This window comes from Enterobacter sp. EC_50 (genome assembly GCF_019584525.1).
Lineage (GTDB): Bacteria > Pseudomonadota > Gammaproteobacteria > Enterobacterales > Enterobacteriaceae > Enterobacter > Enterobacter roggenkampii.
In genome coordinates, this window is the sequence record NZ_VDAF01000028.1 from 1 (window position 1) to 56,021 (window position 56,021).

At 55.5% G+C, this 56,021-nt stretch carries 51 protein-coding genes; 20 read left to right on the plus strand and 31 right to left on the minus strand.

The genetic code is table 11. The features are described 5' to 3' along the window. Positions 1 to 138 precede the first annotated feature (138 nt). The 4 genes from proY to phoB form a co-directional block, all read right to left on the minus strand. Entirely contained in the window at positions 139 to 1,512 is a 1,374-nt protein-coding gene (gene proY, locus FHC48_RS19660) for a proline-specific permease ProY (RefSeq protein ID WP_008503261.1), read from the minus strand. 81 nt (positions 1,513 to 1,593) lie between these two features. Next, complete coding sequence (gene brnQ / locus FHC48_RS19665) at positions 1,594 to 2,913, minus strand: branched-chain amino acid transporter carrier protein BrnQ (protein ID WP_008503262.1); 1,320 nt, start codon at positions 2,911 to 2,913, stop codon at positions 1,594 to 1,596. Positions 2,914 to 3,322: 409 nt separating this feature from the next. Beyond that, the gene (gene phoR, locus FHC48_RS19670) at positions 3,323 to 4,618 is read right to left on the minus strand and encodes a phosphate regulon sensor histidine kinase PhoR (protein WP_045371764.1); all 1,296 of its coding nucleotides are present in this window, start codon (positions 4,616 to 4,618) and stop codon (positions 3,323 to 3,325) included. A 21-nt stretch (positions 4,619 to 4,639) separates the two neighbouring features. Then, a complete protein-coding gene (gene phoB / locus FHC48_RS19675; protein ID WP_008503265.1) occupies positions 4,640 to 5,329 on the minus strand; it encodes a phosphate response regulator transcription factor PhoB in 690 nt (229 codons plus the stop codon). A 187-nt stretch (positions 5,330 to 5,516) separates the two neighbouring features. Here phoB and sbcD point away from each other — a divergent pair, with 187 nt between their 5' ends. Further along, positions 5,517 to 6,722 carry an exonuclease subunit SbcD gene (sbcD, locus tag FHC48_RS19680; protein ID WP_220418891.1) on the plus strand — a complete coding sequence of 402 codons (1,206 nt, stop codon included), beginning with the start codon at positions 5,517 to 5,519 and terminating at the stop codon, positions 6,720 to 6,722. Beyond that, complete coding sequence (sbcC, locus tag FHC48_RS19685; protein WP_059363689.1) at positions 6,719 to 9,850, plus strand: exonuclease subunit SbcC; 3,132 nt, start codon at positions 6,719 to 6,721, stop codon at positions 9,848 to 9,850. The genes sbcD and sbcC overlap by 4 nt, the downstream gene beginning before the upstream one ends. A gap of 110 nt (positions 9,851 to 9,960) precedes the next feature. Here the strand turns inward: sbcC and mak are convergent, their stop codons facing one another. Next, positions 9,961 to 10,866, minus strand: a complete 906-nt coding sequence (gene mak, locus FHC48_RS19690; protein ID WP_059363687.1) for a fructokinase — start codon at positions 10,864 to 10,866, stop codon at positions 9,961 to 9,963. A 123-nt stretch (positions 10,867 to 10,989) separates the two neighbouring features. Here mak and rdgC point away from each other — a divergent pair, with 123 nt between their 5' ends. Next, positions 10,990 to 11,904, plus strand: coding sequence for a recombination-associated protein RdgC (gene rdgC, locus FHC48_RS19695; protein ID WP_008503269.1), 915 nt, complete (start codon positions 10,990 to 10,992; stop codon positions 11,902 to 11,904). Positions 11,905 to 11,952: 48 nt separating this feature from the next. Here rdgC and ppnP read toward each other — a convergent pair whose 3' ends face one another. From ppnP to FHC48_RS19720, 5 genes are all read right to left on the minus strand, one after another. Continuing rightward, positions 11,953 to 12,240 carry a pyrimidine/purine nucleoside phosphorylase gene (ppnP, locus tag FHC48_RS19700; protein ID WP_008503270.1) on the minus strand — a complete coding sequence of 96 codons (288 nt, stop codon included), beginning with the start codon at positions 12,238 to 12,240 and terminating at the stop codon, positions 11,953 to 11,955. Positions 12,241 to 12,311: 71 nt separating this feature from the next. Then, positions 12,312 to 12,989 (minus strand): AroM family protein, encoded by a 678-nt coding sequence (locus FHC48_RS19705; RefSeq protein WP_220418892.1) that lies wholly within the window; start codon positions 12,987 to 12,989, stop codon positions 12,312 to 12,314. A gap of 237 nt (positions 12,990 to 13,226) precedes the next feature. Next, positions 13,227 to 13,418, minus strand: coding sequence for a protein YaiA (gene yaiA / locus FHC48_RS19710; protein ID WP_008503272.1), 192 nt, complete (start codon positions 13,416 to 13,418; stop codon positions 13,227 to 13,229). A gap of 44 nt (positions 13,419 to 13,462) precedes the next feature. Next, positions 13,463 to 13,987: a shikimate kinase AroL gene (aroL, locus tag FHC48_RS19715; RefSeq protein WP_008503273.1), complete on the minus strand. Its 525-nt coding sequence runs from the start codon at positions 13,985 to 13,987 to the stop codon at positions 13,463 to 13,465. A 141-nt stretch (positions 13,988 to 14,128) separates the two neighbouring features. Beyond that, positions 14,129 to 14,590: a YaiI/YqxD family protein gene (locus tag FHC48_RS19720; RefSeq protein WP_021241674.1), complete on the minus strand. Its 462-nt coding sequence runs from the start codon at positions 14,588 to 14,590 to the stop codon at positions 14,129 to 14,131. A 97-nt stretch (positions 14,591 to 14,687) separates the two neighbouring features. Here FHC48_RS19720 and proC point away from each other — a divergent pair, with 97 nt between their 5' ends. Continuing rightward, positions 14,688 to 15,497: a pyrroline-5-carboxylate reductase gene (gene proC, locus FHC48_RS19725; protein ID WP_021241675.1), complete on the plus strand. Its 810-nt coding sequence runs from the start codon at positions 14,688 to 14,690 to the stop codon at positions 15,495 to 15,497. A 16-nt stretch (positions 15,498 to 15,513) separates the two neighbouring features. Here the strand turns inward: proC and adrA are convergent, their stop codons facing one another. The 6 genes from adrA to FHC48_RS19755 form a co-directional block, all read right to left on the minus strand. Next, positions 15,514 to 16,617: a diguanylate cyclase AdrA gene (gene adrA / locus FHC48_RS19730; RefSeq protein WP_059363684.1), complete on the minus strand. Its 1,104-nt coding sequence runs from the start codon at positions 16,615 to 16,617 to the stop codon at positions 15,514 to 15,516. A gap of 102 nt (positions 16,618 to 16,719) precedes the next feature. Further along, positions 16,720 to 17,040 carry a phosphate starvation-inducible protein PsiF gene (gene psiF / locus FHC48_RS19735; RefSeq protein ID WP_008503278.1) on the minus strand — a complete coding sequence of 107 codons (321 nt, stop codon included), beginning with the start codon at positions 17,038 to 17,040 and terminating at the stop codon, positions 16,720 to 16,722. Between the two features lie 89 nt (positions 17,041 to 17,129). Next, positions 17,130 to 18,545 (minus strand): alkaline phosphatase, encoded by a 1,416-nt coding sequence (gene phoA / locus FHC48_RS19740; protein ID WP_021241677.1) that lies wholly within the window; start codon positions 18,543 to 18,545, stop codon positions 17,130 to 17,132. A gap of 99 nt (positions 18,546 to 18,644) precedes the next feature. Then, positions 18,645 to 18,905, minus strand: a complete 261-nt coding sequence (gene iraP / locus FHC48_RS19745; protein ID WP_023293178.1) for an anti-adapter protein IraP — start codon at positions 18,903 to 18,905, stop codon at positions 18,645 to 18,647. Positions 18,906 to 19,114: 209 nt separating this feature from the next. Continuing rightward, on the minus strand, positions 19,115 to 20,329 hold the full coding sequence (locus tag FHC48_RS19750; protein WP_059363683.1) for a multidrug efflux MFS transporter: 1,215 nt from the start codon (positions 20,327 to 20,329) through the stop codon (positions 19,115 to 19,117). A 167-nt stretch (positions 20,330 to 20,496) separates the two neighbouring features. Further along, positions 20,497 to 21,180 carry an extensin family protein gene (locus FHC48_RS19755; protein WP_059363682.1) on the minus strand — a complete coding sequence of 228 codons (684 nt, stop codon included), beginning with the start codon at positions 21,178 to 21,180 and terminating at the stop codon, positions 20,497 to 20,499. A gap of 103 nt (positions 21,181 to 21,283) precedes the next feature. Here FHC48_RS19755 and ddlA point away from each other — a divergent pair, with 103 nt between their 5' ends. Further along, positions 21,284 to 22,384, plus strand: coding sequence for a D-alanine--D-alanine ligase (gene ddlA, locus FHC48_RS19760; protein WP_039265813.1), 1,101 nt, complete (start codon positions 21,284 to 21,286; stop codon positions 22,382 to 22,384). Here the strand turns inward: ddlA and FHC48_RS19765 are convergent. Beyond that, positions 22,381 to 22,617 carry a DUF2754 domain-containing protein gene (locus FHC48_RS19765; RefSeq protein ID WP_008503286.1) on the minus strand — a complete coding sequence of 79 codons (237 nt, stop codon included), beginning with the start codon at positions 22,615 to 22,617 and terminating at the stop codon, positions 22,381 to 22,383. The two genes, ddlA and FHC48_RS19765, sit on opposite strands and share 4 nt — an antisense overlap. A gap of 247 nt (positions 22,618 to 22,864) precedes the next feature. Between FHC48_RS19765 and FHC48_RS19770 the strand changes: the two genes are divergently transcribed. Beyond that, on the plus strand, positions 22,865 to 23,164 hold the full coding sequence (locus tag FHC48_RS19770) for a DUF2755 family protein (protein ID WP_008503287.1): 300 nt from the start codon (positions 22,865 to 22,867) through the stop codon (positions 23,162 to 23,164). Here the strand turns inward: FHC48_RS19770 and FHC48_RS19775 are convergent. From FHC48_RS19775 to FHC48_RS19785, 3 genes are all read right to left on the minus strand, one after another. Beyond that, positions 23,161 to 24,258 carry a DUF1615 domain-containing protein gene (locus FHC48_RS19775; protein ID WP_059363681.1) on the minus strand — a complete coding sequence of 366 codons (1,098 nt, stop codon included), beginning with the start codon at positions 24,256 to 24,258 and terminating at the stop codon, positions 23,161 to 23,163. The two genes, FHC48_RS19770 and FHC48_RS19775, sit on opposite strands and share 4 nt — an antisense overlap. Positions 24,259 to 24,272: 14 nt before the next feature. Then, positions 24,273 to 25,493, minus strand: coding sequence for a peptide antibiotic transporter SbmA (gene sbmA, locus FHC48_RS19780; protein WP_059363680.1), 1,221 nt, complete (start codon positions 25,491 to 25,493; stop codon positions 24,273 to 24,275). A 114-nt stretch (positions 25,494 to 25,607) separates the two neighbouring features. Further along, the gene (locus tag FHC48_RS19785) at positions 25,608 to 26,141 is read right to left on the minus strand and encodes an isochorismatase family protein (protein ID WP_059363678.1); all 534 of its coding nucleotides are present in this window, start codon (positions 26,139 to 26,141) and stop codon (positions 25,608 to 25,610) included. 204 nt (positions 26,142 to 26,345) lie between these two features. Here FHC48_RS19785 and ampH point away from each other — a divergent pair, with 204 nt between their 5' ends. Next, the gene (gene ampH / locus FHC48_RS19790; RefSeq protein WP_008503291.1) at positions 26,346 to 27,506 is read left to right on the plus strand and encodes a D-alanyl-D-alanine-carboxypeptidase/endopeptidase AmpH; all 1,161 of its coding nucleotides are present in this window, start codon (positions 26,346 to 26,348) and stop codon (positions 27,504 to 27,506) included. A gap of 2 nt (positions 27,507 to 27,508) precedes the next feature. Here the strand turns inward: ampH and FHC48_RS19795 are convergent, their stop codons facing one another. Then, on the minus strand, positions 27,509 to 28,132 hold the full coding sequence (locus FHC48_RS19795) for a helix-turn-helix domain-containing protein (RefSeq protein WP_008503292.1): 624 nt from the start codon (positions 28,130 to 28,132) through the stop codon (positions 27,509 to 27,511). Between the two features lie 93 nt (positions 28,133 to 28,225). Further along, the gene (locus FHC48_RS19800) at positions 28,226 to 31,000 is read right to left on the minus strand and encodes an autotransporter outer membrane beta-barrel domain-containing protein (protein WP_220418893.1); all 2,775 of its coding nucleotides are present in this window, start codon (positions 30,998 to 31,000) and stop codon (positions 28,226 to 28,228) included. Positions 31,001 to 31,453: 453 nt separating this feature from the next. Here FHC48_RS19800 and hemB point away from each other — a divergent pair, with 453 nt between their 5' ends. Continuing rightward, a complete protein-coding gene (hemB, locus tag FHC48_RS19805) occupies positions 31,454 to 32,428 on the plus strand; it encodes a porphobilinogen synthase (protein ID WP_021241687.1) in 975 nt (324 codons plus the stop codon). Positions 32,429 to 32,555: 127 nt separating this feature from the next. Further along, positions 32,556 to 34,256 carry a lysophospholipid acyltransferase family protein gene (locus FHC48_RS19810; RefSeq protein WP_059363676.1) on the plus strand — a complete coding sequence of 567 codons (1,701 nt, stop codon included), beginning with the start codon at positions 32,556 to 32,558 and terminating at the stop codon, positions 34,254 to 34,256. 106 nt (positions 34,257 to 34,362) lie between these two features. Here the strand turns inward: FHC48_RS19810 and tauD are convergent, their stop codons facing one another. The 6 genes from tauD to mmuP all read right to left on the minus strand — a co-directional run bounded on the left by tauD (position 34,363) and on the right by mmuP (position 40,317). Next, positions 34,363 to 35,211 carry a taurine dioxygenase gene (gene tauD, locus FHC48_RS19815; RefSeq protein ID WP_032674235.1) on the minus strand — a complete coding sequence of 283 codons (849 nt, stop codon included), beginning with the start codon at positions 35,209 to 35,211 and terminating at the stop codon, positions 34,363 to 34,365. Then, positions 35,208 to 36,035, minus strand: a complete 828-nt coding sequence (tauC, locus tag FHC48_RS19820) for a taurine ABC transporter permease TauC (RefSeq protein WP_032656513.1) — start codon at positions 36,033 to 36,035, stop codon at positions 35,208 to 35,210. Before tauC ends, tauD begins: the two co-directional genes overlap by 4 nt. Further along, complete coding sequence (gene tauB, locus FHC48_RS19825) at positions 36,032 to 36,799, minus strand: taurine ABC transporter ATP-binding subunit (RefSeq protein ID WP_059363675.1); 768 nt, start codon at positions 36,797 to 36,799, stop codon at positions 36,032 to 36,034. The genes tauC and tauB overlap by 4 nt, the downstream gene beginning before the upstream one ends. A 10-nt stretch (positions 36,800 to 36,809) precedes the next feature. After that, positions 36,810 to 37,772 (minus strand): taurine ABC transporter substrate-binding protein, encoded by a 963-nt coding sequence (gene tauA / locus FHC48_RS19830; RefSeq protein ID WP_023293188.1) that lies wholly within the window; start codon positions 37,770 to 37,772, stop codon positions 36,810 to 36,812. A gap of 225 nt (positions 37,773 to 37,997) precedes the next feature. Next, positions 37,998 to 38,930 carry a homocysteine S-methyltransferase gene (gene mmuM / locus FHC48_RS19835; protein ID WP_059363674.1) on the minus strand — a complete coding sequence of 311 codons (933 nt, stop codon included), beginning with the start codon at positions 38,928 to 38,930 and terminating at the stop codon, positions 37,998 to 38,000. After that, a complete protein-coding gene (mmuP, locus tag FHC48_RS19840) occupies positions 38,917 to 40,317 on the minus strand; it encodes an S-methylmethionine permease (RefSeq protein ID WP_008503244.1) in 1,401 nt (466 codons plus the stop codon). The genes mmuM and mmuP overlap by 14 nt, the downstream gene beginning before the upstream one ends. Positions 40,318 to 40,680: 363 nt before the next feature. On the opposite strand from mmuP, the gene FHC48_RS19845 reads away from it, so the two are divergent. Both FHC48_RS19845 and FHC48_RS19850 read left to right on the plus strand, forming a co-directional pair. Continuing rightward, positions 40,681 to 41,790, plus strand: coding sequence for an AI-2E family transporter (locus FHC48_RS19845; RefSeq protein WP_008503245.1), 1,110 nt, complete (start codon positions 40,681 to 40,683; stop codon positions 41,788 to 41,790). Between the two features lie 118 nt (positions 41,791 to 41,908). Next, positions 41,909 to 43,693: a diguanylate cyclase gene (locus FHC48_RS19850; RefSeq protein ID WP_039023710.1), complete on the plus strand. Its 1,785-nt coding sequence runs from the start codon at positions 41,909 to 41,911 to the stop codon at positions 43,691 to 43,693. Between the two features lie 32 nt (positions 43,694 to 43,725). On the opposite strand, the gene FHC48_RS19855 is transcribed toward FHC48_RS19850, so the two are convergent. The 3 genes from FHC48_RS19855 to FHC48_RS19865 all read right to left on the minus strand — a co-directional run bounded on the left by FHC48_RS19855 (position 43,726) and on the right by FHC48_RS19865 (position 45,609). After that, positions 43,726 to 44,235 carry a hypothetical protein gene (locus FHC48_RS19855; RefSeq protein ID WP_008503248.1) on the minus strand — a complete coding sequence of 170 codons (510 nt, stop codon included), beginning with the start codon at positions 44,233 to 44,235 and terminating at the stop codon, positions 43,726 to 43,728. A gap of 200 nt (positions 44,236 to 44,435) precedes the next feature. Then, positions 44,436 to 44,840, minus strand: coding sequence for an AraC family transcriptional regulator (locus FHC48_RS19860; RefSeq protein ID WP_059363672.1), 405 nt, complete (start codon positions 44,838 to 44,840; stop codon positions 44,436 to 44,438). Between the two features lie 124 nt (positions 44,841 to 44,964). Then, positions 44,965 to 45,609: a TetR/AcrR family transcriptional regulator gene (locus tag FHC48_RS19865; protein ID WP_023343460.1), complete on the minus strand. Its 645-nt coding sequence runs from the start codon at positions 45,607 to 45,609 to the stop codon at positions 44,965 to 44,967. 189 nt (positions 45,610 to 45,798) lie between these two features. On the opposite strand from FHC48_RS19865, the gene FHC48_RS19870 reads away from it, so the two are divergent. The 9 genes from FHC48_RS19870 to FHC48_RS23545 form a co-directional block, all read left to right on the plus strand. Further along, positions 45,799 to 47,286, plus strand: a complete 1,488-nt coding sequence (locus FHC48_RS19870) for an efflux transporter outer membrane subunit (protein ID WP_157930008.1) — start codon at positions 45,799 to 45,801, stop codon at positions 47,284 to 47,286. A 49-nt stretch (positions 47,287 to 47,335) separates the two neighbouring features. Continuing rightward, positions 47,336 to 48,478: an HlyD family efflux transporter periplasmic adaptor subunit gene (locus FHC48_RS19875; RefSeq protein WP_023343458.1), complete on the plus strand. Its 1,143-nt coding sequence runs from the start codon at positions 47,336 to 47,338 to the stop codon at positions 48,476 to 48,478. 13 nt (positions 48,479 to 48,491) lie between these two features. Then, positions 48,492 to 50,036: a DHA2 family efflux MFS transporter permease subunit gene (locus FHC48_RS19880; protein ID WP_065101719.1), complete on the plus strand. Its 1,545-nt coding sequence runs from the start codon at positions 48,492 to 48,494 to the stop codon at positions 50,034 to 50,036. A 489-nt stretch (positions 50,037 to 50,525) separates the two neighbouring features. Next, positions 50,526 to 51,599 carry a catalase family peroxidase gene (locus FHC48_RS19885; RefSeq protein WP_119312000.1) on the plus strand — a complete coding sequence of 358 codons (1,074 nt, stop codon included), beginning with the start codon at positions 50,526 to 50,528 and terminating at the stop codon, positions 51,597 to 51,599. Continuing rightward, a complete protein-coding gene (locus tag FHC48_RS19890; RefSeq protein WP_119311999.1) occupies positions 51,596 to 52,177 on the plus strand; it encodes a cytochrome b in 582 nt (193 codons plus the stop codon). The genes FHC48_RS19885 and FHC48_RS19890 overlap by 4 nt, the downstream gene beginning before the upstream one ends. A 401-nt stretch (positions 52,178 to 52,578) precedes the next feature. Continuing rightward, entirely contained in the window at positions 52,579 to 53,073 is a 495-nt protein-coding gene (locus FHC48_RS19895) for a molybdopterin-dependent oxidoreductase (protein ID WP_008503255.1), read from the plus strand. A 17-nt stretch (positions 53,074 to 53,090) separates the two neighbouring features. Beyond that, on the plus strand, positions 53,091 to 55,022 hold the full coding sequence (locus FHC48_RS19900; protein WP_023343455.1) for a bifunctional diguanylate cyclase/phosphodiesterase: 1,932 nt from the start codon (positions 53,091 to 53,093) through the stop codon (positions 55,020 to 55,022). 63 nt (positions 55,023 to 55,085) lie between these two features. Continuing rightward, positions 55,086 to 55,763: a type A chloramphenicol O-acetyltransferase gene (catA, locus tag FHC48_RS19905; protein ID WP_059362621.1), complete on the plus strand. Its 678-nt coding sequence runs from the start codon at positions 55,086 to 55,088 to the stop codon at positions 55,761 to 55,763. Positions 55,764 to 55,938: 175 nt separating this feature from the next. Then, positions 55,939 to 56,021: hypothetical protein (locus FHC48_RS23545; protein ID WP_225517502.1), on the plus strand; the 83-nt coding region annotated here is incomplete at its 3' end.

Sequence of the window (56,021 nt, forward strand, 5' to 3'; positions counted from 1 at the left end):
CAACGGAATAACGCTTGCGTACTACGACCGAAAAACCCAGAGTGTGGTGCGGATAGAGTAAAAGTGTTACCTATGTTCCCGGTCTGATCTGTCACCTATGTATCCGGTCATACAGCAGCGCCACCCGGCATTTTTACCTTACTGCGCTTCCGCCAGCTGACGGTCGCGGCGGCATTTGAACACCCAGCCCACCAGCAGCAGCACGATCCACGCGCAGCCCACGTAGAGCGAAATGCGGGTGTCCGGATGGTAGCCAATCAGGCCAATGATAAACACCAGGAAGATCAGCCCGACGACGGTCGTCGCAACGCCGCCCGGTACTTTGAACTTCAGCGCTTTCGCCTCATCCGGCGACAGGCGACGGCGGAAGGCAATCTGCGACAGCAGGATCATGATCCACACCCACACCGTCGCGAAGGTCGCCAGGGATGCAATCACCAGGAAGACGTTCTCCGGCATGATGTAGTTCAGATAAACCGAGAACAGCAGCGCCACGGTCATCACCACAACGGTCACCCACGGCGTGCCGCGGCGCGAGGTTTTGGCGAACACCTTCGGCGCGCTGCCCTGCTCCGCCATGCCGTGCAGCATACGCCCCACGCCAAAGACGTCACTGTTGATCGCCGAAAGCGACGCGGTCAGCACCACAAAGTTCAGAATGCTAGCCGCAAAGGCAATGCCCATATGCTGGAAGGTCAGGACAAACGGGCTACCGTTGGTACCCACCTGATTCCACGGGTAGATGGACATGATCACAAACAGCGTACCCACATAAAACACCAGAATACGCATCGGCACCGAGTTGATGGCGCGCGGAATGGATTTCTCCGGGTCTTTCGCTTCACCAGCGGTAATACCGATAATCTCGATACCGCCGTAGGCGAACATCACCATCTGCAGGGACATCACCATGCCGAGCCAGCCGTTGCTGAAGAAGCCACCGTTGCTCCAGAGGTTATGGATCCCGGTCGGCTGCCCGCCGTTGCCAATCCCCCAGATAATGATCCCGAAACCGGCCACAATCATGATGATAATGGTGGCGACCTTGAAGAAGGAGAACCAGAACTCCAGCTCGCCGAACACCTTCACGCTCATCAGGTTGACGGCGCAAATGATCAGCACCACGCTCAGCACCCAAATCCAGTGCGGCACCGCCGGGAACCAGACGCCCATATAGATGCCAAACGCCGTCACGTCGGCTATTGCCACGATCAGGATTTCGAAGCAGTAGGTCCAGCCGGTGATAAACCCGGCCAGCGGGCCGAGGTTTTCCTGCGCGTAGCGCGAGAAGGAGCTGGCGGAGGGGTTATGAACCGACATTTCGCCGAGGGCGCGCATGATGATATACGCCGCCACGCCGCCGATGATGTACGCCAGCAGCACGCTTGGACCGGCCATTTTGATGGCATCTGCCGAGCCATAAAAAAGACCGGTGCCAATAGCAGAGCCCAGCGCCATAAAGCGGATGTGGCGCGTGCTCAATCCACGTTTAAGTTTGTTAGTGCTTTCCATTTAAATCTTGCCATTCAACACGAAAAAAACAAAAAACCACGGGGCCTTAAGCCCCGTGGTTAAACAGTTTGTTGCCGTTGATTAATGGGCGTTCGATGCGACCTGACGCCCTGCAGCACGGTCCCAGATAACCGCCAGAACCAGTGCAACAACGGTAGGCATCAGCCAGGCCAGGCCCTGCTCGGACAGCGGCAGACGCTGTGTCCAGGCTGGCAGAATTTCAGCGAACGCTGATGCTTTAATCCCGTCAAGGATACCAAAAATCAGGCTGATAAACATGGCTGGCGCAATAATTCGTGAGGAGTTGTTCCACCACGGGCGGGTGAAGCTCAGCACCACCAGCACGATGCACGGCGGATAGATCGCCGTCAGTACCGGAATAGAGACCTGAATCAGGTGGCTCAGACCGAGGTTGGATACCGCCATGGAGAAGATACCAAGGATAAACACCAGGGTGCGGTAAGAGAGCGGCAGGTACTGCGCAAAGAACTCAGCACAGGCGCAGGTCAGGCCAACCGCGGTAACCAGGCAGGCCAGGAAGATGAGCGCCGCCAGCAGCATACTGCCTGCACCACCGAAGGTGTGCTGGACGTAGGCGTGCAGGATAGCCGCACCATTCGCGTTTTGATCGACCAGCATCGCGCTATCGGAGCCCAGGCGGAACAGCGCCAGATACAGCAGCGTCAGGCCTACACCGGCCATCAGGCCAGCCCAGATGGTGTAGCGGGTCAGCAGACGCGCTTCGGTCACACCGCGGGAACGCGCGGCGTTAACGATAACAATACCAAACACCATCGCGCCCAGCGTATCCATCGTCAGGTAGCCGTTCACAAAGCCGTTAGAGAACGCGGCGTTTTTATAGGCGTCCATCGCGTCGCTAATCGGGCCTGCAGGCCAGACGATAGCCGCCACCGCCAGAACAATCAGCGCCACAATTTTCAGCGGAGCCAGGAAGTTACCCACGGTATCCAGCAGCTTGCCCGGATAGAGGGAAACCAGAATCACGATAGCGAAGTAGATCAGGCTGTAGATGAACAGCGGCATCGCGCCGTCACCGGTCAGCGGAGCAATACCCACTTCAAAGGAAACGGTCGCGGTACGCGGGGTGGCAAACAGCGGACCCACGGCCAGATAGCATACGGTTGCCAGCAGAACGCCCGCCACTTTGCCAATCGGGGTGCTGAGGCTATCCACACCGCCGCCGACTTTCGCCAGCGCGATGACGGTCAGCACCGGCAGACCCACGGCAGTAATCAGGAAACCAAACGCGGCGGTCCAGACGTGTTCACCCGCCTGTAAGCCAACCATTGGAGGGAAAATGATGTTGCCTGCGCCAACGAACAGCGCAAATGTCATAAAGCCCAGCGCGATAATGTCACGCGATTTTAAGTGATGGGTCATAAAACCTTACTGCCTGTGGATGTGGTGTTGAAAACATTGAGATTTTCGCTGCCCCTGACGGGACGATACAGCCGAAAATTTGCTCAATTTTAGCGGGATATGCTCCCGTCCTGGCGTGGAGAAGAATAGTTTTTCGATTTACCACGCAAATACAGTCGGTCTGACAGTATCTGGGGGGCAATTTAAACGCTTATAACGTTTAAAGGCAAGGTGGGATCGCAAAACCAGAACAATATGCCAGCATGAAAATATACTCCAGCACAATACGCTAATTATAAGAAAAACCCATGGCTAATCATGCGAACAAAAAACAGCCAGCCGTATAAAATTCACACGCGTTTCGCTTGACTGCAAAGCAAACGGGCCAGCGATGGCTGACCCGTGGAAAGGTAAAATGACACACCTGCCGTCAGGCGATCTTTTTGGCAATTAATCGTTCCGGGATCACGAAGCTGAAGCGGGTTCCTTTACCCAGAGTACTCTGAATATCGAGACGGCTTTCATGGTGATTCACCGCGTGTTTCACAATCGCCAGCCCCAGGCCGCTTCCGCCCGTCTGCCGCGATCGCGCTTTATCCACGCGATAGAAGCGCTCGGTCAGACGCGGAATATGCTCCGGCGCGATCCCCGGCCCGTTGTCCTCCACGCTAAACTCGGCCCCCGTTGGGATATGCTGCCAGCGCACCACGATCTCCGTTCCTTCCGGCGTATGGTTTACCGCGTTATACACCAGGTTTGAGATAGCGCTACGCAGTTCATCTTCGCTGCCCAGCACCTTTAGCGTGTTGTCGACCTCAAAGGTCAGGTGATGCTTTTTGTGGCTTAACGTCTGCGCTTCACGCTCCACGACTCGCAGCATCATCGGCACATCGATGGTGTCATTCAGCGCGAGCGTGGGTGCCGCTTCAATCTTCGAGAGCGTCAGCAGCTGCTTCACCAGGCCTTCCATCCGGTGCGTTTGCTCGCGCATGGTGTGCAGCGCTTTTTCACGCGGCGCACCTTCCAGCGTTTGCTCCTGCATCATCTCCAGGTAGCCCTGAAGCACGGTCAGCGGGGTACGCAATTCGTGACTGACGTTGGCGAAGAAGTTGCGGCGCGCCCCTTCCAGCTGGTGCATCTGGGTGACATCGCGCGCCACCATCAGCCACTGCTTATCGCTGTAGGGCATCACGCGGATCTCCAGATGGCGACCGTTATTGAGCTTGAGATTGTGCGGACGGGTAAAATCACGCTTTTTCAGGTACAGCGTAAACTCGGGATAACGCAGAAGGTTGAGGATATTCTGGCCATTATCGTCCGGCCAGCGCAGGCCCAGCAGCTGCTGCGCCAGGCCGTTACACCAGAAGATCGTCCCTTCTTCGGTGGTCAGAATGACCGCATCCGGTAGCGACTCCGCACCGCTGCGAAAACGCTTAATCAGGCTTCCCAGCTCGCGGCGGCGCTTTTTATTTCGCATCTGCATCTGGTGCAGACCGTACAGCAGCGGCTCCCAGCTGCCGCTTCCGGGCGGCGGCGTCATGCTTCGGTCAACCCACAGCCACCAGGAGAGGCGCAGCAGGTTCCAGAAATGCCAGATCAGCAGCCCGGTGACCGACGCCAGCAGAAACCACGGCAGATGTCCAAGAAAGGCCCCCAGAATGAAGGCCGGAATACAGCATAAGATCAGTTCAAAGACGAGCCTTTTCCATGACAGACGTTCCAGCACGCGTCACACTCCTGTCATTGTTCAGAAACGGGTAGAAAAACGATAACCCGTGCCGCGGACCGTCTGCACCATGCGATCGTGGCCGCTCAGTTCCAGCGCTTTTCGCAGGCGGCGGATATGTACGTCAACCGTCCGGTCTTCGACATACACGTTAGTTCCCCAGACGTTATTCAGCAACTGCTCGCGGCTGTACACGCGTTCCGGGTGGGTCATAAAGAAGTGCAGAAGTTTAAATTCGGTAGGCCCCATGTCGAGGGGATTTTCACCGGTCATCACGCGGTGAGAAGTCGGATCAAGGCTCAGCCCCTGCATCTCAATCACCTCTTCCACCGCCATCGGCGAAATACGGCGCATCACGGCTTTAATGCGGGCCACCAGCTCTTTGGGGGAGAACGGTTTGGTTATGTAATCGTCCGCGCCGGTCTCCAGACCGCGCACGCGATCCTCTTCTTCTCCACGCGCCGTAAGCATCACAACCGGGATGTCGCGGGTCAGCGCTTCACGCTTCAGGTGTTTGATAAACTGCAGTCCGGAGCCGCCGGGCAGCATCCAGTCCAGCAGAATCAGATCGGGCCAGGGTTCATTCAGCTGGTTCACTGCGCTGTCATAATCTTCCGCTTCAACCGGCTGGAAGCCGTTTTGCTCGAGCACGAAGCACACCATTTCACGAATTGGAGCTTCATCTTCTACGACCAGAATACGTCTCGCCATACTTTGCCCTGTCTTATCTTATTTACGTTACAAGTTTGTAATTCGGCGCCATTATGCGTCAGATTTATGACAGATTTATGAAAAACAGTACCACTATAAATGGCAAACTGTTGTTTTATTACAGCGGTTATTTTCCCTTCTCTGAACGTTTATAATCCTGCTTTCTCTTTTTTGCCACGGATCAGCTATGCGCATACTTCACACCTCGGACTGGCATCTGGGTCAAAATTTTTACAGCAAAAGCCGTGCGGCTGAACATGAAGCGTTCCTGAACTGGCTGCTGGAAACGGCCCGGACGCATGAGGTGGACGCGATTATCGTGGCGGGAGATATTTTTGATACCGGCTCGCCGCCGAGCTATGCGCGTGAGCTGTACAACCGCTTCGTGGTGAATCTGCAGCAAACCGGCTGTCATCTGGTGATTGTCGCCGGCAACCATGATTCCGTCGCGACGCTTAACGAATCCCGCGACATCCTGGCGTTTCTCAATACCACCGTCGTCGCCAGCGCCGGGCACGCCCCGCAGATCCTGAAAAAGCGCGACGGGTCGCCCGGGGCGGTACTGTGTCCGATTCCCTTTTTGCGTCCGCGCGACATCGTGCAAAGCCAGGCGGGGCTGTCGGGCGCGGAAAAGCAGCAGCATTTGTTACAGGCGATCGCCGATTATTACCGCCAGCAGCACGCCGAAGCCTGTGCCCTGCGCGGTGATCAGCCGATTCCGGTGATTGCGACCGGGCACCTCACCACCGTCGGGGCCAGTAAAAGTGACGCCGTGCGTGACATCTATATCGGCACGCTGGATGCCTTTCCGGCGCAGCACTTCCCGCCAGCCGACTACATTGCGCTCGGACACATCCACCGGGTGCAGATCGTCGGCGGCTGCGAGCACATCCGCTACTGCGGCTCGCCCCTTTCGCTCAGCTTTGACGAAACGGGCAAAGCCAAATCCGTACATCTGGTGACCTTCTCCGACGGAAAACTCAGCGCCGTCGACACGCTGGAGGTGCCCGTAACTCAACCGCTGGCGGTGCTGAAAGGCGATCTCGATGCCATCACCGCCCAGCTGGAGCAGTGGCGCGGCGTCGAGCAAGATCCCCCCATCTGGCTGGACATCGAAATCACCACCGACGACTACCTGCACGATATGCAGCGGAAAATCCAGGCGCTGACCGAAGACCTGCCGGTAGAGGTCTTGCTGGTGCGCCGCAGCCGCGAGCAGCGCGAGAAAATTCTGCTAAGCGCTCAACGCGAAACGCTCAGTGAACTGGGGGTCGAAGAGGTATTTGAACGCAGGCTCTCACAGGAGGAGATTGACGATGCGAAGCGCGCAAGGCTCAGCGAACTGTTCAGCCATACCCTGCATGCGCTCAATGATGAGGAAGAAAACGCGTGAAAATTTTGAGCCTGCGCCTGAAAAATCTCAACTCCCTCAAGGGCGAGTGGAAAATTGACTTTACCGCTGAGCCGTTTGCCAGCAACGGGCTGTTTGCCATCACCGGCGCGACCGGGGCAGGTAAAACCACCCTGCTCGACGCCATCTGTCTGGCGCTTTATCACGAAACGCCGCGCCTGAATAAAGTCTCCCAGGCGCAAAATGACCTGATGACCCGCGACACCGCCGAATGTCTGGCGGAAGTGGAGTTCGAGGTAAAAGGCACCGCCTATCGCGCCTTCTGGAGCCAGAACCGGGCGCGCAACCAGCCGGACGGTAACCTGCAGGCGCCGCGCGTGGAGCTGGCGCGCTGCGAAGATGGCAAAATTCTGGCCGACAAAGTGACGGATAAGCTGGAGCAAACCGCCGCGCTCACCGGGCTGGACTACGGGCGCTTTACCCGCTCGATGCTGCTCTCTCAGGGGCAGTTTGCCGCCTTCCTTAATGCCAAACCGAGCGATCGCGCCGAGCTGCTGGAAGAGCTGACCGGCACCGAAATCTACGGTCAGATTTCCGCCATGGTGTTTGAGAAACACAAAGCGGCCCGCAGCGTGCTTGAAAAGTGCGAGGCGCAGGCGGCGGGCGTCGTGCTGTTGAGCGAAGAACAACAGCAGCAGTTACAGCAAAGTTTGCAGGCACTTACTGACGCAGAGAAAACCCTGCTGGAACAGCAGCAAAACCAACAGAAACATTTTCAGTGGCTTACGCGCCATGATGAGCTCGTGCGCGAGCAACAGCGCGTCGCCGCAATGCAGCAGCAGGCGCAACAGGCGCTGACGGACGCTGCGCCTGAGCTGGCAAAACTCCAGCTTGCTCTGCCCGCCGCCCAGCTTCGCCCGCTCTGGGAGCATCAGCAGGAACAAACCGCGCGTCTGGCGCAAACGCAGCAGCGAATTATCGAAGTAAATACTCGCTTACAAGCCAGAACCGCGCTGCGTTCACGTATTCGCAATACCGCCCTGCGTAACCACGAGCTGCTTCAGACCGAACTGACGGCGCTGGCGCAGTGGCTGGCGGAGCACGAGCGCTATCGTCTGTTAGGCCAGGAGATTGCAGGCTGGCGCGCCCAGTTCTCTCAGCTTAACCGCGATAAAACGCAGTTAGCCTCGCTTGCTGCGCGGATAGGTGAATTACGCAAAAGGCTGGCTGCGATGCCGGAAAACGCGCTGACGCTGACGGCGGATGAGGTCAGCGCGGCCATGGAGCAGCAGTCCAGGTCCCGCACGCTGCGCCAGCAGCTGACGTCGCTGCATGCCCGCTATCAGCCGCTGCAAAAGCGCCTGCGCCAGAGCGGTGAAAGCGTGCAGAAGGCGCAGGCCGAACAAAATAAACTCAATGAAACGCTGACGCTGCGCCGCCAGCAGTACAAAGAGAAAAACCAGCACTATCTCGACCTGAAAGCTCTGTGCGAAACCGAAGCAACAATTAAGAAGCTGGAGCATTACCGCTCCCGGCTTGAGGCGGGCAAACCCTGCCCGCTGTGCGGTTCCTGTGAACATCCCGCCGTTGAGCAATATCAGTCACTTGAGCTGACGGATAACCAGCGCCGCCGTGATGCCCTGGAAAAAGAGGTCGCCGCCCTTAAAGAGGAAGGCCTGCTGGTGCTGGGACAGGTCAATGCCCTGACTCAGCAGATCCAGCGCGAGACAGACGACGCGCAGACGCTTTCTCAGGAAGAGCAAGCGCTCACTAAAGAGTGGGTGGCGGCCTGCACGTCCCTGAACATTACCTTGAATATTCAGGACGATATCGCGCCATGGCTGAACGAACAGGAACATTACGAGCGCCAGCTTTATCAGCTCAGTCAGCGTCTCACCCTGCAGAACCAGCTGAGCGAACAGGACGCGCAGGAGCGGCAGTATCAGCAGCAGCTGGCGGCCACGCGGCAGGCGCTGGAACATGCCCTGCTCGCGCTCTCGCTTAACGCACCTGAAGAGGGTCAGGAAGCCGCCTGGCTTCAGGCCCGCGAAGCGGAATTCACGCAGTGGCAGGAGAAGCAAACGCAGCACGGCGTGCTTCAGGAACGCATAAACGCCCTGAAGCCGCTGCTCGACGCGCTTCCGGCAGCGAACAGCGAAGACGCCGAACCGGTTATTCCTGATAACTGGCGCGCCATCCACGACGAGTGCGTGTCGCTGCAAAGCCAGCTGACCGCGCAACAGCAGCAGGAAGGGCTGGAGCGAGAGCGCCTGCAGCAGTCGCAGACGCAGTTCACCGCGGCGCGCTCGGCGAGCTGCTTTGCCGACCAGGACGCGTTTCTTGCCGCCCTGCTGGATGACGATGCTATTCGCCACCTTGAACAGCTGAAACAGTCGCTGGAAAACCAGATCCAGCAGGCCGCGGCGCTGTGCGGGCAAGCTAACCAGCAGCTGCAGTCTCATCTGGCGCTGCGCCCGGAAGGGCTCGACGCCGATGCCGCCACGCTGCAAAGCCAGCTGCAGCAGCTGGCGCAACAGCTGCGCGAGAACACCACGCATCAGGGCGAGATCCGTCAGCAGCTTAAGCAGGACAGCGATAACCGGCAGCACCAGCTGGCGTTGATGCAGCAAATTGAAGAGGCCGCGCGCCAGGCGGATGACTGGGGTTATCTGAACGCGCTGATCGGCTCCAGCACCGGCGACAAGTTCCGTAAGTTCGCCCAGGGGCTGACGCTGGACAATCTCGTCTGGCTGGCTAACCAGCAGCTTAACCGCCTGCACGGGCGTTATTTATTGCAGCGTAAGGCCAGCGACGCGCTGGAGCTGGAAGTGGTGGATACGTGGCAGGCGGATGCGGTCCGCGATACCCGCACCCTCTCCGGCGGCGAGAGCTTCCTGGTCAGCCTGGCGCTGGCGCTGGCGCTTTCCGATCTGGTGAGTCATAAAACGCGAATCGATTCCCTGTTCCTGGATGAAGGGTTCGGCACGCTCGACAGTGAGACGCTGGATACGGCGCTGGATGCGCTCGACGCGCTGAACGCCACCGGGAAAACCATCGGCGTGATCAGCCACGTCGAGGCGATGAAAGAGCGTATTCCGGTGCAGATCAAAGTGAAGAAGATTAACGGGCTGGGGTACAGCAAGCTGGATAAAGAATTTGCCGTGCAGTAAAGGTCCACTCCACATGTAGGCCGGGTAAGGCGTAGCCGCCACCCGGCTTTTTTATTGTGGCTGCCTGAATTCGCCCGGTGGCGCTTCGCTTACCGGGCTTACAGAGCCGTTTATTCTGGCCACAGCCACGCCGCGCCGCGCACGCCGCTGGAGTCCCCGTGGACGGCTTTGCGGATCGGCGTTTCACACTCGCCGCCGAAGACCCACTGCTTCACCAGGTTCGGCACCGTGGCGTACAGCCGGTCGACGTTGCTCATGCCGCCGCCCAGCACAATTACGTCCGGATCGAGAATATTCACCACGTGCGCCAGGGATTTCGCCAGCCGCATTTCATAGCGGCTCAGGGCCAGCTCCGCCACCGGATCCTGCGCTTCGACCAGACGCATGATCTCGTTGCCCTTGAGCGGCTGGCCGCTCAGGCGGTGGTAATCGGTCGCAAAACCGGTACCGGAGATAAAGGTCTCAATACAGCCCTGCTTTCCGCAGTAGCACGGCACTTCGGTGCGGTATTTGAGTTCGTCTTCATCCATCCACGGCAGCGGGTTGTGCCCCCACTCGCCCGCGGTGCCGTTACCGCCGGTATGGGCGCGCCCGCCGAACGCTACGCCCGCACCGCAGCCGGTGCCGATGATCACGGCAAACACGGTCTGGGCACCGGCCGCCGCGCCGTCGATGGCCTCAGAGACCGCCAGGCAGTTGGCGTCGTTGGCCAGACGCACTTCCCGCTTCAGGCGCGCGCTTAAATCTTTATCAAACGGCTGACCGTTGAGCCAGGTGGAGTTGGCATTTTTAACCACGCCGGTATACGGCGAGATCGACCCCGGTATCCCCATCCCGACGCTGCCGGTTTGCCCTGTCGCCTGCTCGGCCATCTCGACCAGCCTGGCAATCGTCTCGATAGTCTGGTGATAATCATCGCGCGGCGTTGGCAGACGATGGCGAAACAGCTGCTCCCCCTGCTCGCTCAGTGCGATGACTTCTGTTTTGGTGCCGCCCAAATCGATCCCAATACGCACAAGACTCTCCTCATTATTTTGATTATCAACAGAGTAGAAGCACGCTTCCCGATTAGCAATGCAAGCGATGCGACAATTCGTTATCATGCCCGCTGATTTAACGACAAGGCCGTGGAAATTATCATGCTGTGGTTCAAAAATTTGATGGTTTACCGTCTCAGCCGCGACGTTTCGCTGCGTGCAGAAGAGATGGAAAAACAGTTAGCCGCTTATACCTTTTCCCCTTGCGGTAGCCAGGATATGGCGAAAACCGGTTGGGTTCCGCCAATGGGTTCACAAAGCGATGCACTGACCCACGCCAGCAGCACGGGTCAAATCATCGTCTGCGCCCGTAAAGAAGAGAAAATACTGCCGACGCCGGTGGTTAAGCAGGCACTCGAAGCGAAAATTCTCAAGCTGGAAGCCGAACAGGGCCGCAAGCTGAAAAAGACCGAAAAAGATTCGCTGAAAGATGAAGTACTGCACTCCCTGCTGCCGCGCGCCTTCAGCCGCTTCAGCCAGACCATGATGTGGATCGACACCGTTAACGGGCTGATCATGGTGGACTGCGCCAGCGCCAAGAAAGCAGAAGATACGCTGGCCCTGCTGCGTAAGAGCATCGGCTCGTTACCGGTCGTTCCGCTGGCGCTGGAAACGCCAATTGAGTTAACGCTGACCGAATGGGTACGCAGCGGTGCTGCGGCTCAGGGTTTCCAGATCCTTGATGAAGCCGAGCTGAAAGCCCTGCTGGAAGATGGCGGCGTGATCCGCGCGAAGAAGCAGGATCTGGTGAGCGATGAAATCGCCGTCCACATCGAAGCGGGTAAAGTGGTCACTAAACTGGCGCTCGACTGGCAGCAGCGTATTCAGTTCGTGATGTGCGACGACGGCTCCGTGAAGCGTCTGAAGTTCTGCGACGAGCTGCGCGATCAGAACGAAGATATCGACAGGGAAGATTACGCCCAGCGTTTTGACGCGGACTTCATCCTGATGACCGGCGAGCTGGCGGCGTTGATTCAGAATCTGGTGGAAGGTCTCGGCGGCGAAGCGCAGAGATAACGGGCAAACCGTAGGCCGGGTAAGCGTTAGCGCCACCCGGCTAATTTTTTATTTCAGGTAGCGGCACAGATAAGAGGTAGGTTCAGCCACCTGCAGATGGAACTCACTGTGGCCAGGGACGTTGAAAACCTGTCCGGCTGCGTAAACTTTCCATTCCGTTTCACCCGGCAGTAAGACGTTCAGCGCCCCGCTGACGACCGTCATCTCTTCCGCTTCCGCCGTGCCGAAGGTGTATTCCCCTTCCGCCATGACGCCAACGCTGGCGCGGCCAGTGCTGCTGCTGGTAAAACCAATGGATTTCACTTTACCGGAAAAGTATTCGTTACTCTGAAGCATGAACTGGCCCTTATATTTTTAGATAAAAATTCACTATAGGGGCCATGCTCATCACCTGTCACGCAAAATCATTACATGAGCAGTTCTGAGGCCAGGCGAGCCATCAGAACGTTGGATAACAGCACCGGCACATCCAGCGCTTTTTGCAGTAAATCACGATGATGCTGGTGGAACCCCAGGCAGTCCAGAATCAGGACATCGGCCCCTCTTTCCAGCAGTTCCTTCCCGGCCGCAATGAGTTTGGCCTCGCTGTCCCAGAACGGATTGGCCAGCGCGTACAAGGGCACTTTTTCCAGCAAGTGCCATTTTGCCTCCTGGTTATCCATGAGCTCCTCGATGGGGACAATCACCCCCACCTGATGACCATCCACGATGGAGGCCACCAGCGGCGGAATGATGCGCATCGGTTCCAGCAAAATCGCATTGCGCGCCGTAAGTCCCTTTATGGGGGCGGTGCTCATCAGCAAAATAACGTCATATCCCTGATTATCGAGCACTTCTATTACGCCCTGCAGCGAGCGCTCGATCTTCTGGCGGGAAACATGCGCCAGTTTACCGTCACTTAATAACGTCGCCAGGGGATCCTCCCCCGCCTCGACAGCGTAGTCCTCCATGACCTCTTCCCGACTCATCTTGCCCAGCAGGCTGAGATGCGTAATCTGTTGTTCAGATACATGCTCGGTTAAGAGCGGTAACACTTCGCTTACAGGGACCACACCAATGGTGAGGATCGCCAACGTTGCCATCATCTTTATCGCCTTCCATTACTCCAACATCGTGCACACAGGTACAGGCTCACTACGCTGCACAGTTCGTTTTTTCAACAAAACAGCACCAAGCGTAGCAGGTGATCCCGACACCGAAATGTAAAGATCGCCTGCCGATACCAGAGTTACTTGTATTAACTAAATATTAACTCCTGCTTAACTTTTACGATGAGTAAAAAGTGTGATTCAGGCACGATCCTGGAGCGTTTAGGAAACCGCTCAGGTTATGTCGGGATCTTCATAGCGCCGCTTCGCATCCAGCGCTTCCTGTTCCGTCTCGTGTTCACTGATCAGCGAGTCGGGTTTGGGGTGATCGGCACGCAGTTGATACCAGGTCACAGTGTGACCTGTCTGGCCTTTTTCAACGGTTACAATGCGCGCTTCACGCGGATAGGGAGGTCTTGTTGGCATAGCTCATCCTTTTTTTATGTCTGAGCTATAAGTATAGACGCCGCTTAGCTGGCACACGCCAAACGCAGGGCGGTAATAATCTGAATCACAACGTCTTCGGGAGAGGCGGACGCATCCACCACGTGGTGAGCCGCTTCGCGGTATAACGCATCGCGTTCGGCCAGCACTTCACTCACCTCTTCGTTCAGCGGCCTGGAGGTCAGCGCAGGGCGTTGCCCCTCTTCCGGAAAGGCTTCCAGACGCCCAACCAGGGCCGACACCGGCGCGCTGAGGTAAATCACAATCCCCTTTTCGCGCATAAAGTGACGATTACACTCCGCCAGAACAATGCCACCGCCGGTGGCGATCACCGCGGACGGGGTCGTGACCGCTTTCAGCGCGGCCGTTTCGCGTGCGCGAAAGCTCTCCCAGCCTTCCTGCTCAACAATGTCGGCGATAGTTTTTCCGGCCTCGGTTTGCAGCCAGTGGTCGGTATCCACAAACTGGCGATGACACACGCGTGCCAGCTCCAGGCCAACGGTGGTTTTCCCACAGCCGCGGGGGCCAACTAAAAAGATGGGTTGGGTCATAGCCAGGTGTTCCCCTTGATGCCGGAAGGCTGAAGAGTGTAAAGAAATAATTGCAGAAGATGTTGCGATTACTTTACTGCAAAGCGGTACGGGATGACAACCCTGTGGAGGCCACACTGTACCACACATTGACAATAATTATCATTTCGCTGTACGGCGCTTCACTTCCAGCAGCCATTTATCCAGCTCGGCAGCAAACTGCTGGCGATCGCGCTGTGAGAGGCTGTCCGGCCCACCGGTCTGCACGCCGCTGGCCCGCATGGTATCCATAAAATCGCGCATCGTAAGCTTCTCGCGGATGGTCGACGGCGAGTATCGCTCACCGCGCGGATTGAGCGCTGCCGCCCCTTTCTCCAGCACGTCGGCCGCCAGCGGAATGTCCGCCGTGATCACCAGATCTTCCGCGCTGCACAGGCGGACAATTTCGTTGTCCGCCACGTCAAACCCGGCAGGCACGCGCAAAGAACGAATGAAGCGCGAAGGCGGCACGCGAATATTCTGGTTCGCCACCAGCGTCAGCGGCATCTGAACGCGCTCGGCGGCGCGAAATAAAATCTCTTTAATCACGTTCGGACACGCGTCCGCATCAACCCAAATCGCCATATTGTCTCCCCATAATGACTCTGCCGACTATTGTCGCCTGCATTTCGTTGTTAAGCTATCAATCAGAGAAAACAACGCATAATGACGGAGGATCGTGATGGACAAGAAAATCGGGTTTATCGGCTGCGGTAACATGGGCAAAGCCATTCTGGGCGGCCTGATCGCCAGCGGGCAGGTGCTGCCGGGTCAGATTTGGGTCTATACCCCGTCACCGGACAAGGTCGCCGCGCTGCGCGATCAATACGGGATTAACGCTGCCGAAAGCGCGCAGGAAGTGGCCCAGGTCGCCGATATCGTCTTTGGCGCCGTCAAGCCGAACATCATGATCAAAGTGCTGAGCGACATCACCTCCAGCCTGAATAAAGAGACGCTGGTGGTGTCGATTGCCGCGGGCGTGACGCTTGACCAGCTGGCGCGCGCGCTGGGCCATGACCGCAAAATTGTTCGCGCAATGCCCAATACCCCCTCGCTGGTTAACGCCGGCATGACCTCCGTCACGCCTAACGCGCTGGTGACCCCGGAAGACGTAGCCGATGTGCTGAACATTTTCCGCTGCTTCGGCGAAGCGGAAGTGATTGCCGAATCGATGATCCATCCGGTGGTGGGCGTGAGTGGTTCTGCGCCTGCGTATGTCTTCATGTTCCTGGAAGCGATGGCCGATGCCGCCGTGCTTGGCGGAATGCCGCGCGCCCAGGCGTATAAGTTCGCCGCGCAGGCCGTCATGGGCTCCGCCAAAATGGTGCTGGAAACCGGCAAACACCCGGGTGAACTGAAAGATATGGTTTGCTCCCCAGGCGGTACCACCATCGAAGCGGTGCGGGTGCTGGAGGAGCGCGGTTTCCGCTCGGCCGTCATTGAGGCAATGGCAAAATGCATGGAAAAATCAGAGAAGCTGAGTAAATCCTGATCGTTTCAGTCGGGCGTCAGGCGGCCACTTCGGTGCGGCTGCGCCCGGCATTTTTCGCCCTGTACAGCGCCACGTCAGCCGCCTTTAGCCATTCCCGATAATGTGCAAACTGCGGCCCCCAGGGGGCAACGCCCACGCTGATGCGCAGCGCCTCTTTTGGCGCGCACGGTAGCGACAGCTTTTCCAGCCGCTCATGCACCCGGGACATGACGGCGATGGCGCTTTCCGCTGCGGTCTGCGACATAATCACCGCAAACTCATCCCCGCCAAACCGGCCGATGGCATCACCTGACCGCACCGACATCTGAAGCTGGCGCGTGATGGCAATGATCGCCTCATCCCCCACGGCGTGCCCCCAGGTATCGTTGATATTTTTAAAGTGGTCGATATCAATCAGTAAAATCGTGGCGGTGCAGCGATCGCGGCGGCAATGCTCAAATTCATTTCGCAGCAGCATTTCCCAGTGTCGGCGATTATAGACCCCGGTCATGCCGTCGCGGGTGCTCATCATTTCCAGCCGCTGCTTGTGCTCAGCAAGCCTGACGGCGGTGCGGTGGCTGAGCCAGGCAAACAGCATGGGATAAAGCACCAGTACGGGAAGCGTTAAGCTCCACTCCACGAGGTCGGGGTTGAAGACGGCCACGCGCCCAACAATCGGCAGCGTCACCAGCGCGGAGAGCAGAGTCAGCAGGATCCCCGGGATAAACAGACGACAGCCCCCGGAGCCCATCATATTCATCCCGACCATCATCACCAGCGCTGCCGTGGGTAACGCGCTCATCCCCATCACGCCGATCCAGAGCCCGGCAATAATGGCATCGATCTTAAGATTGAACTCTTCCTGCTGATGAGGTGACGCGGCCCGGCAGGATAACTGCCAGGCGAAATGGGGCCAGACGAACGCCCAACCGACCAGTAAAAGCCACCAGCCGCCGGGTAAAAAATGGGTGACCAGCATTCCTGCAACCGGGAAAAACATCGCTGCCAGCCCCACGGCGCGCGCCAGCCGAACCCGCCGGGCAAACTGAATGCCGGCGCGGTGAGGGTCATCCTGAGAAAGGGTTAAATTCCACTCTTCCCGAATGCGCTTTGTGTTGTAATACGTTTCATCATTCATCATTTTTGGGAATATTCTGAAACATTTTCCCAAATTATAGAGAGGGGGTCTGCGGGGAAAGTATGAAATTTCGGGTGAGCCGCCTGAGCCGCTCACCCGTTCGAACTACACTTTTTTCTTCAGGCAGGCACTCATGAACTTGCTGCGGTCATCCCCTTTCAGGGACTGCTCGGTTGCCTTGGCATTACACTCGCGCATCTTTTGCTGCTGAGGCGTCAGGCTTTTTTCAGCTGGCTTTGAAGCGCCGTTTTTGAGGCAGTCGCTCATGTAGGTCTTGCGGGCATCGCCCTTCAGACTCTGAGACGTCGCCTGTTGATTACAGGTGGTCATACGCTGCTGCTGCGGCGTTAATGTTTTCTCTTCCGCGTTCGCCGATGCGACCAGGAACAGGCCGGAGAGCAGAGTAACCAGTAATGTTGTTTTCATTGCACCATCCTTTTGTGAACATTCCCTGTAAGTCTGGTTCGTGACAGGAAAAAAACCACCCGGCAGATGTGATTTCCGCCGGGAATTTATCATTTCAGACCCAGCGCCGCCTTCATGGTGTAGAATAGATCCGTTTGATCCGTCAGGCCTACCACGTTGGCCGCGTGCGGGCCGTAGGCGGCAATGCGCAGCTGGGTGCCGGTGTGCTCCATGGACTCTTCTTCAGAGTTGCCGTAGCTCATCACCATGACGGCGCCATCTTTGGTGTTGAGCGCCTGCGTCAGGCCAGGGGCTTTGGTATCTGGTGGAACGATCTGGCTGGCGTGCGCGTGATCCGCGGTGACGATCACCAGGGTGTTACCGTCTTTTTTCGCGAACGCGAGCGCCTTCTGCACCGCTTCGTCCAGATCGACGGTTTCGCCAATCTGACCGCACGGATTTGCCGCATGATCCTGCTTATCGATCGACGCCCCCTCAACCTGCAGGAAGAACCCTTTTTCGCTCTTGCTCAGCAGATCGATCGCCTTATCGGTCATCGCCGCCAGCGTCGGTACGCTGTCCGTGCGTTTAGGGTTAGGCGTACAGGTCACCGCTGGCTTATCGATATTGCCGTGATATGAGGCTTTTGGACCTTCCCAGCGCACGGGCATGTTGCCGTCAGAGAACAGCCCCAGCAGCGGTTTGTCCTGGTTCGCCTCGGTTATCGCCGCCAGCGAATTTGCGTCACTCACCAGCTGATAGCCGCGCGCCTGCGCCTGCTCGCGCAACGTTTTGCCCTGCCACTCGCCCGCCGTCGCGGTTTCCGCGAAGGTTTTCGCGCCGCCGCCCAGCGTCACGTCAGGACGCGCATTCAGCAGCTGTTCCGTAATCGAGCCTTTGCCACCTTTTTCCAGCGCGTTCGTTGGGCATTTTTCGCTGGTCACTGACGGGCCGTAGCATTTACGCGAGGTCACGTGTGCCACCAGCGCCGCAGGCGTCGCATCCTGAAGTTCAGCGGTGGAGACGTTACCGGTCGCCAGGCCCGCCGCTTTTGCCATCTCCAGAAGGGTTTGACGATCTTTTTCGTGAATATCCACGCCCAGCGCGCCATTATAGGTTTTCACGCCGGTGGACCACGCCGTGGCCGAGGCCGCAGAGTCCGTTACGTAATCCGGTTTACCGGTTTTTTTATCCAGCGCGTAGTGGGTATATTGTCCGGTCAGCGGTAATGCGTCGATACCTTTAAAAAAGCCGCCCGCCCCCTCGGCATAATTTCGCGCCGCCGTGATTTCGGAATCACCCATTCCATCGCCAATCAGCAGAATAATATTTTTCGCCGGTTTTTCATTAAGCGAAGCGCGAATGGCGGCGGTTTGATCTTCCGACAATCGGCGCGCGCCGCCGGGCTGGGTGATATCCCCTTTTGCCGCACGATTATCCAGGACGCTGGTTTGCGTCGTGTCAGCATAAATGGCAGGGGTAATTAACAGAGGAAGTAATGCGATGAAAAGTGCGCTCTGTTTCAATTTATTTTCTCCATGTAAAAATACATAAAAATAAAAACAGAGCGACTATAGGCATCCTGCATGACAATTCTATGACACGTCGTTACGTCCTGTGACGGTTTAGCTGCGCGGATGCCTTAACAGCTTCTTTACGTACTGGTGGAGCATCTCAGCATCTTCAACCGGTACCTGCGATTCAGGCCTGACGCTCTCCAGCGCGCCTTCCACGCTCTCAATCAACGCCTGCTGATCGGTTTTCGCCATTTGTCGCAGCAGCGCGGTGACCACAATTTCAAGCGCTTCGACCTGGGCCACCAGCTCTTTTGACTCTTCTTCCTTTTGTGCCAGCTTGACCAGCAATTCAGCAATGAGGTTTTTCATCGTGCCAGTTCCTTTTCAGTTTTATCTGACGTTATCACTCTGAATCCATAATGCAAAGAGAAGAAATTAATTATGGTATGCAAAAGTGATACAGAAACGGAAATAAAGAGACCTCGCCGTGAGCGAAACGTTTTTCTATAAAAAGACGCCGCATTTTGTTATATAAAAATGCGGCTACCATAAGAATATATAATACATCTGCGAAAGCGTTATCTCGCCGATTTCGCCTCCGCCATTTGTCTGCGGCGTCGCAGCGCAATAGCCAGCTGGATAATATTGATTAAAACAACAATCGCTGTCGCCGCAAATACCCAACGAAAACCGGCCATTGCGGAAACGGATGCACCAATAAGCGGACCGGCAACATTCCCCAGATACATAAATGACTGGTTATATCCAAAAATTCGCCCCGTCACCTGGTCGCTGGAATATTTGACCAGCAGGGTCTGTACCGCAGGCAACATGGCGCCATCAGCAAACCCGAGCAGAAATCGCAGTACGCCAAGCTGAAGCGGAGAGGTGACGAACGACATCGCAAAGAAGAGCACCACCGCAAAGATCAGCGTCGCCATCAGGATGCGCGCCGTACCGATCCTGTCACCCAGTTTTCCGAGACGCGGCGCGGAAATCAGGGCGGATACGCCCGGCACGGCGGCAATCATGCCGCTTAAAAAAGCGATGTTCGTGCTCTCCGGCTCCATTGACTTGATAAACAGCGCCAGTATCGGCCCCACCGAACCGTTACAGAGCTGGATCACCATGGTGGTGACAAACAGGCTGATCATCAGCCCCGGATAAGGCAGCGAGGCGAAAACGGCCTTGCCGCTCAGGCGTTCAGATTTACTGATAATCGGGCGGCCTCCCTCTTTAATCAGAAAGAGCGTGACCAGAAAACTGACCACCAGCAGAACCGCAGTGATGATAAATACCGCGCGCAGTCCGACGTGGTCCGCCAGAAAGCCCCCCAGCAGCGGGCCACCGATGACGCCGCTGATCTGCGCCGTGGAGAGCGTGCTCAGCGCCCAGCCGCTCCGCTCGCGCGGCACCTGAGAGGCGACCAGCGCCATGGCGTTTGGAATATACCCGGACGTCAGCCCCATCACCGCCCGCAGGAAGAACAGCTGCCAGACGTTGGTGGCGAAGGCCTGCAGCAGAATGGCTATCGCCATCCCGAGCGAGGCGCGCAGCAGCATCAGTTTACGGCCTTTTCGATCGGCCAGGCTGCCCCACATCGGTGACACAATGGCGGAGACCAGAAACGTGACGCTGAACGTCAGACCGGACCACATGGAAAGCGCTTCATGCGAGGTCACCCCCAGCTGCGACACGTACAGCGGCAGGAACGGCAAAATCTGGCTGATGGCCAGCCCGGTGAAGAAGCAACCGAACCAGACCGAGATGAGATTAACTTTCCAGGATTCCATACAGAATAGTCTTCATTTTTAGGCGAATTCGCCGTCAGATTAGCAAGTTACGCGTGTTAACGTCGCACCAGAGATGCGGCCTGACCGACTTTGGTGTTTTATCTCCCCAGTCATCATATTTGTGAAATAAGTCACAACTCATCCATTTTCTGGCGGAATATTATGCTTCACCGGCACAGGCCAAAACCGCGCATTCCGAGATGAAAATGGTTGGCATGCGCCGCGTTGTACTCTGGCCCCAGACCGTTCCCGTAGTACCCGCAGCTTGCCTCCAGCATCGCCTTCAGCCAGGGCTGCGTCGTGGCCGCCTTCCAGCCGTTCAGCACCGTGACGCGTTCGCCGTTCGCCAGACGAAAAGCGGCAATATCCAGCGCCTCCGCCGTGGCATGTTCACTGCGGCGCGCGTCAGGGCGGTGGTAAATATTGCGGCAGGCAAAGCTGCCGAGGTGATCGATACGCGCGAGGTCGCTGCCCGTATAGCGTTTTGTCAGCGGCCGGGCCTGCTGGCTGATAAAGAGGGCTGAACTGAGCGCCAGCGGACAGCTGGCAAGAAAGCTGCCGTTCAGGCCGACCGGGCCGAAGTCTCGCACGCGCACGACGTCGCTCAGCGGGCATTCCCCGGCACTGTCAGCGACCGGCTGGGTGCGGATGAGATCGCGTTGATTAGCCTGCGCAAGCAGGTTTGCGCAGGCCTCGGGCGTTAAGCGCCGAAGCTTATACTGGGTGATTCGGCCTGGCGGATCGTCAAGCGTCAGCGGTATGAAAGGGTTGTAGTAAGGCGGCAACCAGCGGTAACCCACCGTTGCGACGGCGATAAGAATCAAAACGGTCAGCAGCGTTTTTCCTTTCACTCGCCCCCCTGAACATTCCCCCAAACATTATGGCAGAAGGTCGCGAAACCCGCCGGGCATCGTGGTATGTTATTGGCTTTTCGTCAGACTGGAAGAGAGTGAGATGGCTAAGCAGCGCGTAGGTATTGTCTTTGGGGGAAAATCAGCGGAACACGAAGTGTCATTGCAATCGGCTAAAAATATCGTTGATGCGATCGATAAAAGCCGTTTCGACGTGGTGCTGCTGGGCATTGATAAACAGGGCCAGTGGCACGTTAACGATGCCAGCCAGTATCTGCTGAATGCTCACGATCCGGCCCATATCGCCCTGAATCCTTCAGAAATTAGCGTCGCCACCGTACCCGGCGTCGCGAAGGGGCAGCTTATCGATGCCGGCAATGCTCAGGCACTCGCCCAGATCGACGTGGTCTTCCCTATCGTGCACGGCACGCTGGGGGAAGATGGTTCTCTGCAGGGGATGCTGCGCATGGCCAACCTGCCGTTCGTCGGCTCGGACGTACTCGGCTCCGCCGCGTGCATGGACAAAGACGTCACCAAACGCCTGCTGCGCGACGCCGGGCTGAATATCGCGCCGTTCGTCACGCTCACCCGCGCCAACCGCGACAAGCACAGCTTCGCGCAGATTAGCGCTGAATTGGGTCTGCCGCTGTTTGTGAAGCCGGCGAACCAGGGCTCCTCCGTGGGCGTCAGCAAAGTGACAAGCGAAGCAGAGTTCACCCAGGCCGTCCGCCTGGCGTTTGAGTTCGACCATAAAGTGGTGGTTGAGCAGGGCATCAAAGGCCGTGAAATTGAGTGCGCCGTGCTGGGCAACGATTTTCCACAGGCGAGCACCTGCGGCGAAGTGGTCTTAAACAGCGACTTCTACTCGTACGACACCAAATACATTGATGATAAAGGCGCGCAGGTTGTCGTGCCTGCGGATCTCGATCCGGCGGTTAACGATAAGATCCGGGCGATCGCCATTCGCGCCTATCAGACGCTCGGCTGCTGCGGCATGGCGCGCGTGGATGTGTTCCTGACGCCGGAAAACGAGGTGGTGATCAATGAAATCAACACGCTGCCGGGGTTCACTAACATCAGCATGTATCCGAAGCTGTGGCAGGCGAGCGGCCTCAGCTATCCGGAACTGATCACCCGCCTGATCGAACTGGCGCTGGAGCGTCATGCCGCCGACAGCGCGCTTAAAAGTTCCGTAAACGGTTAGTCGGCGCGCTTCGCCGACGCTGCCTCATCCGCTGTCGTCTCTTCAGGACGGCGGCGGATAATCAACCCCGCCAGCCAGAAACTGATAACCCAGGTCACCAGCCCAACGGCATAGGTTTGCCAGCCTTTTGCTTCAAACCCCAACAGGCCCACGACACCGTTAAGAATAAAGATCAGCCCGATAGCGAAGGCGTAGTAGTGCCAGTCACGGCGTAGTTTGGACGTGAGCTTCATAACAACTCCGGCAGGAAAAAAAGACATCCTCTCACAGTTTTACGGCCAGGTCTGTGGCAGATACGGAAATTCTGAAACGCGACGCAATTTCACTTAAGTTAATAAATTGTGACGTGCTGCAGAAATCAACAATCCAGGAGGATTCCGGCGCGTAAATTACCACGATTCTGATATTGACAAATGCGATGACCTGTCAAACTCACCCTGTACGAAGCGTATTAACAGAGCGATTTATCCGGAGGTCATCATGGCTGACTTTACATTGTCGAAACCGATTTTTGGCGGAAAACCAAAAACCTCCACGGCGGGTAATATCGCGTATGCCCTGTTTGTTCTGTTCTGCTTCTGGGCTGGCTCGCAGCTGCTCAATATGCTGGTCCATGCGCCTGGCGTTTACGAACACCTGATGCAGGTGCAGGATAACGGACGCCCGCGAGTTGAGATTGGCTTTGGCGTCAGCACCCTGTTCGGCCTGATTCCCTTCCTCGCGGGATGTATGATTCTGGGCGTTGTGGCATTAGTGCTGCGCTTTCGCCGCCGCCGTTAAAGCCCCATACAGCGAGCCCGGCGATCGTCCACGCGTTTCGCGAACCACGCGGTGGTCAGGTTACGCGTGATCTTCGGGCTTTCCAGCTGAATACCCGGCAGGATAGCCCTCGGTAACGTTTTCCCGCTTTTCTGCTCTGCAAGCGCAAACACCTTCTTGTAGAGATCCGTTTTCTCAAAGGCCAGGCTGTCGCCTTTCTCAAGCTGGCGGCGAATGTCGCTGTTGCTCAAGCCAAGCGTTGTCGATAATTTCCGTACGTCAAGCTCGGTGCTTCCCGCCTCGCTGCTGCCGTAGGCGATAAGATCGCCGTCCAGCGCCAGCTTAACGCCGCTTGCGCGGCTGACCGCACTCTGGAATGCCGCATTACGGCTGGCATACCAGCCGGCGTTAAAGTCGGCAAAGCGGTACAGCGGCTCATCGTAGTTCGCCGGGTAGTTCAGCAGGTGATACGTGCCGAACCACAGTCCGCCGCGCAGGGAGAAGACCTCCTGGCGCACCGTACCGTCGATTTTCCACGGATAGCCGTCGGTGTGTTTCTCCGCGAACGCGATGCTTACCTGCATTGGGCCACCGGTGTGGACCGGGTTCAGTGAGCCAAACAGCTTCTGACCCATCGGCACCATGTTGATGAAATCATCGAAAATAGCGCTAAGCTGTTTTTCGGTTTTCACCGTATCCAGCCGTTCGCTGTAGCTTTTGCCGTTCGGCGAGGTGATTTTCAGCGCGGTATGCACGAGGAACACCGGGATATGCATGGACTCCGCGCGGCGGTCGATCTCTTTCCAGGCGATTTTATTCAGCCCCGGCACAGCCGGGTCTGACTGGTACATCGACTCCTGCTGTGCCACCGCCAGCACCGAACAGATGTTCTCCTCGGTCGGCGCAATCTTTTGGCTCTCAAAGGTTTTTGCCAGCGCGTCTGCCCACGCATTGCGATCCTTCACGCTGGCGGGCATTTTCTGCCGCACAACGCTCGCCACATCAACGGGCTTCTCGCCCTTTTTGAGCGGAGCGGCCCCCTTTTCGGCACAGCCTGCCAGCACAAAAGCGGCCAGTATGGTCAACGGTAACGCGCGCGGTACGGCAAAAGGCATAGCAACGTCCTGTATTAGCTAAATGTGTTGGTGACTTCCTGCAGGTCACGATCGTCCAGCTCGCGTTCAAAGCTGCGCAGACGTTTGTAGATAGACATCAGTTCCACCAGCGTGGTCCAGGAGCTGATCAGGTACTGGAACGACCCACGAACCTGACCGAAAACGTTGGTGATCTGCGTCATCAGACCGAGCGTAATCGTACCCGCAACAATGGACGGAAACAGCAGGAACAAACCGAAAACGTTATCCACCTGCAGATACAAAATACGCGCAATGTTGAAATACATATAGTGGAAGTAGAGACGGAAATAGTTACGACGCACGGCGCCAAACAGCTCGCGGACGGTCGGCGGCGAGGCGCGGTTGGCATCGTCTTCACCGTACACCAGCTCTTTACGGTATGCGGCTTCGACGCGTTGATTTTTAAACTCCAGACCCGGCAGTTTAATCCCAACTACCGCCAGCAGGCCCGTGCCCATCAGCGACCAGACAATCGCAGCAATCACCAGACCATACGGAATGTGGCCGACAATCGGCAGATCCGGCACGTGCGCCGAGAGCGTCACCAGCACCGGCAGGAAGGCAATCAGCGTCATGATGGCGTTGATAAAGCTGACGCCCATGTCTTCAAGCGTGGAGGCAAAACGCATGGTGTCTTCCTGCACACGCTGTGCGGCACCTTCGATATGACGCAGGTGCTGCCAGTGCGCCATATAATGTTCGTTCATCGCGGTACGCCAGCGGAAAACGTAGTGGCTAACGAAGAAGTTGTTCATCACGCCGATGATCACCGCAATCAGGGCGATGCCGAGGAAGACGCCGACCTCATGGTAGAACTGATTGATGGTCACCTTGTGTGGCGAGCTCAGCGCGGTCTGGATCAGATCGTAGAACGGTGCATACCAGGCGTTAACCGCTACGCCCACTTCCACCAGGAACCAGGTCACAAAGATAATCAGCGATGTGCCAAGGATCGACCAGTACTGCCAGCGGTGGGGTGAATAGACAAACCAGAACAGGGCAAACATCCCTACGCACACCATGTAGTAGGCGTAAAACAGCAGGTAGCTCAGCGACCAGAAGCGCGCCGCGCTAATCGGCACCTCGCCTGTCGCCCCCGTGATGCGCGTCAGCCATGCGCCGCCGCCCGCCTGCCAGAAAATGACAGCGATCAGTGCCCAAATAAATGCCGACAGGAAAAAAGGCCCCGGCTTTGGGAAAAAAGACTTAAACATAATGCTTCCTTCTTGTTGTTATGGCTGTTGCTGTGTACAACACGTCACCACACGAAAACCTGCCCGCGCCAGCCTCCCGGCTCCGGCAAAAAGGTCAGACCCGAGCGTTAATTATTAGTTCGCTTTCCAGTTTTCAAGAATTGTTTCGGTGCGTTTCACCGCGAGAGGATTCGCTGGCGCAATGAAGTTACGCCAGACGTCGTTGTGATGGTTAATCAGGATCTGTGCGTCAGCAGCCGGACGGTTGGCGGTGGTATGGGCATCTTCGGCAACGGTGATGTGATAACCCCGGCTGACGCCGTTCTTGATCGTCGCATCGACGCAGTAATCGGTGGCGCAGCCGCAGATGACAAACTCGCGAATGCCCTGCTCCCGCAGCAGCGCCTCAAGCCCGGTGTTGTAGAAGGCATCGCAGGCCATTTTGGTCACGTAAAGCGCACCAGCAGGCTGATGGAGTTCAGGCAGTAGCGCAAACCCTTCGCTTCCCTCTTCCAGCCCCCCGGCCTCGGTATGCTGTATAAAAATCACCGTGTCGGCTGCCTGCGTAAGCTGGTTGATCAGAGAGACACACTTTTCGCGCTGATGACGAGGGGTTTCAAACACCCCGTTTTGCATATCGACAACCATAACCACACGCTTCTCAGACATACCGTTCTCCGTAAGATTGAGTGACACTGGTGCCTATCATAAGCCCGATGTCACAAAATGGGAGATGGCTCGCAAGTAAATTGTTCATATTTACCCATGGTTACGTTTTTCTCGCTATCGTTATGCAATTCGGGGCATTGCACGGTACCGATTAGTAGTATAAATACCCATTACTTTCCTCATTCACTTCATGGATGCTTTTCGTTGAAACGTTGTCTGCTCTCTTTTGCCGCGCTGTGTGCGGTGAGCTTCTCTACCGCCCAGGCAGCCCAACCGCTGACGGCTCCCGTTTTAGCTTCAGATATTGCCGATCGCTACGCGAACCTTATCTATTACGGCAGCGGCGCGACCGGTATGGCGATGGTCGTTATCGACGGAAACCAGCGTGTATTTCGCAGCTTTGGCGAAACGCGCCCGGGCAATAACGTTCACCCGCAGCTGGATTCCGTTATCCGCATCGCATCCTTAACCAAGCTGATGACCAGCGAAATGCTGGTGAAACTGCTCGATCAGGGCGTGGTGAAGCTCGACGATCCGCTCAGCAAATACGCGCCGCCAGGCGCCCGGGTACCCACGTATCAGGGTACGCCGATCCGGCTTGTGAACCTTGCTACCCACACCAGCGCCCTGCCGCGTGAACAGCCAGGCGGCGCGGCGCATCGTGACGTCTTCGTCTGGCCAACGCGCGACCAGCGCTGGAGCTATCTGAGTACCGCCACGCTGAAGGCGGCGCCGGGTTCGCAGGCCTCATATTCAAACCTGGCGTTTGACCTGCTGGCGGATGCCCTCTCAACGGCGGCTGGCAAACCCTACACGCAACTGTTTGAAGAACAGATCACCCGTCCGCTCGGCATGAAAGACACCACGTTCACCCCGTCCCCGGACCAGTGTCGTCGCCTGATGGTGGCGGAGAAAGGCGCCAGCCCCTGTAATAACACGCTGGCGGCCGTGGGCAGCGGCGGGGTTTACTCCACGCCTGGCGACATGATGCGCTGGATGCAGCAGTTCCTTTCCTCGGATTTCTACTCTCGCAGCAGCCAGGCCGACCGTATGCAGACCCTGATTTATCAGCGTACTCAGCTGCATCGGGTCATCGGGATGGACGTGCCGGGTAAAGCCGATGCGCTCGGCATGGGCTGGGTCTATATGGCACCGAAAAATGGCCGGCCGGGGATTATTCAGAAAACCGGCGGCGGCGGCGGATTCATCACCTATATGGCTATGATTCCGCAGTCGAACGTGGGCGCGTTTGTGGTGGTCACTCGCTCCCCACATACGCGTTTCGTCAATATGAGTGACGGTGTTAATAACCTGGTGGCGGAATTGAGTGCCAATAAAGCCCAGGTGCTTACCGCATCCAACTGAGATTAATATTCCGTGGGCAAGCGGTTGATGCTGACCAGCTTGCCCCGGCTCATATTGATATAATTTCCCTGTCGCAGGGCGGCCAGAACTTCGGCAACAACAGAACGTGAAATGCGTGTGCTTTGCTGAATATGATTCATCACACCGATTTTTGAACGCAGCGTTTCATCCCACTCGGCCATATTAAGCAGCATCGCGCGGATCTGGTGATAGGAGTTATTGCCAACCAGCTGCTTATCGCGCTTCTCAAGAATGTAATTTATCCAGGATAACCAGCTGAAGGCCTCTTTCCACAGTGAAAATTGCTGGATTTGTTGTCGGGTAGTTTCTGTGGATAAATAAAAACCGGTACAGGCCGTTTTAGCAATCACTCTGTATTCTTGTGAATGATTAATCATCACCGTAGCCAGACCAAAAATAAAGGGGGCAGTCGCAATCCCCACCAGAAGTTCATCAGAAGGGCGATAGATCTCAATAACGCCGGTTTGTAATACGATCGTGCGAGGCTCATTCGATTCGCCCGACGTAATTAATTGTTGGGGTGCACATGTAAAAGGGGTACTGGCTGCTATTAACCCCTGTTCGAGCCGGCGTAATTCAGAAAGTGGTTTCGCATTAACGTTCATGCAGACCTCAAGTCATCCGTATTTGTCGGTTCAATATTATTTTTATTGCTTCGCTAAAAAGCGGAGGAGATAACCCCTCCCCCGCTTTATTCATTACCAGGTATATTTCACACCCAGGTTTGCGCCCCAGTTCTGGTCAACGTCGCCGCCGCCAAGATATGTGGCATCCGTGTAAGCGCTGAAGTTCTTCGTGAAGCTGAACTGGGTGCCCAGCCCAACACGAACAGCTGAACCTTTCACGCCGTTATCAATGCTGTCACCGTTAATATCGGCATTGTTATCGGCGTCGTCATAAACCCAGGCCAGTTTGAAGTAAGGGGTCAGAGCCTGATCGCCGCCGTAGTTGAAGGTGTAACCCGTATCAACACCGAGTTCATAACGCAGGCTATCGTATGATTGTCCATCCATGCGCATGTCATTGCTGAGGCGATAATCATCGCCTGACTGGAACAGACCCGATACGGCTGCGTATGGCGTTACGTAGCCAGAGAGGTTTGTTTTCCAGTCATAACCCAGCTTCAGACCAAAGCCAACAGCGTCACTGGTGGTATTGCCGTCAACATACTGACCGTTGCTCATGTTAGCGGAGAGATCGTTGTTGAAGCGGGTGTAGCTCAGGGAGCTGTCGAGGAAAAGATCGTTCATGAACTTCGCTGACGCGTAGATCATCGCCGTCTGGCTATCCTGATCGACCTGACCGGTACGATCGCTGATATCGCCCTTCGCGAAACCTGCCGCACCACCGACGATCCACTTCGCGTTATTACCGTCAATCTGGGTATCCAGACCCACCATAATACCGCTCACGTCCTGATCGTAGCTGATAACGCCGTTGTCACCGTCGAAGTTGCCGCCGAAGTAGCTCACCCACGCCCCGCCGTTATCCGCCAGGCCGTGACGGCTGTTGGTCAGACGTGCACCTACGGTATCCTGCTGCAGATTCCAGATATTGGTATTAGCAGAAGGGATGCTCAGCGCCATATTGGCATAGTCGGTCAGTTCTTTCTGCTGCAGAACGACGGTGTCACCCTGCTGCTGCGCCTGGTAGGTATAAGCACCTAAATCGGCTTTGTTTGCGGCAGTAAAGCTGGCCGCCGTATCCGCGTTATTGTCATAGACACGGACAATCTCTTTATTTTTGTAATCAGCGACGGAACCTGCTCCGGTCGCGTCGTCGATACGGACTTTATAGTTGCCTGCGACGTCACCGTTCACCGCCAGATGGCCGTCAGAGTGAATGGCCACTACGCCGTAGTCATAATCGGCGCTGCACTTGTCGTTAGTGATATAGCGTGCGTTGTTCAGATCGCTGTTCAGCACGTAATCGCGGCTGGCAACATTCAGCACGCCGCCATCGGTCAGAACCATAGTGTGCGTATCAACCTGGCCCAGACCCAGCGCCAGCTCTGCACCGTTATCCACGGTGATGGTGTTGGCATACAGCTCGGCCGTTTCTTCCGTCAGTGCCGCACGGCTATCGCTGTCCAGATACAGATGGTCGGTGGCCACGCCGCCGTTGTCGCCAATGTTCAATGAGGAAGCATTGGTCAGAGTGATGGTATCCGCCAGCAGGCCTGAGTTTTCAACATTGACCTGAGACTGGTTGTTTACCGTCAGCGTGTCGATGTTTGACATCTTGCGGGTATCCCACTCGGAGCCGTTATCCAGCGCAATGTTAAACAGACCGCTCTGATACACCGCTTCACCCGCAACATGTGCGTTGCTGTCATAGGTGGAATCCGGCCAAATGCTGTTCGGGGACAGCGTGCGCCAGTCTACGTTGCTGTAGCCCTGGCCATACATCTGCGTCGTGCCGATAGCCTCAACGCTGGACTGCGCAGCACCGACCCATTTGCTGCCGTTGGTCAGGGTGACATCCAGCTTATCGGTGCCGTCCCAGCCGTTGGTGGTAGGGTTATAGACACCGTCTTCGGTGGTATCGGTTGCCGGATCGCCGTTCGGGTAGAAGTTGTTGTCGAAGGTGCTGGAGAACAGGATGTCGCCCGTAACGGTGGAGTGATCGAACGTGGCAGCGGTCTGCATCGCGTTATCAGACGCGCTGGCGGTAACAATCAGCGCGGCATCATCTGCCCCTGTCGCGTCGGTTTCACTATAGTCGCTCGGCTTCGCAGTCTGGCCGTAGAATCCGCTGGTACCTAAATCGCGGTACGCACCGGAAGTCAGTACCGAATCTTTTACCAGTAGCGTGTCGGTAAAGACCTTGCTGCTGTTGGCTACGCCTTCAACGCCGTCGTACGGGGTATTATCCCGTTCCTGATCCCCCTGCGTCAGGGTAATCCCCGCGACGTGAGAATTATTCTGGATAACAATATCTGATTCCACATCCAGGGTAATCGCATTACCCATATCATAGGTATCCAGATAGTGTCTTTCCGTATTTTCCCCATTCACGACATCATACGCATAATGTTCATACGTATCGTTAATGGTGGAATTATCAACGGTCAGGCTAAACCGATCGTATTGAGCATGTTGGGTGCCGTCGGCATCCAGACCATCAGCACAGGTGGCGGTCATACACTGAGAGGTAATCATGCCATTAATGGTGCTGTTGGAAATACTCAACGCATTCGCCCGACCATTGATGCCATCATCGAGATAGTACGTTGAAATAACACCATTCACGGTGGTTTTATTAATCACCGGGTAAATATCACCATCGTGGATGGCATCTGAGAAATCCCAGTCGGCATAGCCATAATACCAGGGAGTGGTCGCTGTATTATCGTATCCGAAGGTATTATATGTCGTACCGGAAATATCCTTCGCATTGGCCTGAGAAGCGATAGCCAGGGTGCAGGCTAATGCAAGTTGAGATACAACGAGTTTCTTTTTCCATGTTTGCATTGGGTCATCCCTCCTCAGGGACGTAAGCAAGTTTGTCCATCAATGAATTTGCAATATTTAATTGCGGAGGGAATTATGCAGTTTCATTTCGAAAAGGTTCAATGAATGTTTCCATTAAGTCCGCATTCAGACAAAAAACAGATTCAGACCACAACGCACAGGGCGTCATAAAATAAATATTATAAAAACAAAATGTTAATGCACGGGCAAAGCAATCAGGGAAATATCATAAAAAATAATAAATCATTTTTAATGATACATTCATTTCCATATAGAAATAACACAAATATCTCATTCTTCTCTCAGCGTTATACTGTCCTGCATTATATATTATTGGTAACAGGCAAACTCTTCTGCTGCATTTCGCAAAAGCAAAATGCCCACTTTAGTAAAACACCCGTCGCCACTTTGAGGTACACTAGCCCTCTTTGTTCCACAAACATCAGGCATACCATGACCGATTTAATTGCACGTCCCCGCCGTCTGCGTAAGTCACCTGCACTGCGCGCTATGTTTGAAGAGACAACCCTGACCTTAAACGATCTGGTGTTGCCGATTTTTGTTGAAGAAGAGATCGATGACTACAAAGCCATCGAAGCCATGCCGGGCGTCATGCGCATTCCGGAGAAATATCTGGCGCGTGAGATCGAACGTATCGCCAACGCGGGGATCCGCTCGGTGATGACCTTCGGCATCTCCCACCATACTGACGCCACCGGCAGCGACGCGTGGAAAGAAGATGGCCTCGTCGCCCGCATGTCCCGCATCTGCAAAGAGACGGTGCCGGAAATGGTGGTGATGTCCGACACCTGTTTCTGTGAATATACCTCTCACGGCCACTGCGGCGTGCTGTGCGATCACGGCGTGGATAACGATGCCACCCTGCTGAACCTCGGCAAGCAGGCGGTCGTCGCGGCCGCTGCGGGTGCGGACTTCATCGCACCGTCTGCGGCGATGGACGGACAGGTTCAGGCGATTCGTCAGGCGCTGGACGCGGCCGGTTTCACCGACACCGCCATCATGTCCTACTCCACCAAATTTGCCTCCTCCTTCTACGGCCCGTTCCGTGAAGCAGCCGGCACGGCGCTGAAAGGCGATCGTAAAACCTATCAGATGAACCCGCTGAACCGCCGCGAAGCGATTCGTGAATCCCTGCTCGATGAAGCCCAGGGCGCAGACTGCCTGATGGTAAAACCGGCTGGCGCATACCTTGATATCCTGCGCGACATCCGCGAACGCACCGAGCTGCCGCTGGGCGCTTACCAGGTGAGTGGCGAGTACGCAATGATCAAGTTCGCCGCGCTGGCAGGGGCGATCGACGAAGAGAAAGTGATCCTTGAAAGCCTGGGCGCGATCAAACGCGCCGGCGCGGATCTGATCTTCAGCTACTTCGCCCTGGATCTGGCCGAGAAGAAAATTCTGCGTTAATCCGCTTTAGCGCCGGGTGGTGGCTTCGCCTTACCCGGCCTGCTCTCTGCTCAAATCTTCACCCAACTGCAATACAACCGACATCTGCGCCTTCTACTGTCTTCGCAAGACGGCAGGAGGAGTGACCATGTTTAGCCTCGATAGCGTTCTCGACGATCTTTGGCCTCAGGCGAGGCCCGCACCCTGGCAAAAAAGTCTGTTAAAAAGACTGTTCTACGAAGACGAGTTTCAGCAATTTGCCGCCGCCCACCGCCACCTGAAAGGACTGGATATGGTGGAGCAGGTTCTGGAACACCTGGATATTCTCTGCACCGTTTCCGCCCGCGATCTCGAACAAATCCCCGAACATGGCCCGCTGGTCATCATTGCCAACCACCCGACGGGTACGCTGGACGGTCTGGCGTTGCTGTACGCCGTCTCCCGCGTGCGGCGCGACGTTAAAGTCGTGACCAACCGGATGCTGACCCACCTTGAGCCCCTCAGCTCGCTGTTTATTCCGGTGGACAATATGGGCGGCAGGACGGCGAAGTCGTCGCTGGTGCAGATGGAACAGCACCTGCAAAACGCGGGCGTACTGATCTTCTTCCCGGCAGGCGAAGTTTCCCGCCCCACGCGCAAAGGCATTCGCGATAAGAAATGGCACTCTGGCTTTATCAAACTCGCCGGCAAGCTGCGCGTCCCGCTGCTGCCGGTGCATATTCAGGCGCACAACAGCCTGCTCTTTTACGCCAGCACGCTGGTCTCCCCGACACTGTCGATGCTGCTGCTGATGCAGCAGATGTTCCGCCGCCGCCACAGCCAGCTGCCGATTAAAATCGGCCAGCAAATTGCGTGGCATCACTGGCACAGCGCCACCCTTTCGTCGCGTGAGATGGCCGAGCAGTGCCGTCAGCACGTGATGCGTCTTGGCAAGGGAGTGCCCGGCGTCTTTAAAACCCAGTGCGCGATTGCCCGTCCGGAAGACCGGGCCACTTTGAAGCGCGCGCTGGCGCAGGCCGAATCTCTGGGCAAAACCAGCGACGGTAAAACCATCTATCTTTGGCAGCGCAACGGTCAGGAAGACGCCCCGCTGCTGCGCGAGCTGGGCCGCCTGCGCGAGATTGCCTTTCGCGCGGTGGAGGAAGGAAGCGGCAAACGCCGGGACACCGACAGCTACGACGATGACTATCTGCACCTGATCCTGTGGGATGAGGACGATCTGGAGATCGTCGGGGCGTATCGCTTTATGCCGACGGCCATGCAGATCGAAAAGCGCGGCGTTGAGGGGTTGTACAGCTATAGCCTGTTCCACTACGACGACAAAATGCATGACGTGCTGGAACACGGCATTGAGCTGGGGCGCAGCTTTATTCAGCCGCGCTACTGGGGGCGCCGCGGCCTGGACTATTTATGGTCCGGCATTGGGGCGTATCTGGCGCGTTATCCGCACTACCGCTACCTGTTTGGTCCGGTCTCGATTTCCGGCGGCTTACCGCCTGCCGCGCGGGATCTGCTGGTGGCATTTTACCGCCTGTGGTTCCCGGCGACGCATCCGCTCGCCGCCTCGCGCCAGCCGTATCCCGCGTCCCTGCCGGACGTGCTGGCGCAGTTTGGCGGCGTGGATTACGTGGACGATCTGACGAAGCTGAAATCCCTGCTCGGCAATCTTGGCTGCGGCATTCCGCCGCTTTATAAGCAATATTCCGAGCTGTGCGAGCCCGGCGGCGTGCAGTTTATTGATTTTGGCAGCGACCCGGCGTTCAACAACTGCGTTGACGGCCTGGTGCTGGTGGATTTGTGTTACCTGAAGGCGAACCGCTATCAGCGGTATATTGAGGCGCACCTTTAAATGTGCGGTATTTTGTAGGCCGGGTAAGGCGTAGCCGCCACCCGGCAATTGTGCACCGTTTTCGCCGGGTGGCGCTGCGCTTACCCGGCCTACAGGTACTACAGGATCAGGGGCGGTAAAACGGCTTATCGCCCAAAATCGTCGCCCGCTGCATAATCCGGCGCTGCGGCAGATAGTCCGCATTGGCATAATGCTGCGTCACGCGGTTATCCCAGATCGCCAGATCGTTCTCCTGCCAGCGCCAGCGCACCTGGAACTCCGGCTTGGTGATATGCGCGAACAGGAAACTGAGCAGCGCCTCACTCTCTTTTTCCGTCACGTCCACGATGCGCGTGGTGAACCCTTCGTTGACGAACAGCGCCTGCTTGCCCGTCACCGGATGGGTCCGCACCACCGGGTGCAGCAGCGGAGGATGTTTCGCCACCGCCTCCTGCCAGCGCTGATGCTCCTCTTCCGTTTTACGGTACTTGTACTCCTGGAACGATTTTTTGAAGTCGTGCTCCGCCCGCAGCCCGCTCAGCAGCGTCCGGAACGGCTCGGAGAGCGCCTCATACGCCGCAATGCCGCTGGTCCACAGGGTATCTCCCCCCGTCTCCGGCAGCAGCTTCGCCGCCAGAATCGCCCCGGCGGGCGGCGTCTCGATAAAGGTCACGTCGGTGTGCCAGTTATCGTTATCCGGCGGGTTATCGTTGTGGGTGTCGAGGACGATAATCTCCTCCACCCCTTCCGCATGCGGATAGACCGGGTGGATATGCAGATCGCCAAACCGCAGGGCCAGCGCGCGCTGCTGCTGCGGGGTGATCGCCTGTTCGCGCAGGAACACCACCTGATGACGCAGCACCGCGTGGTACAGCTGCTCGAACTGGTTATCGCTCAGCGGACGGGTCACATCCAGGCCCGACACCTGTGCGCCAATGTACGGCCCCAGCGGGGTAATGGTCAGACGTTCACTCATTGTATTTCTCCATGCCAGGGCGTCAGGCGGCGCTGTAACGCGCGCAGCCCCAGTTCTAATCCGAAGGCAATCGCGGCGATCACCGCGATCCCTGCCAGCACCACGTCAGTCGCCAGGAACTCTCCCGCCGACTGCACCATAAACCCGAGGCCGCGCGTGGCGGCAATCAGCTCTGCCGCCACCAGCGTGGACCAGCCCACGCCAAGGCCGATGCGCAGCCCGGTTAATATCTCCGGCAGTGCGCCCGGTAAAATCACGAACAGCAGCACCTGCGTGCGGCTGGCTCCCAGCGACTGCGCCGCGCGGATCCGCACCTGCTGGGCGCTCTTCACGCCCGCCAGCGCCGACATGGCCACCGGGGCGAAAATTGCCAGATAGATCAGCAGGATTTTTGACGTTTCACCGATGCCGAACCAGATCACCATCAGCGGCAGATAGGCCAGCGGCGGGACCGGACGATAAAGCTCAATCAGCGGGTCGAGGATGCCGCGCACCGTCGGGCTCAGCCCCATCGCAATCCCCACGGGAATGCCGATAATCACCGCCGCCAGCAGCGCCACCAGAATGCGCGCCAGGCTGGCGCCTAAGTGCTGCCAGAGCGTGGCATCCATAAAGCCCTGCGGCCCGGCGATGGTAATAAGTTTGCTCAGCACCTGTCCCGGCGGCGGCAGAAACAGCGGGCTGACCCACTGCTGGGCAGCAACCGCCCACCACACCGCCAGCAGCACCAGCAGCGTACCGACGCTCAGCGTAATTTGGCGCGAGAAAGGCCAGCGCAGCGCCAGACGCGTGCGGCGCGTTTTTTCACTGAACACGATGCTCATGAGAAGGCCTCCCGTTGTTCAAACACGCGGCTTAAGACGTATTCACGCTGCTCAATAAACCGCGGATCGGATTTGATGCTGCGCACGGGTTCCCCCGCGACGTAGCGGCGGGCGAATTCCAGCGGCAAGCGCTCCAGCACGCGGCCCGGCCCCGGGGACAGCAGCACCAGCTCGGTGGCCATAAACACCGCCTCTTCGATATCGTGGGTAATCAACAGCACCTGCTTGCCCGTCTCATGCCAGAGGCGCAGCAGCAGGGTTTGCATCTGCTCGCGGGTGAAGGCATCCAGCGCCCCGAACGGCTCGTCCAGCAGCAACAGCTGCGGATTCGCGGCCAGCGCGCGGGCAATCCCGACGCGCTGTCGCTGGCCGCCGGAAAGCTGCCAGATATAGCGTTTTTCCGCCCCTTCCAGCCCCACTTTTTTCAGCATCGCCCGCGCCGTTTCCAGCCGCTGTTCGCGATGGATGCCCGCAAGCTGCAGCCCAAACGCCACGTTTTCCTGCACGTTGCGCCAGGGAAGCAGGCCTTCATTCTGGAAGACCACGCCGCGCTCGGCGCCGGGGCCCTCCACCTTTTTGCCTTCCAGTTGAATGGTGCCATGCTGATAAGGGACAAACCCGGCGATGAGATTCAGCAGCGTGGTTTTTCCGCACCCGGACGGGCCCAGCACCACCAGCAGCTCACCGCTGTCCAGCGTCAGGTTGATGTCCTGTAAGGCGGGTTTACCACCGTAATCGGCAGACAGATTTGTAATATTCAGCATGGCGAACTCCTTATTTCACAAAACGATCGGTCACGTACTGGCTGTAATCCGCCGCTACTGCGGGCACTTTGCCCTGCTCCTTCAGGAAGGTGGCGGTATCCACAATCGCTTTGTTAACCGGCCCGGTCAGCTGCTGCACCTGCTGCGCGGGGGTCAGATAGGTATTGCCCTTCACCAGCCCCGGCACGTCCGCTTCCGGCACGCCGCTCAGGCGGGAGAGTTTTTCCAGGTTGGCGGGCTGCTTCAGCCATTCATCCGGGTTACTGATGTACGGCTGCTGGGCGTCAATCGCGCTTTTCGCGAAGGCTTTCACCACCTCAGGATGTTTCTCGGCGAAGTCTTTGCGCACGACCCACACGTCGAGGGTCGGCGCGCCCCACTGGCCCACTTTTTCGGAGTCGGTCAGCACGGTGCCGTCTTTTTCCAGCTCGTTCACCGCAGGCGCCCACACATAGGCCCCGTCAATGTCGCCGCGCTGCCAGGCCGCGATAATCGCCGGCGGCTGCAGGTTGATGATTTGAACCTGACCCGGCTTGATGCCCCAGTGTTTCAGCGCCGCCAGCAGGCTGTAGTGGGTGGTGGAGATAAACGGCACGGCGATGCGTTTGCCGATCAGGTCTTCCGGTTTGGTGATGTTTTTCTTCACCACCAGCGCTTCAGAGTTACCGAGCTGCGAGGCGAGCAGGAACACCTCAATCGGCACCTGCTGGCTGGCCGCAACCGCCAGCGGGCTGGAACCGATATTGCCGATCTGCACGTCGCCGGAGGCTAACGCACGCACCACGGACGCGCCGCTGTCGAACTTGCGCCAGTCGACCTTCGCGCCGCTCTCTTTGGCAAAGGTGTTATCCGCCTGCGCGACTTTCGCCGGTTCCGCAGAAGTTTGATACGCGACGGTGACGTCCACCGCCTGCGCCTGAAATGCCCACAGCGCCAGTGCGCCGAGTAGTGTGATTCGCGATGAAATTGCCATAGTGCCTGCTCCCCTTGTTGTTATGAGGGCAGTATTTCCAACGCGGGAATTTTGATAAAGGAATAAAAATGAATCGCTCATAACGATTCGTTTTTAGATAAAAAATGGGAAAGGATAGTTGGTTTTGTGCGGTTGTTTTATGCCGGGTGGCGCTGCGCTTACCCGGCCTACACATTGTGCGATCCGTAGGCCGGGTAAGGCGCAGCCGCCACCCGGCAAAAAAAATCAGCGCTTCGCGTTAAGCTCAGCAACATCCTTCGGCGTGGTGCGACAGCAGCCACCAATCAGCTTCGCTCCGGCGTCCAGCCACTGGGGCAGATACCCCGCCAGCGTCTCACACGCTTCGCCGTGGTGGTGCCAGGTTTTGGTCACCGCATCATAATGCTCGCCTGAGTTCGGGTAGACCACCAGCGGCAGCGACGTCAGGCTCTGCAGGTGCTTCAGCGCCGCCGTGGTATTTTCCAGCGCGATGCAGTTAATGCCCAGCGCGACGATATGCGGAGAGTCGGCCAGCACGCTGACCACGTCACGCAGCGGCGTGCCGTCGCTCAGGTGCTCGCTGTCCCGCAGGGTAAAGGAGAACCACGCCCGGGCGCGGGGATACCCGGCCAGAAGGGCCGCCAGCGCCTTAATCTCGGCAAAAGACGGCAGCGTTTCGCAGGCCAACAGGTCAGCGCCCGCGTCCAGCAGCGCTTCCACGCGCGGGCGGTGGAAGGCAGTAAACTCCTCAGCGCTGCGCACGTAGTCACCGCGATACTCTGAGCCATCCGCCAGATAGGCACCATACGGCCCAACGGAGCCCGCCACCAGCAGCGTGCCCGCATGCGGGTTTTCGGCCAGATACGCTTCACGCGCCTTACGCGCCAGCTCCACGCTTCTGCCAATTAGCGTTCGGGACTGCGCCTCGTCCAGGCCGCGGGCCGCAAAGCCCGCAGGCGTGGCCTGGTAACTGGCGGTGATCGCCACCTGCGCGCCCGCGCGGTAGTAATCAAGGTGCACTTCACGGATAAGCTCCGGGTTTTCCATCAGCACTTTGGCAGACCAGAGGCTGTCTGCCAGGTTACAGCCGCGCGCTTCCAGCTCCGTCGCCATCGCGCCATCCAGCACCACAAACGGCTGCTTTTCAAGGAGGGCGGTAAGCGGATTATTCTGCGACATGTTCAGGCTCCTGCGATGTCATATTTCGGGTCAGGTAGTAGGCACCATAACACAGGGCGACAAACGGGATCCCGCAATAAAGGGCAATGCGCTGGCTTGGGTCAAACCACAGGCCGACGCAGGCCACCACGCAGAGGATAAACCCGAGCACCGGCACCAGCGGATACCACGGCGCGCGGTACTGCAGCGCAGAGAGCGGCTGGCCGGACTGCAGATGGCGACGACGGAAGACGAAGTGCGACGCACAGATGCTGATCCAGACGGCTACCACCGCAAAGCCAGAAATCGCCGAGAGCGCGACAAATACCGTGTCCGGCGCCACGACGCTTGAGAAGAGCGCCAGCACGCCGCCGAGCATAGAAACCGAGAGCGCCGTCAGCGGCACGCCGTTTTTATTCACGCGGGCAAAGCAGCGCGGGAGCGTTTTCTCATTAGAGAGCGACCATAGCATGCGCCCGGAGGCGTACAGCCCGGAGTTCGCCGCCGAAAGGATCGCCGTCAGGATCACGAAGTTAAAAATATCCGCCGCGTAAGGAATACCGACCTTTTCAAACACCAGCACGAACGGGCTCTTTTCCACGCCCGCCTGCTGCATCGGGATCAGCGCCGCCAGCACAAACACGGTGCCGATAAAGAAGATGATCAGGCGCGCAATGGTGGTGCGGATCGCCACCGGGATGACCTTGTGCGGGTTTTCCGTTTCCCCTGCTGCGATACCGATGAGTTCGGTCCCGGAGAAGGCAAAGTTCACCGCCACCATGGTCATCAGGATCGGCAGGCCGCCGTGCGGGAACCAGCCCTCGGCGGTGATGTTGCTTAAGCCCGGCGCGGGTGAACCGTCCTGCATCGGGATAAAGCCAAAGACCGCCGCGCCGCCAAGAATAATAAAGGCGATGATGGTGATGACTTTCACCAGGGAGAACCAGAACTCACCCTCCGCAAAGAAGCGCGTGGAAATGACGTTCAGGCCAAAAATCACCACGCAGAAGACCACGCACCACGCCCAGACGGGCACCTGCGGGAACCAGTACTGCATGCAGAAGCCCGCGGCGGTAAAGCTCGAGCCGAGCGCTACCGTCCAGGTGAGCCAGTAGAGCCACGCCACGGTGTAGCCCGTCGCCGGGCCAAGATAGCGCGCGGCATAGACGTGGAACGCGCCGGTTTCCGGCATCGCCACGGAGAGTTCGCCCAGACACTGCATCACCAGCCAGACCACCAGCGCACCTATCAGGTAGGCCAGCAGCGTGCCCGCCGCCCCGGTCGTGGAAATGATGTAGCCGGTATTAAAGAATAACCCTGTCCCAATCACGCCACCCAGCGAGAGCATTATAAGGTGGCGTGTTTTCATGGTGCGCTTAAGCTGCCCATTTTCTTGTTGTGTTTGCATATTACCTTCTATACGTATGGACATCTAAACATCCAAAGAAGGTGTGTTATACCGCGATTGTTAATAAAAAGCTAGATGACCAGACGCAAACGGGCGCGCCGCGCGCTGAGTCTGGGGTGGGTTGTGAGGATCACATACAGAATCGGACGCCAGGCCATAAGCACCTCCGCAAGCAGATACTTACAGCATGGTGCGGGAAAAGTCGATCTTCGGTCAGTCGAAAGTGGTATCCGTAAAGCGCGAAGTCATACCGTAACACTCCCCGTAGGACGGGTAAGGCGCAGCCGCCACCCGGCGCAAGGTTGGTAATTCTCACAATCGGTTCTATAGTCGTCACAGTTTCTTAGTAACCAGGACTGACTGATGCGCTTTAACGGACTGACTAAAGGTTTCTTTATTTTCATTCTCGCCCTTGTGACCTGGGCCTTCTTCGACGTGCTGTCGCCCTACTTCTCCGCGATACTTTGGGCCGCCATTCTGACCGTAATCTTCAATCCGGTAAAAAACAAGCTGCGCGCCGCGCTGGGGGATCGCAACGGGCTGGCCTCGCTGTTGACCATCGGTATTATCTGCCTGATCGTCTTTATTCCGCTGATGGTGATCCTCTCCTCGCTCGCCATTGAGCTGAACGTGGTTTACACCAAACTGCAGGAGAACAATACCCAGTTCCCGGAAGTGGTGGCGAGCATCTTCAACCACCTGCCTGACTGGGCCAGCGGCTTCCTGGCGGATCACAACCTGACCAACGCGGCGCAGATCCAGAAAAAACTCTCCGACGTCGCGCTGCAGGGCGGACAGTATCTGGCGGGCAGCGCGTTCCTGATCGGCAAAGGCACGTTTGGCTTTGCGATTAGCTTCGGCATCATGCTGTATCTGCTGTTCTTCCTGCTGAAAGACGGCCCGTATCTGGTACGCCAGATCCTCGACTCCCTGCCCCTGTCCGATTTTGCCAAGCAGCATCTGTTCGCCAAATTCGTCGGCGTGTCGCGCGCCACGGTAAAAGGGACGGCGGCGGTGGCCGTGGTTCAGGGCATCCTCGGCGGGATTGCCTTTGCCATTGCCGGTATCGACGGCAGCGTGCTCTGGGGCGCATTGATGGCCTTCCTCTCGCTGGTGCCCGCCATCGGCTCGGCGATTGTCTGGGTGCCCGCCGCTATCTTCCTGTTCGCCACGCACCAGATCTGGCAGGGGCTGTTTATTGTCGGCTTCTTCGTGATCGTCGTCGGGCTGGTGGACAACATCCTGCGCCCGCTGCTGGTGGGGAAAGACACCAAAATGCCGGACTACCTGATTCTGATCTCCACCCTCGGCGGCATGGAGCTGTACGGCATTAACGGCTTTGTGATTGGGCCGCTCATCGCCGCGCTGTTTATCGCCTGCTGGAACCTCTTCTCCGGGCGCGATCACGAAGGCAACGCCGAAGAGCTGGACGCGGATTTCATCGAAGAAGGAAAAAATCCTCCAGATTTGTAAGGAAGTGACGATAAAGACCACATCAGGCGGCGCCGTGCCGCCTTTTTTTCGCCTTAAATCAGACGTTTTCTATAATTTGAAGAACGCCATCCTACTCATGTCGTAAAAGGATCATCTGGTGCGAATCGCGACGATAACAAACTGGGCCTATGGGGCCACGGTCTGCCTGACCATCGCCTCAGGCATCATCATGCTGATGGCGTCCAGTGCGGATACCCTCGAGCGTCAGGCCGTTGAACAACGGCAGAAATTTGATCAGCTGACGGAAGATATCGAAACCGATATCTGGGCGCAGTCTGATTTAGCGCGGCTGTACGCCATTAAAAAAGATCCTCAGGTGCTCAAGGAATATAACCAGGCAGAAAACAGCCTGAAGCGCATCGAGCTTCGGCTGGAAAAGCTGCAGGATAACGGCGCATCGGATGAAGAACTGGCCCTGCTGCATGAAGGAATAAAGATCGTCGATGAGCTGCAGGACGAGCAGCAAACCGCCCTCGAAAGCCTGGAACGCGGTGAAGACGCCCAGGCCGTAGCCTTGCTCTATGGTCAGCCCTATGAGCAGGAGCTTGAGCGCGCGCAGAATCAGCTCGATCACTTCCGCCAGATACTCGATAAGCGCGTCATCGCCGCCGTTAAGGAGGCGACCAAAAAATCGAAAGCGCTGCGTACCGCCTCTGAGCTGACGGTCGGCCTGACCGCCCTGCTGTTCCTGTTTGTGCTCGGCTTTATATTAAAACGCCGCGTGCTGCGCCCCGTGGTGCGCCTGAGCGACGTGGTGCACCGCCTGGCATCCCAGGATTACGCGGTTGAAACGCCCAATTTCAACCAGATTGATGAGATAGGCGATATGGCTCAGGCCATCAGCATCTTCCGTGAAAACGGCCTGGCGCGGCAGCGTCTGGAAAAAGAGCGCGATGCCGACTGGGCCATCCGCGAGCTGCTGGCGCGCATGACCCAGCGGCTGCAGGGGTGTGAGAACTTTAACGATGTGATTAACGTGGCGGAGCTGTTTGCCCCCAATATCGCGCCGGGGATCGCGGGCCGGCTCTACGTCCTTGACCGCGAGCCGTGGCAGATGCGCTGCGTCGCGCAATGGCTTTCGCCGGTGGGTGAAGAGACGACGTTCCACCCGGACGAGTGCTGGGCCGTGCGTCGCGGGCAGAGTCACCCGCCGGTGAACGGCGAGCCGGATATTGCCTGCTACCATCTTCCGGCATCCCAGGCGGAAAGCGCGCTTTGCGTGCCGCTTATCGCTCAGGGTGAGGCCATTGGCCTGCTCTCCTTCCAGAATATTTCAGCGGACAATGCCCCTTCCCGCGCGTATCTGGAGCTGATGGCCGAGGCGCTCGGGCTGGCGCTGGCCAACCAGCGTCTGCGCGACGCGTTGCTGGAAAAAGCGTTGTTTGACCCGCTCACCGGCCTGCGTAATCGTCATCATCTGGAAGATACCCTGCAAACCCAAACGGCACAGGCGATACGCACTGGCGTACCGTTAAGCTGCATGATGATTGATATCGACCACTTCAAGAGCATTAACGACCGTTTCGGCCATGAAGCGGGCGATCTGGTGATCAAAAGCGTGGCGTCAATTGTTCAGCGGGCCGCACATGACAACGGGCTGGCATTCCGCTACGGGGGCGAGGAGTTTCTGGTGCTGCTTTCCGGTGCCGATGAAGCAGAAGCGTACGCCTGCGCGCAGAAGATTTACACCGGCGTGCATGAGCTGTCGCTTCGCTACGGGCTGACTGAGATTGGGCCGGTGGACGTGTCGATTGGCATTGCCAGCTACCCACAACATGCCCAGACCGACAATCTGCTGCGCGCCGCGGATGTGGCGCTATACCGGGCAAAAGAGCTGGGACGGGCGCGGATTGTGAGTTTTGGGATGCTGGAGGCGGGCTGAGGCTGATTCTCGCGCCCTGACTTTCCCCCGGTTCAGGCGCGCGTGATAGCCCAGAGCACGACAATCCCCAGGGCATTGCTCCGCTTTTCCACATACAGGGTGGTATCGGAATAAACGTTCCCCTGAGGGTTACAGATGCGGATCTCCTTCTTTAATTCCGGCTCGTAGACTTCCGCACCCGAGCAGCTGTGGCGGGTACTGGACTCATACCGGTAAGGTTTGCTCCAGGCCGAATAGTCCCCCTCCAGCAGCCAGGCCGTTGTAAAGACCGCAAACATGGCAACCGGCAGGCTGCAAATAAAGAAGCCAAGGTAGATTTTTACCGCGTCAGCAAGGCGCTTACCTTTCAGTCTCCCCTTTCTGATGAAATAGACCATCGGCACCAGCGCCAGCAGCAACGCCCCACAGGCAAGGTACTGCTCCCCGCGGATCGAAAGGTATGTCACGCGGTAAATGTTGACTGACCAGACCACAAAAGCCGATATCAGTGCTATCCCGCCCGCGATGAGAGGGATCCAAAAGGAAAAACGCGCTTTTTTCATGGTGGACTCGTCCTTGTCATTCTTGTCGGGTCAGAAGGTCAATCATTGCCCGGGTGGCTGCTGTGTATGACCGGATACATAGGTGACAGATCAGACCGGGAACATAGGTAACACTTTTAGTCTATCCGGAGCACACTCTGGGTTTTTCGGTCGTAGTACGCAAGCGTTTTTATGCCGCTTGCGTCTCGATCTTTCAAGGATTAGTCGCGCGTCACCTCAGTAATCAATATCGACAAGCCATTCATGTAATGACTTTTTTTAGCCATCTCACGGTATTTGGTTGGGGAGAGTCCATATTGGTTTGAGAACGCTCTGCTGAAGGTAGACGGCTCTTCATAGCCTAGCATTGTAAATATATGTGAAACAGAGAGCTGCGTGTGTCTGAGCATATGCGCGGCTTTTTCAAGTTTCCGGCTGCGGATATAGAGACCTATACTTATGCCACACTCCTGGCGAAAGTTTCGTTGAATATAAGCCAATGAATAACCGGATTTTCGCGCCACATCCAGAACGGTAATGGGTCTGTATAAATTCGAGTCAATCCAGTGAGTCAGGGACTTAATTACAGCTTCACGATCTTTTAAGAGAGTAAACTTTATACACATAAGTATCCACGAAATTTTATTTACAAGAAGTCCGCTGGCAATGTCATCCAATGACAATTGAAAATAATATTTCCAAAAAGAAAAAATCACCCTAATAATAGGGTGAGAGAATGCTTACTGTATTTTAGTGAGATGTCTTTGCAACATCCTCATTTTGTTCAGGACCATACAACTTCATAAACGCATTAACGGAGGCCTGCGCTTTCATGACAATTTCACTTTCGTCCGGCTGATCCTTTCGTGCTTTTAAAAGCAAGGGTTCAAGGATACCGGCCTGGAGAAGAGAGCGAAAATACTCAGCGGCCAGCACTGGGTCATCTTTTCTTAAAATATTTTGATTCATTAAATCGGTGAAAAGCGCCGATACGTTTGAACGAAGTTTTTGCATTCGTTCATAATACAACTCTCCAATTCCCGACCTTCCGGCTTCGGAAATCATTAATCTTTGCAAGTCCACAATATCCGGTGAACAAATATAGCGTAAAAAGGCAACGGCAAATTGCTCGATAACCAGCTGTGGTGATTTTCTGAAAAGGCGCACCTGCCCTGCAGTTTCAATAGTCATGCTCTTAATATACTGTTCTGTTTCAGAAGACATGCATTCTACAAATAGCTCTTCTTTCGAAGAAAAGTGACTGTAAATTGTCGATTTTGAGCCACCCACAATCGCGTTGATCTCAGAGATAGACGTAGCATCAAATCCTTTTTGTCGAAACAGCCCGGATGCAACGTCCAGAATCTGTTGCCGTTTAAGCGCTCTTTTATCCATATGTTTCCTCGGTAGTTTAGGTATTTGGCCGCTCGCCAACACTTTTTGTTATCTGATTTCGGAATCACGTCTGTGAGTAGGGTTCGTAATCGTACCGACGAGTACATTTTTATTTGACGGCGCTCAGAAGTCAAGACATAAATCGTACCGTACTGTACGGTACTGCATTTGGACTACTTGATGAACAGCATGATGAGCGTACTGATGAAAGGTTTTCAGGAGGCACTCCCGAGGTGTCGTATTTCCGGTTCAACCCGGTCCAGGATAGTGATGGGCTGTGTTGTCTTTTCCGCCATCAGCCTGAGCGGATGCGCCATGATCCCCGATCTCGGCACCCCACCGCCTATGAAGACGGTCACACAACTTAAAAGCGATCAGAGTTTCCCACATCAGAACGGCCAGTGGCCGAAAGATGACTGGTGGAAAAAATACGGTGATGAGCAGCTCAACGGACTGATTGATGACGCGCTCAAAAATTCCCCTACGCTTAACATCGCCGACGCTCGCGTGAAGCAAGCGCAGGCGATGACCCAAAGCGCGAGCGGATCGCTTTTCCCCGAGGTCACCGCTAACGCCAGCTTTATGCGGGACAAAATGAGTTACAACTATGTGACGCCTGAAAGCGCAACACCCCAAAACTGGAACAGCTATGGGCGCACCACGCTGGATATGAGCTGGGAAATTGATTTTTGGGGTAAAAACCGCGCGGCGCTCGCGGCTGCAACGTCAGGTGAAATGGCGGCAGTCGCGGAAAAAGCGCAAACAAGACTGGTGCTGTCTTCGTCTGTTGTTACCGTTTACGCGGAGCTGGCGCATTTATACACCGTTCGCGAAACGCTTAACGATACCCTGACGATACGAACCAGTACGCTTGCGTTGTTCCAGCAACGGCATGACGCGGGGCTTGAAGATTTATCCAGCCTTCAACAGGTTGAGACGCGTCAACTCAACGCAAAAGCAAACCTGGTGGCAATAGATGAAGCGATTGCGATCAAAAAACATGCCCTCGCCGCATTGATCGGTGACGGGCCTGACAGGGCGCTGGCCATAACCGCGCCTAAGGCAACGCTTTTAGCGCATGAGGACCTTCCTCCCAATATTGCGTTGGATCTGATTGGTCGCCGTCCCGATATTGTCGCGGCACGTTTACGCGCAGAGGCGGCAGCAGAGAAAATCAAACAGAAAAAAGCCGGTTTTTACCCGAGCGTTAATCTGGTTGCCTTTGCCGGATTCCAGTCATTGGGTATTAACAACCTTACCCGAAGTGGCTCAGCAATTGGCAGCTTTGGCCCGGCAATATCGTTGCCCATATTTAATACGCAACAGCTACAGGGTGATTTGAAATACGCCAGCGGTGAATATGACATTGCGGTGAATGTATATAACGACACGTTAACGAATGCACTTCGTGAAGTGAGCGATGCGCTCACCAGCAGAGCCTCTCTTAAAGACGAGATGCTGTATTCTCAGGCGGCAGTCGCGTCAGCAGAAAAAGCGTATTCGCTTACCAGACAAAGGTATGAAGGAAAAGTTGCTGATTATCTTGACGTCTTATCCTCGGAAGACGAGCTGGTCGCTGCCCGCAGAAAATTAGCCGACGTTAATTCTCGTGCCTTTACGATTGACGTCGCATTAGCGCGCGCATTAGGCGGCGGATATACCTCGAGCAAACAGTGATTATTTAACACCAGGTTAATAACTAAATAGTGGAAAGAAAGGAAATAAAATGAGTCATTCTGCAGCGATTGAAAATCAAAATATTGAATCACCCGATATCAAAAAGAAAAAGAGAAAACGTTTGTTCTCCTGTCTTGCAATGAGTATTGCGCTTGCTGGTGCAGGCTCTTTTGCCTGGTGGGAATTCGTCGGTTCCCGGTATGTTGAAACCGATAACGCCTATACCGATGTCGAATCAGCCCAACTCTCTTCTGCCGTTACCGGTACGGTAAGCGCCATCCTGGTCACGGATTCCCAGGTGGTAAAAAAAGGCGATGTTCTGATCCAGCTGGATCCCACCGACGCGCAGCTAGCCCTTAATCAGGCGGAAGCAGACCTGAACCTGTCCATTCGGCGAGTAAATGGATATAAGGCCACTGATACAAAGCTCGGCGCAGAAGTTGTGGCTAATGAAAAAGAGCAAAAACGCCTGCTGGCCCAGGTTGATGCCGCAAACGCTGACTTCCAGCGCGCGACGGTTGACCTCAAACGACGCGAGGCGCTCATGCAGACAGGCGCGATTTCAGGCGACGAGCTGACGCGCATTCAAAACGTTTATGCTTCCGCTCTGGCAAACCTGAATGCCGCTAAAGCCGCCGTGGCGCAAGCAGATGCTGCAAAACAGGCGGCGGTGGGTGCAAGACAAGCGAATGCCGTTCTGATTGAGAACGCAGATACCGAGACCAACCCTGAAGTTGTCCTTGCCAGAGCGAAGCGCGATCAGGCCAGACTGGATCTGGAAAGAACCGTAATCCGTTCGCCAGTCGATGGCGTGGTTGCTCGTCGCCAGGTCGAGCTTGGGCAACGTGTACAACCTTCCACACCGTTATTGTCCGTGGTGCCAGTACAGCAAATTCACGTCAATGCCAACTTCAAGGAGGTTCAACTCCAGCATGTGAAAGTGGGGCAGAAAGTGGAGCTGGTAAGCGATCTGTATGGCGATAACGTGCTTTTTCATGGAACGGTAGAAGGCTTTGATGGCGGAACCGGCGCAGCGTTTTCAGTTATTCCTGCTCAGAACGCAACGGGTAACTGGATTAAGGTTGTTCAGCGTTTACCCGTACGCATCAAACTCAATGCTGACGAGCTTGCAGCACATCCGCTGCGGGTTGGGCTGTCCATGAAAGCGACAGTTAATTTAAAAAGTGAATAACGGAAACCGGGCTATGTCTACATTCGTTATCGATAACCAGCCTCCTTCGCTGAAGGGCGGTATGTTATGGGTGGGTGCCCTGGTTCTTGCAATGGCGAACTTTTTAGCCGTGCTCAACATGACCATTGCAAACGTCACTCAACCCAATATGGCTGGTGCCCTGGGCGCAGGCACCAGCCAGGGCACCTGGATCATCACGGCCTATGCCGTTGCTGAAGCCATTACGGTACCGCTTTCAGGATGGTTAACCACACGGTTTGGCGGCGTGCGCGTTTTCTCCATTTCCGTGTTCATGTTCGGTATTTTTTCATTGCTTTGTGGCCTTTCCACTTCGCTGGGAATGCTGCTGCTGATGCGAGTTTTTCAGGGCATGGCAGGAGGCCCCCTGATGGCCTTATCACAAACGTTACTGCTGCGTATTTTCCCGAAAGAAAAATCCATGCAGGCGACGGGACTATGGGCGATGACAACATTGCTCGCGCCCGTGATAGGCCCGGTTCTCGGTGGATGGATTTGCGATCATTACAGCTGGTCGTGGGTGTTTATCATCAACGTTCCAATGGCCATCGCTTTTTCAGTCGTGGCGTGGTCAGTATTGAAAATCTTCGAAGATGAGCTGGTTAATAACGCTATTGATATCGTTGGGTTTGTTTTACTGGTTATCTGGGTTGGCGCACTGCAAATCATGCTGGATGAAGGGAAAGACCTTGACTGGTTTGCCTCAGAAGAAATATGGGTTCTGGCGATTGTGGCCTGCATAGGTTTTTTGTGTTTCTGTATCTGGGAACTGACCGCTGACCATCCGATTGTCGATATCAGCGTGTTTCGCCATCGCGGTTTCTCGGCCAGCATGTTTGTGCTCGCGCTTGCGTTTGGGTGTTTTTTTGGTCTGAATGTCCTCACGCCTTTGTGGCTACAATATAACTTAGGGTATACAACAACATGGGCCGGGATTGTAGTGGCCTGGGGTGGCCTTCTGCAGGTGGTCTTTTCTCCGGTTGCCGCGAACCTTTCCAACAGAATCGATCCGCGCATTCTTATCTTCTTTGGCTGCGCCTGGCTCGGTCTCGATACCTTCTGGCGTGCCTACGCGACGACCGATATGGATTACTGGTCCATCTGTGTCCCTTTGTTATTCATGGGCGTTGGCATGCCGTTGTACTATGTCCCGATTACGGGGCTTGCAATGGGCTCGGTAGATGAAGCGGAAATGCCCTCGGCGGCCGGGTTAATGAACTTTGTTCGAACGTTATCAGGCGCGTTTGCCACATCGCTCGTGACGACGTCATGGCAAGACCAGCGCTATATTGCGCATGACAGGCTGGCGTCCGTCGTTGACCCGACAGGCGATCTTTCACAGTACATCAACTCGGCGCCTCAGCAAGGTGGGCAGTTTGTTAGGGAGCTTTTTGACAAGATGGTTAACAGCCAAAGCATGATGCTTTCTACCAATAATCTGATGATGTCGATAGGCGTCATATTCTTTATCGCTGCTTTTGCTATTGCTTTAGCACCGAAACCCTCTCGCGTTGTTGATGCCGCATCTGTAGGACATTAATCGTTATTCAGCACAGGGATGTGGGCGTCAAATAAAAGAGAAAATTTGATGGATGAAAAACCAGGACTTTCTGTACAGAAAAAGCGGTGCTTAATATCAGAAATATATTTTTCAATTTATAAAAAAGTGGACGCTTCCCAGTGGAAGAAGCGTCCTAAATCAGGCAATTATTCAGACACAGATTGAAACCGTTGACTGACGATCTCATCGATAATATCGCATACTCCCTTCTGTTCATTATTTACATTTTCTGCCATCGCCTACCTGTTTCGCCACTCTTTATCGTTGGGTCATCGACTCGGTCACAACTTCCGCCACGATGAGTAACCCGGTCTTTTTTGCAGCGGAAAGGTTTAAACTTTTCGTGATATTCTTTCTTTACGCCCCTTAGTTCCTATACTCGAGCCATATTCGCCACTGTATTAACACCTGTCACGCACAATACGTTGCGCATCACAGGTGAAGATATTTTGTTCTGGAAAAACGTCTATGTCGAAACTGGATTTGAGGTCCAAAAAAACCTGGGGCGCGCTGGCAGCGATCGCCGTTGTCGCCGGTACGCTGACATCTGCTTTTGCATGGACGGCGGGCTGGCTTGGGTCACGCACGGTCAGCCAGGCACTGGTGGGTGAAACACCGAAACCCTTCCCGCCGGGTTTTCGCCGCGCGCATGGAAAAGGCATCTGCTTTGCCGGCACCTTTACGCCAAACGGCTCGGCGGATTCCCTTTCAACCTCCCGCCTCTTCTCGCAGCAGGAAGTGCCCGTAGTGGGCCGATTCTCTATTGGTACTGGCGATCCCCATGCCCCGGATAGTACGACCAAAACCCTGAGCATGGCGCTGCTGCTGAAGACAGATGACAAGCAACAATGGCGGATGGCGATGAACAACGAGCCTTTCTTCGCCACGCACAGCCCGGAAGGTTTTCTGGCCTTGCGAAAAGCCACGGCCGTTGATGCGTCCACCGGGAAACCGGATCCGCAGCGTCTCAAAGACTTTTTAAAAGCGTACCCGGAGGCGGAGAAATACCTTAAATGGGCGGCACAAAAACCCGCCCCCGGCAGCTTCGCGGGCGCAACCTTTTACAGCATTAACGCCTTTTACCTTGTGAACGCGCAGGGGGAACGTCAAGCCGTTCGCTGGATGATGCGTCCGCACGAGCCTTTCCTGTCGATAAGCGATGAGCAACGGCAGAAAGCCGATGACAACTTCCTGTTCGAAAACCTGCGCCAGCGCCTGGCGCAGAAGCCACTCTACTGGGATTACGTTTTGCAGCTCGCACAGCCGGGCGATCCGGTGGATGACCCTTCCCAGCCATGGCCGGACGATCGCAAAAAGAGGGTGGCCGGTACGCTGGAAGTGACGCGCGTCGAAGCACAATCCACAGGCGCGTGCCGCGACGTTAACTTTGACCCTTCTGTCGTTCCTGCTGGCGTTGCGGTGTCTGACGATCCCATCTTAAACGCCCGTTCCGCTGCCTACTCCCACTCTTTCAGCCGCCGTGAGCGGGAAATCGGCTACGGCAAGGCCACCGAAGCCGTGCAAAAGCAGGAGGTAAAATGAGCCCAAATAAAGATAGGCGAGAGCACGCGCCGCAGCATTTCAATACCCTGGCGCGGAGCCTGCACTGGCTGATGGCGGTGATGATCCTGGCTATGCTGTTCATCGGTGCCGCGATGATGACGTCGTTACATCACCGGATTTGGTTAATCGAACTGCACCGGCCGCTGGGTATCGCCATTTTACTGCTGGCACTGGTTCGTCTGGTCAACCGACTTCTGAGCCGGACGCCCCCACTTCCTGCCGATTTGCCCGTCTGGCAGGTGCTTGCCGCAAAGGCATCACACTGGATGCTGTATGGGTTAATGCTGGCAATGCCGCTGCTGGGCTGGGCGCAGCTGTCGGCAGCGGGCCTGCCGATTGTGATGTTTGATGGCGTCAACCTGCCGGCGATTGTCCCGACCAGTCCAGCACTGTATGCCTGGTGTCACGACGCCCACAGCCTTCTGGCAAAATTGCTTTTTGCCGTGGTGCTGGTCCATCTTTCTGCCGCACTGGTTCACGCGTGGATCTACCGGGACGCAGTGTTTGCCAGCATAGCGAAAGGGGCAAGTCGGCGTAAGCCATCCGGGAGGACCTGAAGTAAGGCAAGTGGTAGGGGACACGCACAGTCGAAATGTTCGTGTCCTCGCTTGTCATCATCCTGAAACAACGGACACAACCGGAGCACGTATTTGGTCTCCAGATTCACGCGTCAATACGCCACGAATACCCCACAATTGTCTTAGAAGATAATATCCCTCAATTAAAGCGATTATTTTTTAATCAACAGAGCATTTATGCCCGCAATTTTAGCTTTTATCAAAAAGTTAAGTGTCGCTTGAGTATCAAACACCCTGTCACCCACACCATCTAACTCATTGATTTAATTGATATCACATCAATAAAAACGATAAAACCCCTGACTTCCCAACAAAATATATCAACTCGTGTGATATCTAAATTATAATTCTTATACTTCTGTTAAAAGGTGGAGGTCAAAATGCGATTAACCCTACTGCTGTTATGCTGTCTGGTACAGAGTGTAACCTGGGCTGGCGACCTGCCAAAACCAGTTGGTAAACCCATTTTAACGATTTCCGGTAATATAGAAAATACCAATGAAAATGGAAAAGCAGTGTTTGATCTCGCCAGCCTTGAAAAACTGGGTGTCGTGAGTTTCGAGACAACCTCCCCCTGGTATAACGGTCGTACGAAGTTTGAGGGTGTCCCAATGAGCAAGCTCATGGATTATGTGGGTGCAAAAGGTACGAACGTGAATGTTATTGCGCTTAATGATTACTCAACCATCATCCCTCTCAGCGACTTTAAAAAATACAACGCCATCCTTGCCTTAAAGGTCAATGGCGAATATATGCGCATCCGCGATAAAGGCCCATCGTTCATTGTATACCCCTATGACAGTCTTCCTGAGTTGAATAATCAGATTTATTACTCACGATCAGCATGGCAGGTAAGCAAAATGAAGATTGAGTAGTCGTTCAGGAGAACATAATGAACAGGATACTGGTTGGTATCATTTTTTCTCTTTTTATCACGACAGGATATATTGCATACCTTGTTTATGATCGTCAGCAAGAATTGCAAAAACTGACTCAATACACTGAGTCCTGGTCCGTGGCACAACTGGTATCAGAGTATTACCGTTTTGAATCATGGCTTGGTCTATACGCAACCGATACCGATGACGTTACGATAGACCAGGTCCGCATGCGCCTCGAAATTATGCTCAGTCAGGGCGATTTAATGAAGGGGGGCGATTTAGGTCGCTACATTGACAGCGATAAAACGCATCAGGAACTCGCTTTACGCTTAGAAAACATACTGGCCTATCTGGATAGCCATCTTGAAAATATGAGCCACCCGGCGTTAAAAGCATACCTGACAAATATGCATGAACTCGATGCACCGCTAAGCCAGCTTTCTGCCACGGCATTAACAAAAGATATTAACACAGTTAACGAATCCAATAAGAAAATACAGATACTGTATTATATCTACTCGGCACTTTCATTGCTCCTGGTGATTTTAAGCTTTATTCTCGGCTTCTTAATGATCTACCAGAATAAAAATATTCTGAAAGCACACATGCAGGTTAAGAGCCTGGCTGACGAGCTTCAAATATCAAAAGAAAAGCTGCAAATTCAGAACTCGAAGCTGGAGTATGATGTTTATCATGACTCCCTCACCGGCATGAAAAACCGCCTTTTCTTCTGGGACGATCTCAACAAAATTAATCTTCAGGCAGATAAAAACCACGTCCCCGTCACGGTGATGTTATTTGATTTAGACCGTTTCAAAGAGGTCAACGATACCTATGGCCATGATACGGGAGATTTGCTGCTGAATCAGGTATCCCGACGGCTGACCTCGATGAGCAGCGCAACGGATACGTTTTACCGTTTGGGCGGCGATGAATTCGCCCTTCTCTCCAGCGGACTCACGGAAACCGCCGCCGTTTCGCGCGCCAAAGAAATCAGCGATCATATCAGCCAGCCTTATACGATTAATAACCAGCTGATAAAAATTGCCACCTGCGTGGGCATCGTTTTATCAGATAATGAACGACGCTCTGATTATCTATACAAATTTGCCGATCTGGCCCTTTACGAGGCGAAAAAAGAAGGTTCGCAGCAGATCAAAGTCTTCCGTCAGTGGATGCTGCAAAGACTGCAGGAAAGCAGAACCCTTGAACATGATATGGCTCTGGCGATCGATCACAATGAATTCGTTGTGTATTACCAGCCTATTGTCGATTCATTCAGCAATGAAATTTACGGCTATGAAGCGCTTATTCGCTGGATACACCCGGTGAAAGGGATACTCGCGCCAGATTATTTTATTTCCGTCGCTGAAAAAACGGGGATGATTAATGAGATCGGCAAGTCGGTGCTTGAGATGGCCTGCCGGGAAGCGGTGTCCTGGGCGGTGCCGGCCAGGATCTCGGTGAACGTCTCCCCCGTTCAGTTAGGCACGAAATCGTTTACCGCGATGGTGCAGTCCATCCTGAAAGAGACAGGGCTACCGGCCAGCCGACTTGAGCTAGAGGTAACAGAGTCTTCGCTCTTCAGTGACAGCAACATGCCGATCACTATTCTCAAAAAGCTCCGGGCACTGGGTGTCAAAATTTCTATCGATGATTTCGGAACGGGATATTCCTCGCTCTCACGACTGAGTGAACTGAATTTTGATAAAATTAAGATAGATAAATCCTTTGTGAATCCGATATCTACGCAGGATGATGCCCTTAATATCGTTAAGTTAATTACCGGCATGGCGAAGAGCCTCAACATGCGGGTCATTGCAGAGGGTGTTGAAACCGAAGCGCAGCTTGAACGGCTTCAGGCGCTTGGCTGCGATCTCGTGCAGGGATACCTGTTCGGAAAGCCACAGGCTGAGATTGACAGGAAGATTAGATACGGTTGAAATGGTTGTTCGGTTGTTTCTGGCCAAAAATCACGTAGACGGTTGATAATCAAAGGTTAAACAATGAAAAAAACAGCCCCGGAGTATACGCCTGTTGATTTATCTCGTTGGCCAAGGAAGGAGCATTTTGAAGTCTTCCAGTCATTTGCTGAATGCACAATTAACCAAACCGTTCTCATCGACATTACCGCGCTGCGAAAACATATCAAAGCGGTGGGCTGGAAGTTTTACCCGACGATCATTTTTCTCCTGTCTAACATCATGAACCGGCATCCTGAGTTCCGTATGGCCATGAAGGACAATGAGCTTGTCATATGGAATGAAGTTCATCCCAGCTACACCATTTTCCACCCCGAAACGGAGACCTTTTCGTCATTGTGGAGCCATTATGACGGCAATATTCATCACTTCCAGAACACGTATGCAGAAGATACGGCCCGCTATGGAAATAGCCTTTCATACTGGCCTAAGGAAGAGTCCCGGGAAAATGTCTTCTTCGTCTCGTCTATTCCGTGGGTAACGTTTACCAACTTTAATATGAACATTGCGCATATGAAGAACTTCTTCTCGCCTATGTTCACGTTTGGAAAATACTACGAGCAGGATGGAAAAGTGCTGCTGCCGCTCGCGGTGCAGGTCCATCATTCGGTGTGCGATGGTTTCCATGTGGCAAGGATGTTTAATGAGTTGCAGGAGATGTGTGATGGTTTGCCAGGGCTTTCAGAGGAGAGGAATGGCTAATGCACAAGGGACAAATGTTGTTTATTTGATAGTCGGAAGACTACGTTTAAAGATGGTGCGATAATAGGAACAACACACAACCAAATAGGTTGTTGAATTATATGTAATTTACCATGTTTTGTTTTTGTGGATACCCCCAAAAGGGCTTTGTTGAATAAATCGAACTTTTGCTGAGTTGAAGGATCAGATCACGCATCTTCCCGACAACGCAGACCGTTCCGTGGCAAAGCAAAAGTTCAAAATAACCAACTGGCCCAC

What these genes read in the sequence shown, in the direction of transcription:
- proY (WP_008503261.1), bottom strand. Translation starts at nt 1,512, where the DNA reads ATGGAAAGCACTAACAAACTTAAACGTGGATTGAGCACGCGCCACATC.
- brnQ (WP_008503262.1), bottom strand. Translation starts at nt 2,913, where the DNA reads ATGACCCATCACTTAAAATCGCGTGACATTATCGCGCTGGGCTTTATG.
- phoB (WP_008503265.1), bottom strand. Translation starts at nt 5,329, where the DNA reads ATGGCGAGACGTATTCTGGTCGTAGAAGATGAAGCTCCAATTCGTGAA.
- sbcD (WP_220418891.1), top strand. Translation starts at nt 5,517, where the DNA reads ATGCGCATACTTCACACCTCGGACTGGCATCTGGGTCAAAATTTTTAC.
- rdgC (WP_008503269.1), top strand. Translation starts at nt 10,990, where the DNA reads ATGCTGTGGTTCAAAAATTTGATGGTTTACCGTCTCAGCCGCGACGTT.
- ppnP (WP_008503270.1), bottom strand. Translation starts at nt 12,240, where the DNA reads ATGCTTCAGAGTAACGAATACTTTTCCGGTAAAGTGAAATCCATTGGT.
- FHC48_RS19705 (WP_220418892.1), bottom strand. Translation starts at nt 12,989, where the DNA reads ATGATGGCAACGTTGGCGATCCTCACCATTGGTGTGGTCCCTGTAAGC.
- yaiA (WP_008503272.1), bottom strand. Translation starts at nt 13,418, where the DNA reads ATGCCAACAAGACCTCCCTATCCGCGTGAAGCGCGCATTGTAACCGTT.
- aroL (WP_008503273.1), bottom strand. Translation starts at nt 13,987, where the DNA reads ATGACCCAACCCATCTTTTTAGTTGGCCCCCGCGGCTGTGGGAAAACC.
- FHC48_RS19720 (WP_021241674.1), bottom strand. Translation starts at nt 14,590, where the DNA reads ATGGCGATTTGGGTTGATGCGGACGCGTGTCCGAACGTGATTAAAGAG.
- proC (WP_021241675.1), top strand. Translation starts at nt 14,688, where the DNA reads ATGGACAAGAAAATCGGGTTTATCGGCTGCGGTAACATGGGCAAAGCC.
- adrA (WP_059363684.1), bottom strand. Translation starts at nt 16,617, where the DNA reads ATGATGAATGATGAAACGTATTACAACACAAAGCGCATTCGGGAAGAG.
- psiF (WP_008503278.1), bottom strand. Translation starts at nt 17,040, where the DNA reads ATGAAAACAACATTACTGGTTACTCTGCTCTCCGGCCTGTTCCTGGTC.
- iraP (WP_023293178.1), bottom strand. Translation starts at nt 18,905, where the DNA reads ATGAAAAACCTCATTGCTGAATTGCTGGTCAAGCTGGCACAAAAGGAA.
- FHC48_RS19750 (WP_059363683.1), bottom strand. Translation starts at nt 20,329, where the DNA reads ATGGAATCCTGGAAAGTTAATCTCATCTCGGTCTGGTTCGGTTGCTTC.
- ddlA (WP_039265813.1), top strand. Translation starts at nt 21,284, where the DNA reads ATGGCTAAGCAGCGCGTAGGTATTGTCTTTGGGGGAAAATCAGCGGAA.
- FHC48_RS19765 (WP_008503286.1), bottom strand. Translation starts at nt 22,617, where the DNA reads ATGAAGCTCACGTCCAAACTACGCCGTGACTGGCACTACTACGCCTTC.
- FHC48_RS19770 (WP_008503287.1), top strand. Translation starts at nt 22,865, where the DNA reads ATGGCTGACTTTACATTGTCGAAACCGATTTTTGGCGGAAAACCAAAA.
- FHC48_RS19775 (WP_059363681.1), bottom strand. Translation starts at nt 24,258, where the DNA reads ATGCCTTTTGCCGTACCGCGCGCGTTACCGTTGACCATACTGGCCGCT.
- sbmA (WP_059363680.1), bottom strand. Translation starts at nt 25,493, where the DNA reads ATGTTTAAGTCTTTTTTCCCAAAGCCGGGGCCTTTTTTCCTGTCGGCA.
- FHC48_RS19785 (WP_059363678.1), bottom strand. Translation starts at nt 26,141, where the DNA reads ATGTCTGAGAAGCGTGTGGTTATGGTTGTCGATATGCAAAACGGGGTG.
- FHC48_RS19795 (WP_008503292.1), bottom strand. Translation starts at nt 28,132, where the DNA reads ATGAACGTTAATGCGAAACCACTTTCTGAATTACGCCGGCTCGAACAG.
- FHC48_RS19800 (WP_220418893.1), bottom strand. Translation starts at nt 31,000, where the DNA reads ATGCAAACATGGAAAAAGAAACTCGTTGTATCTCAACTTGCATTAGCC.
- hemB (WP_021241687.1), top strand. Translation starts at nt 31,454, where the DNA reads ATGACCGATTTAATTGCACGTCCCCGCCGTCTGCGTAAGTCACCTGCA.
- FHC48_RS19810 (WP_059363676.1), top strand. Translation starts at nt 32,556, where the DNA reads ATGTTTAGCCTCGATAGCGTTCTCGACGATCTTTGGCCTCAGGCGAGG.
- tauD (WP_032674235.1), bottom strand. Translation starts at nt 35,211, where the DNA reads ATGAGTGAACGTCTGACCATTACCCCGCTGGGGCCGTACATTGGCGCA.
- tauC (WP_032656513.1), bottom strand. Translation starts at nt 36,035, where the DNA reads ATGAGCATCGTGTTCAGTGAAAAAACGCGCCGCACGCGTCTGGCGCTG.
- tauB (WP_059363675.1), bottom strand. Translation starts at nt 36,799, where the DNA reads ATGCTGAATATTACAAATCTGTCTGCCGATTACGGTGGTAAACCCGCC.
- tauA (WP_023293188.1), bottom strand. Translation starts at nt 37,772, where the DNA reads ATGGCAATTTCATCGCGAATCACACTACTCGGCGCACTGGCGCTGTGG.
- mmuM (WP_059363674.1), bottom strand. Translation starts at nt 38,930, where the DNA reads ATGTCGCAGAATAATCCGCTTACCGCCCTCCTTGAAAAGCAGCCGTTT.
- mmuP (WP_008503244.1), bottom strand. Translation starts at nt 40,317, where the DNA reads ATGCAAACACAACAAGAAAATGGGCAGCTTAAGCGCACCATGAAAACA.
- FHC48_RS19845 (WP_008503245.1), top strand. Translation starts at nt 40,681, where the DNA reads ATGCGCTTTAACGGACTGACTAAAGGTTTCTTTATTTTCATTCTCGCC.
- FHC48_RS19855 (WP_008503248.1), bottom strand. Translation starts at nt 44,235, where the DNA reads ATGAAAAAAGCGCGTTTTTCCTTTTGGATCCCTCTCATCGCGGGCGGG.
- FHC48_RS19860 (WP_059363672.1), bottom strand. Translation starts at nt 44,840, where the DNA reads ATGTGTATAAAGTTTACTCTCTTAAAAGATCGTGAAGCTGTAATTAAG.
- FHC48_RS19865 (WP_023343460.1), bottom strand. Translation starts at nt 45,609, where the DNA reads ATGGATAAAAGAGCGCTTAAACGGCAACAGATTCTGGACGTTGCATCC.
- FHC48_RS19870 (WP_157930008.1), top strand. Translation starts at nt 45,799, where the DNA reads ATGATGAGCGTACTGATGAAAGGTTTTCAGGAGGCACTCCCGAGGTGT.
- FHC48_RS19875 (WP_023343458.1), top strand. Translation starts at nt 47,336, where the DNA reads ATGAGTCATTCTGCAGCGATTGAAAATCAAAATATTGAATCACCCGAT.
- FHC48_RS19880 (WP_065101719.1), top strand. Translation starts at nt 48,492, where the DNA reads ATGTCTACATTCGTTATCGATAACCAGCCTCCTTCGCTGAAGGGCGGT.
- FHC48_RS19885 (WP_119312000.1), top strand. Translation starts at nt 50,526, where the DNA reads ATGTCGAAACTGGATTTGAGGTCCAAAAAAACCTGGGGCGCGCTGGCA.
- FHC48_RS19890 (WP_119311999.1), top strand. Translation starts at nt 51,596, where the DNA reads ATGAGCCCAAATAAAGATAGGCGAGAGCACGCGCCGCAGCATTTCAAT.
- FHC48_RS19895 (WP_008503255.1), top strand. Translation starts at nt 52,579, where the DNA reads ATGCGATTAACCCTACTGCTGTTATGCTGTCTGGTACAGAGTGTAACC.
- FHC48_RS19900 (WP_023343455.1), top strand. Translation starts at nt 53,091, where the DNA reads ATGAACAGGATACTGGTTGGTATCATTTTTTCTCTTTTTATCACGACA.
- catA (WP_059362621.1), top strand. Translation starts at nt 55,086, where the DNA reads ATGAAAAAAACAGCCCCGGAGTATACGCCTGTTGATTTATCTCGTTGG.